The sequence below is a fragment of the Planctomicrobium mucosum genome (genome assembly GCF_051466335.1).
GTDB lineage: Bacteria > Planctomycetota > Planctomycetia > Planctomycetales > Planctomycetaceae > Planctomicrobium.
On the sequence record NZ_CP195793.1, the window covers coordinates 2,120,001 to 2,177,671 of the forward strand.

Annotated in this window: 45 protein-coding genes and 1 tRNA gene (2 of these 46 cut by a window edge); 10 read left to right on the plus strand and 36 right to left on the minus strand. The window is 52.0% G+C overall.

From position 1 onward, the window contains the following. On the minus strand, nucleotides 1-413 hold the 5' portion of the coding sequence (locus tag SH668x_RS08595) for a S1 RNA-binding domain-containing protein (protein ID WP_437188281.1). It extends 1,204 nt beyond the left edge of the window; the window shows 413 of its 1,617 coding nt (coding positions 1-413); its start codon is at nucleotides 411-413; its stop codon lies beyond the left edge, outside the window. A 664-nt stretch (nucleotides 414-1,077) separates the two neighbouring features. Here SH668x_RS08595 and SH668x_RS08600 point away from each other — a divergent pair. Beyond that, entirely contained in the window at nucleotides 1,078-2,082 is a 1,005-nt protein-coding gene (locus SH668x_RS08600; protein WP_437188282.1) for an SDR family oxidoreductase, read from the plus strand. A gap of 82 nt (nucleotides 2,083-2,164) precedes the next feature. Continuing rightward, entirely contained in the window at nucleotides 2,165-4,549 is a 2,385-nt protein-coding gene (locus SH668x_RS08605; RefSeq protein WP_437188283.1) for a polysaccharide biosynthesis tyrosine autokinase, read from the plus strand. A gap of 1,611 nt (nucleotides 4,550-6,160) precedes the next feature. Here the strand turns inward: SH668x_RS08605 and SH668x_RS08610 are convergent. From SH668x_RS08610 to SH668x_RS08625, 4 genes are all read right to left on the minus strand, one after another. Then, nucleotides 6,161-7,015, minus strand: coding sequence for a tyrosine-type recombinase/integrase (locus tag SH668x_RS08610; protein WP_437188284.1), 855 nt, complete (start codon nucleotides 7,013-7,015; stop codon nucleotides 6,161-6,163). Beyond that, nucleotides 6,978-8,354, minus strand: coding sequence for a tyrosine-type recombinase/integrase (locus SH668x_RS08615; protein WP_437188285.1), 1,377 nt, complete (start codon nucleotides 8,352-8,354; stop codon nucleotides 6,978-6,980). The genes SH668x_RS08610 and SH668x_RS08615 overlap by 38 nt, the downstream gene beginning before the upstream one ends. After that, nucleotides 8,351-8,650 (minus strand): hypothetical protein, encoded by a 300-nt coding sequence (locus SH668x_RS08620; protein ID WP_437188286.1) that lies wholly within the window; start codon nucleotides 8,648-8,650, stop codon nucleotides 8,351-8,353. The genes SH668x_RS08615 and SH668x_RS08620 overlap by 4 nt, the downstream gene beginning before the upstream one ends. 67 nt (nucleotides 8,651-8,717) lie before the next feature. After that, the gene (locus SH668x_RS08625; RefSeq protein ID WP_437188287.1) at nucleotides 8,718-8,930 is read right to left on the minus strand and encodes a hypothetical protein; all 213 of its coding nucleotides are present in this window, start codon (nucleotides 8,928-8,930) and stop codon (nucleotides 8,718-8,720) included. A gap of 326 nt (nucleotides 8,931-9,256) precedes the next feature. Between SH668x_RS08625 and SH668x_RS08630 the strand changes: the two genes are divergently transcribed. Then, a complete protein-coding gene (locus SH668x_RS08630) occupies nucleotides 9,257-9,430 on the plus strand; it encodes a hypothetical protein (protein ID WP_437188288.1) in 174 nt (57 codons plus the stop codon). Between the two features lie 68 nt (nucleotides 9,431-9,498). Further along, nucleotides 9,499-11,136, plus strand: coding sequence for a YifB family Mg chelatase-like AAA ATPase (locus SH668x_RS08635; protein ID WP_437188289.1), 1,638 nt, complete (start codon nucleotides 9,499-9,501; stop codon nucleotides 11,134-11,136). 593 nt (nucleotides 11,137-11,729) lie between these two features. On the opposite strand, the gene SH668x_RS08640 is transcribed toward SH668x_RS08635, so the two are convergent. The 11 genes from SH668x_RS08640 to SH668x_RS08690 form a co-directional block, all read right to left on the minus strand. Next, a complete protein-coding gene (locus SH668x_RS08640) occupies nucleotides 11,730-12,224 on the minus strand; it encodes a hypothetical protein (protein ID WP_437188290.1) in 495 nt (164 codons plus the stop codon). Nucleotides 12,225-12,226: 2 nt separating this feature from the next. Further along, nucleotides 12,227-12,805: a sigma-70 family RNA polymerase sigma factor gene (locus SH668x_RS08645; protein WP_437188291.1), complete on the minus strand. Its 579-nt coding sequence runs from the start codon at nucleotides 12,803-12,805 to the stop codon at nucleotides 12,227-12,229. 67 nt (nucleotides 12,806-12,872) lie between these two features. Next, complete coding sequence (locus SH668x_RS08650; protein ID WP_437188292.1) at nucleotides 12,873-13,337, minus strand: hypothetical protein; 465 nt, start codon at nucleotides 13,335-13,337, stop codon at nucleotides 12,873-12,875. A gap of 35 nt (nucleotides 13,338-13,372) precedes the next feature. After that, a complete protein-coding gene (locus SH668x_RS08655; RefSeq protein ID WP_437188293.1) occupies nucleotides 13,373-15,109 on the minus strand; it encodes a hypothetical protein in 1,737 nt (578 codons plus the stop codon). A 2-nt stretch (nucleotides 15,110-15,111) separates the two neighbouring features. Continuing rightward, a complete protein-coding gene (locus SH668x_RS08660) occupies nucleotides 15,112-15,606 on the minus strand; it encodes a hypothetical protein (RefSeq protein ID WP_437188294.1) in 495 nt (164 codons plus the stop codon). Nucleotides 15,607-15,678: 72 nt separating this feature from the next. Then, nucleotides 15,679-16,773 (minus strand): ATP-binding protein, encoded by a 1,095-nt coding sequence (locus SH668x_RS08665; protein WP_437188295.1) that lies wholly within the window; start codon nucleotides 16,771-16,773, stop codon nucleotides 15,679-15,681. Then, entirely contained in the window at nucleotides 16,673-17,584 is a 912-nt protein-coding gene (locus tag SH668x_RS08670; RefSeq protein ID WP_437188296.1) for a hypothetical protein, read from the minus strand. Before SH668x_RS08670 ends, SH668x_RS08665 begins: the two co-directional genes overlap by 101 nt. Continuing rightward, complete coding sequence (locus SH668x_RS08675) at nucleotides 17,581-17,862, minus strand: helix-turn-helix domain-containing protein (protein ID WP_437188297.1); 282 nt, start codon at nucleotides 17,860-17,862, stop codon at nucleotides 17,581-17,583. Before SH668x_RS08675 ends, SH668x_RS08670 begins: the two co-directional genes overlap by 4 nt. After that, on the minus strand, nucleotides 17,859-18,086 hold the full coding sequence (locus tag SH668x_RS08680) for a hypothetical protein (protein ID WP_437188298.1): 228 nt from the start codon (nucleotides 18,084-18,086) through the stop codon (nucleotides 17,859-17,861). Before SH668x_RS08680 ends, SH668x_RS08675 begins: the two co-directional genes overlap by 4 nt. A 164-nt stretch (nucleotides 18,087-18,250) precedes the next feature. Next, a complete protein-coding gene (locus SH668x_RS08685) occupies nucleotides 18,251-19,132 on the minus strand; it encodes a hypothetical protein (RefSeq protein WP_437188299.1) in 882 nt (293 codons plus the stop codon). Between the two features lie 103 nt (nucleotides 19,133-19,235). Continuing rightward, nucleotides 19,236-20,531: a tyrosine-type recombinase/integrase gene (locus SH668x_RS08690; RefSeq protein WP_437188300.1), complete on the minus strand. Its 1,296-nt coding sequence runs from the start codon at nucleotides 20,529-20,531 to the stop codon at nucleotides 19,236-19,238. A 167-nt stretch (nucleotides 20,532-20,698) separates the two neighbouring features. Here SH668x_RS08690 and SH668x_RS08695 point away from each other — a divergent pair. Further along, nucleotides 20,699-20,772: transfer RNA gene (locus SH668x_RS08695), tRNA-Ile, on the plus strand. Nucleotides 20,773-21,040: 268 nt separating this feature from the next. On the opposite strand, the gene SH668x_RS08700 is transcribed toward SH668x_RS08695, so the two are convergent. The 14 genes from SH668x_RS08700 to SH668x_RS08765 all read right to left on the minus strand — a co-directional run bounded on the left by SH668x_RS08700 (nucleotide 21,041) and on the right by SH668x_RS08765 (nucleotide 37,943). Further along, on the minus strand, nucleotides 21,041-22,393 hold the full coding sequence (locus tag SH668x_RS08700) for a hypothetical protein (protein ID WP_437188301.1): 1,353 nt from the start codon (nucleotides 22,391-22,393) through the stop codon (nucleotides 21,041-21,043). 30 nt (nucleotides 22,394-22,423) lie between these two features. Then, a complete protein-coding gene (locus tag SH668x_RS08705) occupies nucleotides 22,424-25,699 on the minus strand; it encodes an SUMF1/EgtB/PvdO family nonheme iron enzyme (RefSeq protein WP_437188302.1) in 3,276 nt (1,091 codons plus the stop codon). Between the two features lie 241 nt (nucleotides 25,700-25,940). Beyond that, complete coding sequence (locus SH668x_RS08710; RefSeq protein ID WP_437188303.1) at nucleotides 25,941-26,870, minus strand: type II secretion system F family protein; 930 nt, start codon at nucleotides 26,868-26,870, stop codon at nucleotides 25,941-25,943. A 29-nt stretch (nucleotides 26,871-26,899) separates the two neighbouring features. After that, the gene (locus SH668x_RS08715) at nucleotides 26,900-27,766 is read right to left on the minus strand and encodes a type II secretion system F family protein (protein ID WP_437188304.1); all 867 of its coding nucleotides are present in this window, start codon (nucleotides 27,764-27,766) and stop codon (nucleotides 26,900-26,902) included. Then, the gene (locus SH668x_RS08720) at nucleotides 27,763-29,715 is read right to left on the minus strand and encodes an ATPase, T2SS/T4P/T4SS family (RefSeq protein WP_437188305.1); all 1,953 of its coding nucleotides are present in this window, start codon (nucleotides 29,713-29,715) and stop codon (nucleotides 27,763-27,765) included. Before SH668x_RS08720 ends, SH668x_RS08715 begins: the two co-directional genes overlap by 4 nt. Before the next feature lie 46 nt (nucleotides 29,716-29,761). Next, nucleotides 29,762-30,508, minus strand: a complete 747-nt coding sequence (locus SH668x_RS08725; protein WP_437188306.1) for a hypothetical protein — start codon at nucleotides 30,506-30,508, stop codon at nucleotides 29,762-29,764. 5 nt (nucleotides 30,509-30,513) lie between these two features. Beyond that, entirely contained in the window at nucleotides 30,514-31,410 is an 897-nt protein-coding gene (locus tag SH668x_RS08730; RefSeq protein WP_437188307.1) for a hypothetical protein, read from the minus strand. Nucleotides 31,411-31,424: 14 nt separating this feature from the next. After that, entirely contained in the window at nucleotides 31,425-32,339 is a 915-nt protein-coding gene (locus SH668x_RS08735) for a hypothetical protein (RefSeq protein ID WP_437188308.1), read from the minus strand. Nucleotide 32,340: 1 nt separating this feature from the next. Continuing rightward, a complete protein-coding gene (locus SH668x_RS08740) occupies nucleotides 32,341-34,482 on the minus strand; it encodes a Tad domain-containing protein (RefSeq protein WP_437188309.1) in 2,142 nt (713 codons plus the stop codon). Then, nucleotides 34,483-35,178 (minus strand): hypothetical protein, encoded by a 696-nt coding sequence (locus tag SH668x_RS08745; protein ID WP_437188310.1) that lies wholly within the window; start codon nucleotides 35,176-35,178, stop codon nucleotides 34,483-34,485. 87 nt (nucleotides 35,179-35,265) lie between these two features. After that, nucleotides 35,266-35,400 (minus strand): hypothetical protein, encoded by a 135-nt coding sequence (locus SH668x_RS08750; RefSeq protein WP_437188311.1) that lies wholly within the window; start codon nucleotides 35,398-35,400, stop codon nucleotides 35,266-35,268. A 100-nt stretch (nucleotides 35,401-35,500) separates the two neighbouring features. Then, a complete protein-coding gene (locus SH668x_RS08755) occupies nucleotides 35,501-36,262 on the minus strand; it encodes a prepilin peptidase (protein ID WP_437188312.1) in 762 nt (253 codons plus the stop codon). A 305-nt stretch (nucleotides 36,263-36,567) separates the two neighbouring features. After that, nucleotides 36,568-36,774: a hypothetical protein gene (locus tag SH668x_RS08760; protein ID WP_437188313.1), complete on the minus strand. Its 207-nt coding sequence runs from the start codon at nucleotides 36,772-36,774 to the stop codon at nucleotides 36,568-36,570. Between the two features lie 299 nt (nucleotides 36,775-37,073). Continuing rightward, nucleotides 37,074-37,943 carry a hypothetical protein gene (locus SH668x_RS08765; protein ID WP_437188314.1) on the minus strand — a complete coding sequence of 290 codons (870 nt, stop codon included), beginning with the start codon at nucleotides 37,941-37,943 and terminating at the stop codon, nucleotides 37,074-37,076. A 146-nt stretch (nucleotides 37,944-38,089) separates the two neighbouring features. On the opposite strand from SH668x_RS08765, the gene SH668x_RS08770 reads away from it, so the two are divergent. Further along, the gene (locus SH668x_RS08770; protein ID WP_437188315.1) at nucleotides 38,090-39,190 is read left to right on the plus strand and encodes a CpaF family protein; all 1,101 of its coding nucleotides are present in this window, start codon (nucleotides 38,090-38,092) and stop codon (nucleotides 39,188-39,190) included. Nucleotides 39,191-39,410: 220 nt separating this feature from the next. On the opposite strand, the gene SH668x_RS08775 is transcribed toward SH668x_RS08770, so the two are convergent. From SH668x_RS08775 to SH668x_RS08800, 6 genes are all read right to left on the minus strand, one after another. Beyond that, the gene (locus tag SH668x_RS08775; protein ID WP_437188316.1) at nucleotides 39,411-39,935 is read right to left on the minus strand and encodes a hypothetical protein; all 525 of its coding nucleotides are present in this window, start codon (nucleotides 39,933-39,935) and stop codon (nucleotides 39,411-39,413) included. Between the two features lie 13 nt (nucleotides 39,936-39,948). Continuing rightward, complete coding sequence (locus SH668x_RS08780; RefSeq protein ID WP_437188317.1) at nucleotides 39,949-40,905, minus strand: DUF1559 family PulG-like putative transporter; 957 nt, start codon at nucleotides 40,903-40,905, stop codon at nucleotides 39,949-39,951. Between the two features lie 821 nt (nucleotides 40,906-41,726). Next, nucleotides 41,727-44,555: a c-type cytochrome domain-containing protein gene (locus SH668x_RS08785; RefSeq protein ID WP_437188318.1), complete on the minus strand. Its 2,829-nt coding sequence runs from the start codon at nucleotides 44,553-44,555 to the stop codon at nucleotides 41,727-41,729. A gap of 8 nt (nucleotides 44,556-44,563) precedes the next feature. Next, nucleotides 44,564-46,780 (minus strand): serine protease, encoded by a 2,217-nt coding sequence (locus SH668x_RS08790; protein ID WP_437188319.1) that lies wholly within the window; start codon nucleotides 46,778-46,780, stop codon nucleotides 44,564-44,566. A gap of 36 nt (nucleotides 46,781-46,816) precedes the next feature. Beyond that, nucleotides 46,817-49,039: a DUF1549 and DUF1553 domain-containing protein gene (locus tag SH668x_RS08795; protein ID WP_437188320.1), complete on the minus strand. Its 2,223-nt coding sequence runs from the start codon at nucleotides 49,037-49,039 to the stop codon at nucleotides 46,817-46,819. Beyond that, a complete protein-coding gene (locus SH668x_RS08800) occupies nucleotides 49,036-50,472 on the minus strand; it encodes a DUF1501 domain-containing protein (protein ID WP_437188321.1) in 1,437 nt (478 codons plus the stop codon). The genes SH668x_RS08795 and SH668x_RS08800 overlap by 4 nt, the downstream gene beginning before the upstream one ends. A gap of 1,021 nt (nucleotides 50,473-51,493) precedes the next feature. On the opposite strand from SH668x_RS08800, the gene SH668x_RS08805 reads away from it, so the two are divergent. The 4 genes from SH668x_RS08805 to SH668x_RS08820 form a co-directional block, all read left to right on the plus strand. Then, on the plus strand, nucleotides 51,494-52,240 hold the full coding sequence (locus SH668x_RS08805) for a TetR/AcrR family transcriptional regulator (protein ID WP_437188322.1): 747 nt from the start codon (nucleotides 51,494-51,496) through the stop codon (nucleotides 52,238-52,240). A 112-nt stretch (nucleotides 52,241-52,352) separates the two neighbouring features. Next, nucleotides 52,353-53,480 carry an efflux RND transporter periplasmic adaptor subunit gene (locus SH668x_RS08810; protein ID WP_437188323.1) on the plus strand — a complete coding sequence of 376 codons (1,128 nt, stop codon included), beginning with the start codon at nucleotides 52,353-52,355 and terminating at the stop codon, nucleotides 53,478-53,480. 192 nt (nucleotides 53,481-53,672) lie between these two features. After that, on the plus strand, nucleotides 53,673-57,338 hold the full coding sequence (locus tag SH668x_RS08815) for an efflux RND transporter permease subunit (RefSeq protein ID WP_437188324.1): 3,666 nt from the start codon (nucleotides 53,673-53,675) through the stop codon (nucleotides 57,336-57,338). A gap of 45 nt (nucleotides 57,339-57,383) precedes the next feature. Beyond that, a protein-coding gene (locus tag SH668x_RS08820) for an IS5 family transposase (RefSeq protein ID WP_437185075.1) crosses the window boundary here: on the plus strand, nucleotides 57,384-57,671 show its beginning. Its footprint extends 522 nt past the window's final position; 288 of the gene's 810 nt are visible here — the first part of the coding sequence; it begins with the start codon at nucleotides 57,384-57,386; its stop codon lies beyond the right edge, outside the window.

The window sequence follows — 57,671 nt, forward strand, 5'->3', positions numbered from 1 at the left end:
GCTTCGATATCTGCAGCGAGCGCGTCGTCAATCGATTCGTTACCGGGAAGCGGAACGGCTTGATGAGGGGCTGGAGGCGATTGGGGTTTCGCTGGCTTCGCCTCAGCAGACGCTTCTCCAGCTTCGCCCGAGATTGCTGCAGCGGTCAAACTCGACTCGTCGAGTGTCGGCACAGATTTCGAGGATTCAGAGAGAGGAATTGGATTCAGCTGGAATTTCTTCTTTGGTTCCTCGCTCACAACAGCTGGTTCAGAAGGGGTATCCCCCGCAGGCTGCGAAACTTCGGAAGCTACCGGTGTAGCAGCTTCTTCAGTTTTCTGAGCAACCACTTCACTCACTGGCTGGGAAGTTTCCCCAGCTGGAGGAGTTGGGGAATCGTTTTGGTCCTGAGTCGATTGATTTTCAGTGGACATGCCGAGTCGACCTGCAACATCGTCTGTGCCGTGCGGTGTCGTTCTTGAACAACACGAGCAGTAGCGAATAATAGGGACATTCTTTTGACTGCGTCACGCAATCCGAATTCGTTGAAACACGTTTCCATCTCGAATGAGACCGAGATGGACATCTTTTCAACTTCCTCAGACTACGTCGTGGCGTTTCAGGTCGTCCCTACTTCAATCCAAATCGAAGGGCTAAGGAGACCATCCACCCCGGCACTCAAACTACAGACTCCCCGATGACATCGGGAACGCCTGACCTGATGGGGATTGTCTGGGAACAACCAAGCATAAATCAAGCGACCAAGGGGAGTTTCGTCGATGATTTTCCGCTTCTCCGCACCAGAATCTGCGATACGACGTGATGATATGAGTCATATTCGAGCAGCTAAAGACGAAAACGGTCTAAAATTCAGAGATTTCAGTGACTGCTGAGTATGCTTTTCCGCCACGAATTCCGTGGTGAGGTTGCTCTTTTCGCACATCGCGTTGCCAAAATCCGGCAGATTGAAATGAACTTTAGACACGTCGGGGCAATTTCGGAGCTAGGTTTCAGGAGTCCTTGCTCTGTTTTTCAGGGAAACCTCGACCAGACAGTTCCTAAGTACCATCTATTAAAAGGCTTCCAAAGGTTTATCCAATGCCCGCACCATCGCAGCTCAGAACTTGTCTCGTCACCGGTGGTGCAGGATTCATTGGATCCCATCTGGTCACCAAGCTGGCTCAAAATGGGGTGAAAGTTCGAGTTCTTGATAATCTCTGCACGAGCACCTTGGAAAATCTGGCGCCAGTTCGCAACCAGATTGAATTTATCCAGGGGGACGTCCGTGACGTTGGCGAAGTCGCCAACGCAGTCGCTGGTATGGATGTTGTTTTTCATCAAGCGGCATTGGCGTCCGTTCCCCTCAGCATCGAAAATCCAGTCGCAACTCATGATGTTTGTGCGACTGGTACCCTCAACATTCTGAATGAATCGCGAAAAGCAGGTGTTCAGCGGGTCGTTTACGCGGGGTCCAGTAGTGCCTATGGTAACTCCCCTGTGATGCCTAAGCGGGAAGATCAGTCTCCCGAAGCACTCTCTCCCTACGCCGCAGCCAAACTCGCAGGGGAATACTATTGCGAAAGCTTCGCTGCTGCTTATCCGTTGGAAGTGGTCCGCTTGCGGTACTTCAACGTATTTGGTCCGCGACAGGATCCAAATAGCCCTTACTCGGCAGTCATTCCCCTATTTGCCAGTGCCCTCGTCGAAGGTCGTACTCCGCGAATCTACGGAACGGGAGAGCAGTCTCGAGACTTCGTAAACGTGGCGAGTGTCGTCCATGCCAATATTCTGGCAGCGACGGTCCCGGGTGTTTCCGGCCGGGTTTATAACGTCGCAGGCGGGACGACAATCAGTGTGCTTGAACTCCTGAAAATGATTTGTGATTTCCTCGACAAACCATTCCAGCCCGAGTTTCACCCAGCTCGAGTCGGCGATGTGCTGCACTCCTGGGCAGACATTTCCGCGATTCGTAATGATCTGGGATATGAGCCCCAAGTCAGCCTGGAGGACGGGCTGCGCGAGGCCCTCGAGTACTACAAGAAGTCGCACTCCACTGCCAATGCATCAAGTGGAACCGCAGCGTTGTCACCAGTTTGCCCGTAAGAACGATTCCGGACTTTGGCTTCACCCTTCGTGGAGCCCACGAACAAGACAGTGAACTCATTACGGCTCAGGAGCCAGTTTCGTGACATCACCCGAACCTTCAAATGGGCAAGTGGCGGAATTCGATTTTGCCCCACTCGGCTTCCATAAGAACCCTACCGAACATCGCATCGACATTACGCGGTTTCTGTTTTCTCTCTGGAAGCCGCTGGCGATCGGTCTGTTTCTGGGACTGCTCGCCGGTGTGTGCCTGTATCTGTACTCCGGGCCGGTTTATTCAGCCTCAACTCAGGTACTGGTTTCCAAAAAGGCGACGGTTCCCGCTGGAAATGGTGAAGCAAACCGCTACGGAGAACGTGGAGATCACGTCCAACTGATTAAGACCGACCTCATCGTCGAACGTGCGTTTAAGGACCATGGGTTGGACAAAATCCCAGAAATTGCCAACTCTTACGACCCACTGAAATCGATCACCGAAGACCTTAGTGTCAGCCGCAGTGCCGGACAGGAGAGCTCGTTCGATAACGTCTTGACGATCTCCTATCTGAGCCCCAAAAAGGAAGTCGCGAAAGCTGTTGTTCAAGCGATGGTGGAATCGTATCGCGATTACCTCAAAGACACCCGAGACGAGAACGCGAAGGCGCTTTATGGCACGTTGCTGGAACGCCAGAAGCAATTGGGGGAAGAGATCCTCGCTGAGGAAACGGACTATCACCAGTTTCGCAATAACGCCCCTGTATTGCTGAAGGCTTCGCCTGTTGTATCCATCAACGGCATGCCGGCTCCAGCTCAGAACCAGTATGAAGTGGAATTGGCCTCAATCGAATCAGCACAAAACGAGAACCTCCGGAAGCGATCCAGTATTCAGGCACGCCTGACAACTCTCGATCGAAAGTTGCAAGAAAACGCCTCACGAGAAGTTCTCGAATTCTGGGTCATGCACTCGCTCTCAACCGGGACATCCGGAGGTGGAGGCGGCACTGGATCGGGAGGCGGAGCCGCTGTGGCTGGCCCCCCCGAAAAAGCACAACTCGACCAACAACTACTGACAGCCAGACTCCTTGAAGAACGTCTGCTCCACACTCTTGGAGAAGATCACACTCAAGTCCGCAACGTACGACGTCAAATCCAAACTCTTCTGGACTTCTATGTCCGTCAGGGTCTACGCGCTCCCGAGCTGACCCTCGATGCTAAAGCGCCTGTCTCATCACGTTCAGCGTCATTGGGAATCGATCTGATCACCGTCTACAAAGAGACGCTCGAAGGTCAGCTCAAGGAACTCGAAATCGACAACCAAAACCTGACAATGCTACACGACGATGCTGAGAAGAAAGCAAAGCAGGCGGAAATGTTTCAGGTAGAAGATCAGCGTCGTAAAGATACAATCGCCCAGAAAAAACAGCAGCGAGAGCGACTTTTCGACCAGATCGCTGAGTACGACATCTCACGTGAGCAAGAAGGTTATCGCCTGCAGCAAATCTCCCGCGTTCGACTCGAACGTTCGTTGAAGCCGGTGATCAAAATGGTTGGAACCTGTGGCGTTCTCGGACTGGTCATCGTGTTCTGTCTCGCATATTTCCGCGAATGGTACGACACATCGATTCGCAGCTTCGACGAGATCCGTTTCCAAACCGGAGGCTCACTCCTGGGAGCGATTCCATCGTTCAAGGTGAGTCCAGACGCACTTCGAATTGCAGCAGAAAGCGGGGTCTCGGCCTCCCTGTGCTACTTCCATCGACCGGGATCGCACGAAGCCGAAGCGTATCGATCGCTTCGAACCACGCTGTTTTTCTCACTACAAGGTGGCCAGAAAGTCATTCAGATCAGCAGCCCGGAACCTGGAGACGGCAAGAGCACCACGGCAGCAAATCTCGCAATCGCAGTCGCCCAGTCTGGGAAGAAAACACTCCTTGTCGACTGCGATTTGCGACGACCGACCCAGCATCAACTCTTTCAAGTTGATCAAGAACTGGGAATCACAGATGTTCTTCTCGGAGAGGTCAACTGGGAGACAACCGTTCGCAGGACACCTATCGAAGGATTGTCACTGATGACTGCGGGCCTTTGTCCAGAGAATCCTGCAGAGGTGCTTTCGACGGAAGTCCTCTCAGAGTTCCTCAGGCAGGCAAAATCGGAGTTCGACGTCATCATTTTGGACACTCCACCAATTCTTGCGGTCAGCGATCCATGTATCGTCGCCCAGAAAACCGACGGTATGGTCGCAGTTCTTCGTATGCAGAAGACGAAGAGAGCAAGCGCCAAACGGATGGCAGAAACACTGCAGTCACATGGCATCAGAATCCTCGGAGTGATTGCCAACGACTTCAATATCGAACAGTCCAATGAAGCAGGATACGACTACAACACTTTCGGCGCCTACTACGGTGCGAAAGAACAGTCGAATGTGAAATCTCGAGCTTCGTCCAAACCTGCAGACGAACGTCCCCCCATCAAAATGGGCGTGTAGTTGGCGCTATCACTGAACGAAAAAGGCCTCTTGGAGCTATCGCAGCAGTTCCTTTTGGATACTGATCCAATCGCTGACTGGTGGGATCGGTCGCCATGGAGACCATCGGCTTGGGATTTGATCTCCACGCTCACCACGAACTAAGGGCAGCGTGGCATACTTCTCGTCGAAGCGAAGGCACACGTAAATGAGCTAGACCGGGCCGGGAAGTATCAGAATGCGGACACATCCATCGGTTCAAAAAACAACCACAATCAAACCGTCGGTTGCTTGAAAGAAGCCGATAGGGCGCTCAACGAATCATTTGGCAGCGGATTTCGACTCTCTGTGGATTCGCATTATCAGCTTTCAAATCGAGTTGCTCATTTGTGGAAGCTTGCCACGTGCAAAATTCCTGTGAACCTGCTTTACCTTGGCTTCTACGGAGACCGAGAAATCGGACCGTCGGTTTTCCGTGACGAGGAACATTGGCAGCGATTAATGGACGAGTAATTGAAGGGATTCGTACCGCAATTGTTTCTCAACACCGTTCATCCGCTATCGGGCGGAGGGGCGATGCTGATGATCAGTCGCAGCCTGCCCGTCCGATTCTGTTTCATCCAATCGAAAAAAGGACCAACCTGGTTCATAGGGTCTATCACAGGGGATGCGCTGGCCACGGAAGCTTTACCTTAGTGACGTCGCTGACGACGAATGGGCCGGTTTGATGTTCTCCTCTCGCGACGCTGGGGCGTAGAACTCACCTTTGCCTGCTGTGGCGGATTCGATGGCTGCCGCTTGACTAAGAACGGCGCGCCGCAGCCTTTGTCGGCTGCCACTGCGGCGACACATGCTCACATTGTTCCTCGAATCTGTTCAGGTTGTCGTCATGCGGTCATAACAGCTCCCAGTTTTCCTGGCAGGACTGATAGAATGGCAGCGTAAATGGATGCTGCGATCAGAGTCTGAATGGGTGAGTGGAAGTCCCTTGTGGGGCATTCTTTGATTCGGCTTGCGTGAGCGGCGCGAATCGGTAGACTTTCGCATCAGCAACACCATGGTGAAAACTCATTGGTGTTTGTGGCCTGGAAGTTGCCGGTTTCTCTGGCGCCCCATCGCGTGGCGAGAGTTCGTGCGCGGAGTGACTTCGAGTGTCAAAACGGGCGTGCAGACCAGTGAGCAGGTTGGTAACTTCCGATTTTCAAACAAGTTGGGGCCGTAGCTCAATCGGTTAGAGCAGCGGACTCATAAAGCATCAGCATAAAATGCTCTGGAACGCGGGAATTACGCAGCCAAAAGCCTCTCCCATAGCGAAACAAGAACGCTCTAGAATCCGGAAGAATTCTCAAGCGTTCGGTAGAGAAGTGTCAGTGACACTTGGATATTTCAGGTATGTTCGTCTTCAGTCGAGATTGCCGAGTTGACCTCCTCTCATTTAGCACTTCCGCATAAGCCTGTATGCAACATGAGGCCTTACTCAAGCGTGAAGCCGATACCGCTTTTGGAGACTCTCCGCTGATCGCTCCTGGCACAAATGTTAGGGGATCGTCCATAAGCCATTAGTCGGCTGCCGGACCGATGTGCGTCAGCTGTTTCAGTGCAGCAGTCGGGTTCCATGCAGTGTTCTGAATCTTATGGTTCCGGCCGTTCAGAACAACCGGACGAATCATCAAGGCTTAGTCCAGTCTCTGCGAGTTGATTCGGAATGGAGTGCAGTAGGTCCAATAGGCGCTTGAAGAACTGGACATACTCGCTGCAGGCTGTGCGGCGGATGTCGTGGAGTCCACATCGAACGCCTGCCTGTTTCTTTAAGAGTCCCCAAAGTTCGTAGAGATAGCGGCGATCAATATCGAACAAGAACTCACTCGATCGAGGGACCCGTGACAAATGAGCCAACGTGAGCGCATGCAAGGGGAGATCGGCATCAACTCCGGTCTTCTGCGATTTGACATAAATCGTTTGCTCTTGGGTGTCGAGGTTCTCCCAGCGAGCGTTCAGTAAGTCTCCAGCTCTCAATCCGGTGTTGTAGGCCAAGACCAAAAGGGCTTGCCACCAGAAGGCAGAGACGGAAACATCGCGTATCGGCTTCCTCATATGTCTGGCAGCGAGATAGAGGCGATTGAGTTCGTCCATTGTGAGCCGGCGAGGGCGTTTGAATGGCACTTTACAGGGGCGCATAGCGGGAACCCGGGGGATCAACTCCAAAGCCCACGGGTTTTGGTCTGTAACCGGTCCGCATCGTCGAAGCACGCTGCGGATATGCCCCCAGTACCCATTGACCGTACGGGGCGATAGCCCCAATTGTAGAGCGTCATTTCGAAACGATTCCAGCATCGCGTTGCTAATGTTGGTGATACTGGGATTATTCGTTAATTTTTCCCATGCAAGAAATGCCGCCATGAACGGATAGTGAGATCTCTCGCCGAGTTCATCCTTGAAGTAGTATTCCTCAAATGCTTTTCGAACCGTCAGCGAGGCTAATGTCATACTGCACCTCCTTTTGATTGGAGTTCCAAAGAACGGGGGGAAGGACCAGTTCGAAATTGCAGCCATGGCGCGGATCTTCGACGATCGAGGGGATGATCGGATTGAACCCAGGCGGCAGTTGAAACACCTTTTGGAGGAACAGCCGACAATATGAGACCTTGTTATAAAGCTTCGCACGAAGATTGCGATTGGAAACGAGCGGAAAGCGCGTTCCGATAGCCGCCTTCCAAAGTTGTGGCTGTGTGCAAGTTCCACCGTGCTTTATAAAGGCTTGAAGGATGAGGATCCTTGCGGGAGCAGCACGATAGAACTTCCCCATGAAGGAGAATCCGCCCTTCGTGAAAGTGAACAGATCGGCAGGGGGATGTACCGGAACTGAGAAATCCGCTGGCCGAATCTTTACGACGTCCCGTTGCGACTCCTTGAGGGCTCGCAGTGTCATCTTCGGGCCATGGCGGAATGCATCCGGAACTGCCATCTCTTCAATCACGTCTCGCAGTTCCGGAAGGGAATTGAGGTAGCTGGCTTCCGTAACGTTGTTCGGAGCATGCAATAGTAGAACCTTTCCCATTCCGGGGCGAATGCTGTTCGCCTCGGAACAGGCAGTCCGCCGAATGTCGTGAAATCCCTTGAACTTCTCTATGGAAACCAAGGATTTCAGCCGGCTCACGTAAGAATGAAACTTCCGTGGTTCAATGTGGAAAATCCGCTGCGTGCGGCGATCAAGCCGGTAGAGGTGCTCCAGCACCACATTGGGTAACGGCAGATCCGCGCTGACCCCGGTTTTGTGAGTCTCCACGAAGAGGGTCGATTCCACTTCATTCAAGTCGCTCCACTTGGCTTTGAGCAAGTCAGAAACACGGAGGCCTGTAAAGTATGTCAGCACAATCAGGGCCTGCCACCAGTAACCAGGATTCGGAACACCTTTACGGGGAACCTTCATCTGTCGGGCAGCAAGGTAAAGGAGATTCAAATCAGTCATCGACAATCGCACGGGACGTTTAAACGGCACGGGAACCGGGCGCATAGCGGGAACCCGGGGGATCAACTCCATGCCCCATGGGTTCCCATCAGTGACCGGGCCCACTCGACGAAGAATCGAGCGGACCATCCGCCAACAAGTGTTCACCGTGCTGGGGGCTAAACCCGATTTCAGGGCTCCTTCCCGAAACTCCGCGACAGTCTCATTCGATATCTGATCAATCGCCGGATTCCCAGTATGCATCTCCCAGCGACGAATGGCCGCCCGCATGCTGACCTGTGTGTTCTTCCCCAAGTCATCACTGACATAGAACTTCTCGAAAACGAACCGAACGGTGTGTTTAGGGACTGGTTTCATTTTCCACCTTCTTCCAACTTGTTGGCGACATCGCGGCAGCGATCTGCGAAATCCCGCAGATCTTTAGCAACTGCAAGAGGATCAAAGCCAAGGTTAAACCTTCGTCCAGGCCGACCATCTGAAATCGACCAGCAAATTTCAGGAGCGGTGCCTTCCTCGTCATCTCCTTCAATCCAAAGTTGCAGTACGGGTCCTGCCACGTTGTCAATGGCCTCCATCTCTTGGAATAACGCCTCCTTGCGGCGTTTTCGACGGACTTCTGGAGCATCGAGAAAGCAAAGTATTCGGTTCATCATTGACCTCTGAAATGGCGTTTAATACAGGCGCGATAGGTTCATTGTCTCATTAAAGCGTCAGAGGCGTTTAGTTGCAGAGAAGACTCAGTACATGCCGAATACGGGCATATGCTTTTTGACCAGCCCAGGCAGCGGAGACGACCGTCGACAAGTCAGGGACTCCGGAATTCAACTTCCTGTGTCCATGAGGGAGATTGGCGCGAAGCGTGTGCGATTGAGGTGGGAAGAGCCCTGATGAACTGAAAGCATCGCGGGAACGTTGTCCGTTCGACTGGAGCATGCCAGAATGTCCTTCGATTGGCCTGTCGAAGCCCTGAGAAAGTTGCGACAGGCTGGTTAATTGGGAGCCGGTGACACCACGTCACTGGCTCTTTTTTTGTGGTGTGCGTGACGCTGTCCTCGGCAACCAATGCAAAACGCCTGAAACTAGCAGGGACAAGCTGCAGAGATTCAGGCGTTTGTACCGAGTCACGCTCGGCTTTTCTGATTGAGGAAGAGGCAGGCACCCCTTGTCCGTGTGCAAGCCTGAAAGCATTGTTTAACAAACGTTTTCGTTCGTTGTCAATCGAATTGATAGTTCAACTGACTTCGCGATAAATTCCCTGTATGTCTACAAAAGGTGAATACATCGGAATTCGTGCCACAGAAGAGCAACGTCGGCGATGGGAGCAGGCTGCAGCGGCGGACCGGAGAACACTCACTGACTGGATCCGAATCCAGCTGGATGATGCCGCCGACAAGCATCCGCAGGGGAAGACTGAAAGGCCTCAGAGGAATTAGAGGCAGTCGTATTTTTCAATCGTTAGAATCTCTACTCCCCCTAAATATCAAATTAATTGCGGGCCGCCATGAACTTGATTTCGTTGATCCAAGAGTACATGTCACGCTGTCTTCTGGCCGATCTACTCAACAGAGATCATTCTTTGAACGGCGGAATTGTCGTCGGGATCGATGGTAGAATTATCGAAATGCAGGCGAGAGCCATCTCAGTCCTCGGAGAACCCATGCCTTGGGGGAGCGCTGTCAACATCAGTGGAATGGCAGGCGGAGTGATTCGGGAGGCGATGGCAAGAATTACAGGCGCCTTCTCCAAGCTTCAGTTGCCATTCCCTCAAGTTGAGATCCTGGTGAATTTGGCGCCTGCCGATCTCCCAAAGGATGGAACCTGGCTCGACCTGCCGCTGGCAATAATCATCCTCCAGGCAGCTGGAATGCTTCCTGACCTGCCTGAACACATGGAAGGGGATTATTTACTCATGGGGGAGCTTGGCCTGCACGGCGAGGTTCGCCGCGTTCCAGGTGCTCTTTCGATTGCATTCGAGGCGAAGCCCGGTCAAAAGTTGATCGTTCCCGCAGGAAATGAGCGAGAATGTGCGTTGATTCTCGCAAAGCCTGGCCATGAAGGATGCGGAGTTTTTCCTGTCGCCCTGCTCGAGGATGTCATTCAGTTCTTTGCTGGCAAGAAAGTGCTGGATAACGCACTCAGTCAACGAGTCAGCTTTGAAAATGCCGTTGAGAAATCTCTCGATTTCGGAAGAATCAAGGGACAGGAAAAGGCGAAGCGAGCTGCTAAAATTGCAGCTGCCGGCGGTCACAATATGTTGTTGATCGGGCCACCGGGAGAAGGAAAGACGCTGATCGCCAGCGCAATGGCAGGTATTCTGCCGCGACTTCGTGATAGCGAGAAGGTGCTTTTAACAAAAATTTATTCCGCCTCTGGAGCATTGGAGCGGGATGGTCTGGCAGTTACTCGTCGGCCATTTCGGACAGTTCATCACACCGCAACGAAGCAAGCTCTAGTTGGTGGGGGAAGTGGCGTTGCAAGGCCCGGTGAAATCACCTTGGCACATCTAGGTGTCCTATTTTGCGATGAGCTTGCAGAATTCAGCGGCGCAACTCTCGAAACCCTTCGACAACCTATGGAATCGGGAGAGGTCACTATATCTCGCGTCCGGGCGACGTTGAGCTATCCATGTCGCTTCACACTGATTGCTGCGATGAACCCTTGTACGTGCGGTTATTTCGGGACTCCACAATGCAGCTGCAGGGTAAAGGATGTTGAAAAGTATCAGAAGAAACTCAGTGGCCCGGTGCTTGATCGAATCGATCTGAAAGTCGACATGCAGCGACTGTCTATTGATCAGCGCTTTGCTCCTGTAGCCTCAGAAGAGCAGTCGCCAAAGATTCGGGCGGAAGTTGAAGCTGCCCGTCAAATCCAAGACACAAGATTTTCCGGTACCGGAATTCCTCATAACGCCGCCATTCCTGGAGGCCACGTTCTAGACTACTGCAAGTTCTCCAATCGCGCTATGGAAGTATATAGGTCGACCGTTGAATCTAATTCACTGTCAACACGATCGATGGATCGACTTGCCAAAGTAGCGAGAACTATTGCCGATTTGGAAAGCAGGTCAGACGTAGAATCTCAGCACATTGAAGAAGCAACAAGCTTCGTTATGGGCGGACTCTTGCTCGCAAAATTTTAGTGACTTGCGGGCACAGTTACTGAACCGTGAAAAGTCGATTGAACGCACAGGTCAATTTGTGAGCATTCTCACCAGTGACGAGGCGGAGACTCAATTATCATCACTCTGAAGTAGAGCTGCCCTGTTGAAAGGAATTCGAATTGTTGCATCGGATTTTCACGAGAGGGTTTTGCGAGGCAAGTTGCCTCTACGAATAAAACGTCAAATCTTGCTGTCACGCTGCGTAACGGTCATTGCTGATGTATCCGCAGAACGGGTTATTGAAGAGGAAGAGGGCAAGCCCAAACGCAAAGGGAAGATGTCGCCCTGACACCTAATTCGTTCCATAAGCTTGCTGGAACCATGGGAATCCTTCCATTCCACAACGGATCGGGGAACCGTTCAGTTCCTGTTTGGATCATCACCAGAATGCTTTTTGAGCAATTCAATGAACTCCAACGCCCTTGCTTTCAAACGTTGATCGGTAGAGTCATTGACGATTGCAATCGCCTTGTCTCTGGTATCAGCAATCCGTGCCGCCGGGACCTGCCATCCTTTCCGGATCGAAGAACTAATCAGAATTATGTCGGCACGTAGGTGGTGAGGGTCGTTCATCATGGTGTTGGCCTTTCACTGTTTCTCGTTCGTTCGTGGGCGTCGTTTCCATACCAATCCTCTACTTCGACGACACGAAGCGTTTGATCTCCTCTGCCGTTATCTGGCAGCGTGATAATGACGCTACCGTGGGCGTTGTCTGCGTGGAGATGTAGATCGGGAATCTTTTTGTGTTCATCCCGCATGTCGAGCGCTTCACGGGCGACGTTGATGCGATCTGCAGCGACGACGACCTTTGCAGCGGCCACCAAACATCTGGGGTCTGGAGACTCCTGAAGCACCTCACTCATTTTAGTGAGAATGCTGGCACGTAATTGGGGACTGACCGGCCAATCATTTCGAATTGCTCTTCGGATCAATCGCAAGTCTTGACCGCACGTTCGCTCATCGACAAGCGGCAGTCCCCCCAATCCCCTCAAGGCTTGATCAGCATCGGGGGTGACAAGAGGCAGGACTTCAAGATCATCATTCATGTTGTCGCGTTCAATGGCCATACTTACGCCTGCTGCTTCATCGCGTCCATCAGTGGCCGGCTTAATACAGCCTGTAATTGGCCAACGCTAACGAACTCAATCTCAGCAGCCTTTTTGATTCCCAATTGAAGAATGTTTCTGATGCACCGGTGATAGCGGTCTGGAATAGATGGACACTCTAAATCAAACATTACTTGTCGTTCTCGAGTGGCGAGTCCATCTAGGTTTTCATCGAATAGGAACATCGACGGAATCTCCGCCATTCCCATCTTCTCTTTTCTTCGAACGATGTGCGGAACCCAATCGTGTTCACGAGCAGCGTCGAAAATGGCTCCCCGAATCCTCCACGTAGCAAAACTCGTGAATGTTGCGTGGTGTCCGGGTTCAAATCTACGAATCGCCTGGCAGAGTCCGAACAACGCAGCAGATGAAACCTCATCCCAATCTAACGAACGATGACCGATCTTTCGAAAGATTGGCTGAGCAATTTTGAGTGCAAAAACGCGATAATGTTCAACCAGTTTTTCCATCACTTCGCGCTGATTGCGATTCGCCCACCATTCGGCCGAGTGGGCATCTAAAAGTTCATTAATTCTCGCCAATGTAACTCTCCCATAGGGCGTGAAATGAATCGTAGACGGTCGTGAATGCTGGCGGACGTTTACCCAATCAATCCCTACGCAGTGCTGGTTCTCCACCCAATGCAACACCAAACCCTTCGCGGTGTTGAGAATCCTGAAACAGGAGGGGGTATTCCTTCTGGTATCGCTTGAGTCGCCGCCGACCCTCATTGATTTGCGCGACGTTCTTCTGCAGCATGTCAAATGTTTTCTTAAGTTGAGAAGAATGCAAGATTTCGTTTGGTGGATGGTTCGTCTTAAACTCATTGAATAGCTTGCGAGCTTCCCTTAATTGTTCGGTCGAAACTGTGCCTACCAGGAGCGACACATCTTCAGCAACCGCAGGCAAACTATTCATGACACCCGTCGACAGTTTGAGCTGCTTACGAATCGACGTGAGATCATGCACTGCAATTCCGAACAAATGCTCTGCCAAGTTCGCCCATAATCTCTGAACTTGGATCTGATGCTCCTCGGTTAAGTTCACCCGATTTTTCTGTTTCTGAGTTGACATGAGTCTTCCATTTGAGGTCGGTCTTCGAAGCGAGATCATCGTGGAGCGCCGCCGATTTGTGCTCTCCGGCGCTCGCCGGCTCGACTCAAGAGGTTTAGTTGTTGCTGAATCGTCCGAATCTGATTGTTGGTGTTTTCTAGCTCTTTCGTGTTGTTAGCGAGTTCAGCGGCAATCTGACTAATTGCTCTCACAGACTCTGATCCAACTTTTCCCATCGCCTGAGCGTGCTTCAGATTCTCGTGAAGAGCGTCGGCCTGCGCCCCTGCCATCTCAGATCCGCTCAGGTTTCCTGTCTGAACATCGCGAAAGGCTGTTCGATTTACCTTGCGAGCCTGTGCTTCAAGTTCGCGTTGCTGGCGGCGCAGTTCTTGTGGAGATGCTCCTTCTGATTCGGCCGCTTTAAGCTTGGTTGCAATACTTGACGAGTCGAGCCCCTCTTTCCAGAGCCGCGATTCCGCCAATTCCTTGGCGATGGCTCGAGGATCTATTTGATTCATAAGCTGCTGAACTTGCTGAACTGGAACCTCAGTCGCTGCATCTCGCGGAGCAGACCGCGATTGCCGCGCGTCCTCAAGTTGTTGCCTTCTCTGATCCTCTTGTGCCTTCAGCCAAATTTTATTCCCTTCTGGGTCTGGATCGAACAACTCCGTTTTACGCTTGTCCATTTTGTCAAAGAACTCTTCACCCACCTGCACAGCAACATTGAAGATGGATTTCCATGCCTGTTTCTGATCGTCCAGAAATTTCTTGGCAGCCTCAGCCTGCTTTTTCTGAACATCCAAATCAACAAGCTCGCGATTGCGTTCTTCAAGCCGCTTAAGATCTTTACCAGCCTGGACGGCCTCGCGGTGTAGCTTGAGCCATTCCGCGTGCGCCTTCTGGGATGCCTCATCTGAATTCTTGGCTTGCTCCAGCCAGCGAGTTTCAGCTTCAGGCGTTGATACTCGAATTCCACGGCTTGTGCGCAACATCTCTTCTTGTCGACGAGAGGAATCAGCCGCCATTCGTTCATCTATCATCAACTGTCGCTGGGCCTCTGCTTGTTCGTTAAGCATGTCCAACTCTCGGCGTTTCGATTCAATGGCTTTTGCAGAGCCTTCAGGACTGTCGAGGTCTTTGAGTTGGTTTTTCAGATTGAGCTGATGAGCAATCGAGTCGTTGAGTTCACTGATGGCATCCCGTTGCGATTTAATCGCCTCTGTCCCCTCGTCGGTAGCTTCTGCGCCTTCGAGCATGGTTGTCACGAAAGTTCCCAATGCGAACGCCGCGAAGACAATTGCAGCCCCCCAGGGACCGCTCTTTGTCAAGAGGGTGGCCATGTTGGAGAGCTTGGGGACGACCTGCAGCAGGACGGATTCGAGTCCGCCCGGACCGGAAAGACCTTTCGCAAAGTCAAAGGCAATGTCAGCTGCCTTCTGTGTCGCTTCGCCAGTCCGGTTGGTCTGAGAAGCCAGTTCGTCCAGGGTATGACCGGCTATCGCCGAACTCTCTGTGACGTGCTGGGCAGCGGCCCCGACTTCGGCGAGATTTCCTGCCAGCTTATCCATATCGCCGGACAATCTCGGGTCGGCGATTCCTTCCACAGCCTCGGCGGCCTCTGTGGCAGACTGTTCGGCTTGCTCGAGTTGAATGGCCATCGTCTCCAATGATTCCACTGCGTCTCGACCGGCTTCTTGTGCAGCGTCTCCCATCTTGGTCAGATCGCGGGAGAGCTCTTTCACATCGCGTGATGCCGTTCCGGTATCCGTTGCCACTTTGATCGTAGTTGCCATAATTAATTTCGAATCCTTTTGTTCCAGAGGTCATCAATCCACGCTGCAACAATTTCCTCGCAGCCATCAACCCAATCTTGTGGTAACTCTTCGGGGATGAGCGTTCGCAGTTTGTCAAAGTGTTTGGCATAAGTTCGGCCATACCCCACCTCGACAGCAGACCCTGTCACCTCAAATACATTGCCACCTTGACCATCCGGGGGAGCGAACTTCGGGGTGATTGAGTTCGCGAGCAATCCGGTATCAATTCCGATCTGCGTTGAGGTGTCCCCCTTTTTCGCTCGCTTTGCTTTCTGCTTCACTCGCGCCGGTGTCAGCGGGTCCCACGTGATGCCACCAGCCCCAATCTGCCCGCGCGACTTCTTCTCGAAATCTTCTGCAATGCACCCCAGCAACTCGGTTCCGATGGCGGTGAGAACTTCTTCGCTCCCCCGATCCATCTCTTCAGCGATGAGCAGGAGATTGCGGGCATCTGATTGGACAGTGATTTTCAACATGATTGATTATCGACGGCGTCCGGACTGACATCGGAGAGGGACGAAGTGAAACGAGTACGGTGGGCTGATCTGTCATTGAATGACGCTCTCACATTCGCGAAAGCTCTCCCAGTTGCAGATGACGATCTTCGCGTTGTCAATCAGCCGATCCCAAACTGGGGCCGAAAAGATCTCTCGGGCATACCTGCGGGTCTCTTCCATGGGAAGATTGATTGTCATCCAGGTGGGCTGCCTTTCCCGCCAGCGTCCTTCCACCACGCGATACAGGCAGTCTGTCTGAAAATCAGAAAGCGATGCGCCTGCGGTGTGTGCTGGATCGGAGATGCACAGCAATTGCGCCTTCAGCATGGGATTCACAATTCGATCTTCATCACCCGATTGACCTCGGGAAGCGTCCTTCAGCTTTGCTCGCAATTCTGCGCCATTTTTTAAAACGACATTTCCATCCAGTGGGAGGAACACTTGTCGCATGAGGGCATGCATCAGGTGATCTTTCCCTGCTCCCGGCGGGCCGAGGAACAGAATGTTCTGTCCCGCCTGAATCGACTCCAGCAAATTGATCTGCCGTAACTCTCCTAGTACGCTGCGTTGAGCCTCCCGCTCAATGTCAGCCCCTTCTTCCTCAAAGTTCTCCAGCGACGAATCCACAAACCGGCCGGCCATTTTCGGCCATGCTACAGCGTTGAGATACGCGATTCGCTCTGCTCTCCGCTTCGCCTCGAAAGCGATGCAGCGGACCCGCTCTTCCTCGCGAAGTTCCTCCTGCATCGCCGCATAGAGTTCTGGATATCGTCGACTTGCTTCGAGCCGGGCTTCTGCGCGTTCTTTCATCTTCAATTCGCTTTGGCGGCGATTTGCCGAGTCTTTTCGGGATCGAAAGAGTTCAGGATTCATGAGGCGGTAAGCATTGGTCAGCTGCTCACCTTCCTCCTGACGAATCCGCAGATCATCGAAGATCGCCGCTTCTTCGCTGCTGATCGACGCGCTCACCTGCCGGTCGGCGATCAGCTTACGGGCCGCCTCCTTGGCCTCTAGTCGCTCCTGAACGATCTCGTCGACCTTCAGCTTAAAAATCTCGCTTGCCGATTGATTTCCTTGCCGTTTCGGGATTGTGAATGAATCCTGAATTGGTTCGGTTTGAGACGTTGCTTGTGCTGGCTTTTCCATTGGACGAATACTTTCCTTCTAGGATTTTTGTGACAGAATCAGTTTTCAAAAAGAAATCAACATCAGCGACCCAGCCGCGTTCGTTCTCGCCTCTCAGGAAAGGCGAAATCGGTAAGCGAGCAAGAGCTGCAGGCCAGCTCTCCCGCCAATCCCGGTCAGAAAGTCGCGACTTCAAGGCAGCCTTGCGTTTGCCGCTGATCTTGCTGCACTTGGGGAACGGAGCTGGCAGATTGTTCCATGCATCAACGACGTCTTGAAACTCTTTAGTCGGGGGAGGGGGTGGCTTTTCCCCCTCTTCTAAAGGGGTAGGGATCAGGGGAGGGGTTTGGGACAGGGTTGAATGATTGTGCCGATCACTTCCCGATCGTTTCCCATTAGAGTGACAATGCGCTGTACTCGATTTGTCCTCTTGATTCCCGTTGCGCTGTATTTCGGAAAGCGCAACTGGCATGGAATCGCCTTCATCACTCGGTTGATCATCGATTCCAATTGCCTCTTGTGGGATCAATACCCAGTATCGTCCCGCTTTCCCCTTTCCCCCTTCCTCATAATGGAGCCAGCCTGCGTCAATGAGTGTCTTCCTGATTCGAATCAGGGTCTTTTGCTGACTGATTCCAAGAACCGTCATCAGCTGACCGTTAAACCAAGTTGTGGCACGTCGGTAGTGTGCCGCGTCTTCCGTGTGGGCAATTACCATCAGCAGGTAACACGCATCAGCTCCCAATTCGTTGGCGAGACAGACCTTGACCATCAGGCGGCAGAATTTGTGAGCAAAGAACGAATCTCGTTGCGGATAAGTGGGAGCGTTCAAAACGGCCCTCCCGCACCTCGCGAGAGCTTTCTCCGGCGGGGAGAATGTGGAACGGATGTCGCGGCAACAGGGTTTACCTGTCCGGCCTCGTAGGCTTCCACGGCAGCCAAAGTAACGCGCCATCGCGGCTGACGACTTGTCGGCGAAGCAACGTTGAACGCAGGCAGCTTGCCGGAATCAATCAGCTTTCGTACGCCCTCTGGCTTGCAACGCCACCGTCTGGCGATCTCAGGAGGGGTGAGAATCTTGAAATCGGAATTTGTTTGAGGGCTGCTCATTTGCGCCCTCTTGGGTTTTGCCGAGCGCCATCCTGCTGATCCAGCAAGAATACGATTCTCAGAAACCCGTCACGATTAAAAATTGGCCGAAAGTCTGCAATTGCAGTTGGCTGGATTTCCGGATGCTCGCTGAGCAAAGCTTCAATTACGGAAACGGGGCGCATCGTCAACTCTGAGATGCGTTTTAGCGTCAGCAGTGCATAAGGTTGCTTCGTATGTGGCATGTATACCTCCTCAATAGAAGCAGTTGAGGAGGGGAATCTGGAGTGTTAATTAACTTGAATTCTTCGTAACACCCGTTGGAGCTGTGATTTGTGATTTCGGGATTTGTTTTACGATGCGAAACATTTCGACATAAACAGGCATAGTCCAGCATAGGAACGCACGATCAGTTTCTCTGATCATTTCGTTGTTCTAGGGCTAACATTCGAATTCTAGCTCGCTTTTCAGCTGAATAACCTTCCCATTCTGGCGAACCCTCAAGCACGAAATCTACTGAAAGTGTGCTTAAGTCATCTGGATTAGACCCATTCATTTCATTCAATGTGAATGGGTCTGTTGCAAATTCTTTTTGCCGTCGCGTTTTCTTATTGGAAGCTGTGATTCGCTTCTCAATGGCCTCTTGATAAACAGTTAACTTTTCGACAGTGCGTGCGTCACATCCAATTATCCTTGCCCAATGTGCTTTTGTGGTGTTTCCTGCAAGCTCAGTAGCTAGTTCCCTGGCTCTCGCCTCAGCATCTTCAGTCTTCATGCGAGTCCGCTTGGCTTTTAACGCCTGATGTTCGCATTTCTCGCTTGGTACCGTTGGAGGAAAAAGATCACTAGCGATTTCATTACTCATTCGGCCGTTGCTGTTAGCCTCAATGCATGGAGATCTCGTGTGGAAGTTGTCAACTATGAACGAGGCCAATAGCGTTTCTGCTTCACGTCGATTTGGGATTGAGATGGGAGGAACTGCAATGACTCCGGTGAGATGTTCGATCCATAAAATAGCATGTCTTAAGACCACCGTTATTTTCTCGATGGCTGGACAGTCGTCCAAGCCAAGCAGGCGGCGTGGATACTCGGAGGAGAGGAATTGTTTTCGATGCGTTTGTAACCACTCAAGCAGTTCGGCAGTGGTTGTAAAAGGGGATTGACCACATGCATAGAGGCCCATTCCATTGAAGGTGTCGCGTAGACTTACTCCCGGTGGCAGATTTGCAGCTTGTCGCTGAATTGCCTCGCAGAATTGGACAGCCTTAACTCTTCCCGTTTTGTCCGACATTATCCAGATTCCATGCTGGCACCTGAGAATGATCGAGCGTGGGGAAAACAGTCAGGTAACTGGGATTCAGGGCAGCGCCCTATCCCCACAATGCGGGATCATATCATCCAGGCGGAAATAGCCAATGACGAACAACATCCACGACGGCCCGCAGACGTTCTTCACTGATCTGGCCTTGGCGATAGACCGCAGCCATTGATTCGTCTGTGTGCCCCATAATCGCGTCGACAGCGACCTGATCCTTGGACTCACCAGCCTGGATCTCGAACGTTCTCCGCAGTGTGTAGAAGCCCAAGCCATTTCGCCCGTTGATGTTCAAGGCGTGAAGTAGCTTCCCGAATGCTCGCGAAATATCATCTAAAACGCTCCGGGGCTTCTCATTCCCTTCTTCATCCAGTCCCTTACCTGCCATTCGCACCCAACGGCGGCGACTTCGCGTGAGGAACACTAAACCTTGATCTTCGTCTGTACGCGGTCGTAACCGGCGTTCGATGACCTCGGAGAGTGCAATCACGGTTTCCGGCCAGAGAGGGATCTTGCGAGGAATCTCCGTCTTTGGACGCGGGTAGCTCATCCAACCTGCATTGAGATCCAAGTGGAATTCGGAAAGACCAGAACAGTCTGTGTTGCCGAGCCCTCCATTAATCCCAAGTAAAACCATCGCCTTCAATTGCGGATCAGGTTTCAGAGTCACTGGCTCTTCCTGCCCCACAATGCCGACGGCCTCTCCCTCCAATGCTCTCAGCAGCGTTCGGATTTCAGCTGCGTCGAACATCTTGGGGCCGGCTTCATTGCGAACCCGCCTGAGTGTCTTCTTCGATGGTCGCTCGAAGGATTGCCCAAACTTCACGGGTACTGGAATCAGCTCTTGGTCAGCTGCAAACTTAAAGATAACGCGGCAGCGCGTGATCTCATTACCGAGCGTTCCGGCACTGAGCTTCTTCGCCAGTCCTCTTCGAAACGCTTCAAAGTCGAGTGGACGTAGGGATTCAACGGTCCGATTTTTTCCGAAGTGTTCAATCAGCAATTTGCAGGAACGGAAGTAGTCGCGATAGCTCCTTTCCGTCAGCTCACCGGTCTCCATCTTGTTCCGCTTGGCAGCTAGGAATTCGTTGCAAAGAACTCTCAGTTCGCAACTCTCGATGGCCTTCACGGCATCTTCAGGCAGCGACTCGCTTTTCAGGATATAAGGCCATTCGCGATTGAATCGGTCGAGTGCGGCTCGCCAGTTCGCTTCGAACTGTTCGGTACCCGAGACCCCAATCGGCCCGAAATAATGGGAAGCTTTATTGAACTTTTTAACCCATCGTCCGGAAGGATGGGCTGTCAGTGGAAAGTCTTTGTAAGGCTTGCTGTACTTCGGCTTGCGAGAACGGCGCGAGACTGTAGACTTTTGCATCGGCATCACCTTGGCAAGAACTCGGTGGTGTTCGACGCCCGGATGTTGCAAGCATCGCGGGCATCACTTTCTGCAGTGACAAAAGCATACCGGGTGTCACAGTGGAGTGTCAAATCGAACTTTTTGTCGATTTGCTATTGTTGTAAGTTGCTTTTTGACAATAAGTTGGGGCCGTAGCTCAATCGGTTAGAGCAGCGGACTCATAATCCGTTGGTTCTGGGTTCAAGTCCCAGCGGCCCCACTTTTTGAAAGAGCTCGTTGCCTGGTGTCAGCGAAGTTTCTGTAGCTGCATGATTTTGATGGAAGTGAATTGAACACTGAGGGTGCGTTCTTCCAGAAGCAGTTTCTCCCCAAAGATTCCATTTCTGCTTTTTGACTTCGTCACGTGTTCACGTCTCGTCACAAAAAATCAGGTGTCGCTTTCCGAGACACCTGATCGCTCTGATTGGACTCTGTCATCAATTGTTCGGGCCGCTCCCAGTTGTTGCAGGGGAGAGCGGCTTGGTCGGTCAATTGACGTGCTTTCTTTCGATCCCTGCTCGCAGCATGAGAGCGTGCAAGTTCAACTGAATCTCAGAAAGTTTTCGTCGAGCGCGTCCAACTTCATTTTTGTCGCTCACGTCGTCGGTCCTGAAACCGTTGACGTGTTCTGAGAGATGGTGGAGTTCGCCATCGAGTCCGGAAATCTTCGCCCGGCCTTCGTCGCTGATCTGATCACCATTGAGGAGAGTACAGAGTTCAAGGCAGACGTTCTTGAACTCTGTCGATTCGTTATGAGCCTCTTTGAAGTCCGGGTTCGTTTTATAATTGTGATCAATTGCTCTGCAGAAGGAATTCGCGGCGATGGCCAGTTGATTCGCGAGGTCTTGCGAGGAAAATTCCTTGGAAAGAGCCTCGGCCTGCTTTTTTAATTCGGTGGAATCAGAAGTTGCTTCGCTCTTGAACATCACCGAGATGAACGAGTGCATCGCACCTTCGGTCTCTTCAAACTTCTCTTTGAGCGACTCCAAATCCGCTTTCTGCACAGCGTCGTTGTTTTCGCTGCTACTCAGCTTGTCACCAATTTCATGAGTCAATGTGTTTACGGAGGAACTCACAGTGGTCAGTGCCTCGACTGGCTGTTGCGCGTCGACGAGTCCTTTGATCTTGTGGGCGTCCATGTACAGAGTGAAGGACTGCTGAAACGTATCCGCGAACTTGTCAGGCGCGACTTTGAACATTCCTTCAAGGGCAGTTTTTAATGCATTTGATTTCTCTTCCAATTCGCTAGCACCGCGGTTGGCTTCATCCCAGTTAATCTCATCCTTGAATTTGAGTTGAGCGGCGTGGTCGTGATCATGATCGTGGTCTCCTTCATGATCATCTTTGATTTTGAGCAACTCCATGACTTCATGCAGTGCTTTCTCGGTTCGTTCAAACCTCCGGTTGACCTCGTCTTTCGCTCGGGTGGAGACATTAGTTCGTTCTGAGAATTCCGGGAGGTGGTTCTCGATGTGGTGAATCTCGCTAGAAATTTGCTTGAGGTAGCCGCTCACTGATGCGGAGGACGAATTGAGTAGAAGAGCCTGTTTCACAGATTTGGTTTGCTGCATGATCTCGTACGCTTCCCGATAAGCGTCGTAGAATGCTTCGGATTGGTCGTTGTATGTATTCCACAGACCCCAGCAGAGATCGTTCGCTGCGAATCGCAGTTCTTCAGCAGCCTGATTGATTTCTGCTGTCGTAGCGGTGACCGCAGAATCGTGTTCTTCGTGTTCATGGTCGTGCTCTTCGTGCTTCTCGTACGCATGAATGAATGTTGTCGTCAGGAGTTCTGCGGGCAGAGCCAGAGCGAGCGCCAACATCAATCGGTTTCGGAACATCGCGAATTCCTTGTTTGAATACAGGGACGACTATTTGATTCCGGCCATTACAACTCGTAAACCGGCTGACGAGACTGCATTGTCAACGCGAAAAGCATCGCGTGCTGAAGAAGAGATAAACTTTCGGTTGCGATTCCAGCATCCTCCGCGACGAATCGCAGTGCTCGAGGGCCTGACAAATTGCTGTGACTCGCTGTCGAATATGTCAGCGCACCATTCAGTCACATTTCCGTGTGTGTCATACAGACCGAAATTGTTACTCAAGAGTTGCGCCACGGGGCGAAGAGAAATTGCGTTTCCAGTGTTCTCTTCGAAATTTGCGTACTCGGTGAGCTTGTCGGGCTCACAGGAAAACTCCGACTGAGTTCCGGCTCGACAGGACCATTCCCATTCGATCTCAGTCGGCAGGCGATACTCCCAGTCACTTTCTTCCGGCGGGCGTTTTCTTTTATTGAGTTCCTGGCAGAATCTCTCTGCATCTTTCCATGTGATGTAAACCGCCGGGTAGTCGTCACCTTCCGGAATTCCTTTAGTGTGCCAAGGTTTCGTTCCCATCACCTTCAGCCACTGGGCCTGTGTGATTTCAGATTCCGACATATAGAAAGGTTTTTGAATCGTGGCTTTTCTCGCAGGGAGTTTGTTCGCCGGGCTCAGATCTTCGTTTTCAGCGCCAAAGGTGTAATCCCCGGGAGGAATGATGATCATTTTGAAGCCGACTTCATGAGGGCGTTCGGCAGACAAATTCAGCGATGCGGCGTAGCTTAACTGAGCTTCATGGGCTGCTTTGCGGTCGAACCGGGTGGCGAGTGGTTTGGGGTCGACTTTCATCGGGAGAGTCAGCTTGAAGTTCAGGGCTTTGATATCACTGCGAGTCAGTTTGAATTCTTTCGATTGTCCACCCTTGGTGAGAGTGATTGTGCTCGGTTGATCGGAGAGCGGGATCGCCAATTTGGGCGGTCTGTTTGCAATGAGAAGTCCATCAACTGTTAATTGAGCGTCCCGAGGCTCGATCGTAAAAATCGGATCGAGATTCAATTCAACTTTCGTGGAGGCTGTCGGCTGGAGCGTTATCGATTTGGTTTCGTAATTGGGATGTGAAGCGTTGACGTCGAGTTTCGTTCCTTCCTCAAATCGATATTCCCATGCTCCATTTCGAATTCGCACTTCGGCATTGTTTATTGTCATTTTTGCATCGGGTGGGTCCGTAACACCGTTGACCGTGAAATACAGAATTGGCTCGAGCTTCAGGTCAATTGCTCGAGCATTGTTGTTGAACCCTTTTAACTCTGCGGAGGGAATCGTTTTCGAGATTCGCTTGTATCCGTTTTTTGAAAGGCTGATTTCAAACGGGACAGTCTCTTCGGATTCCCAGGTCCACTTTCCGTTTGCGGCCAGAATCGGCTTTTTGTTGATGATGAGAGTCGCATCTTTCGGATCGATGGACCCGGAAACTCGAACTGCGGGGGTTTTGGAGAGGGCGATGTTAATCTTGTGAGCACCGGGATCGACGATGTTCCGTTCCCAAGGATCGTAACCGGAGAGACTACTTTGGAGTTTGATCTCCTGCATCTTGGCCGAGGACCATTTCCACTTTCCTTCATTCACCTCAATGGCGACATCATTGATGCGAAGTGTTGCGTTTGCTGGCTTTAAAGTGCCAGTCAGCGTGACTTCAGGAAGCGGAAGCAGTTCCACACGAAGGTCGTGCACCCCTTGTGTATACACGACTTTTTCCCAGTCCTCATAGCCCTCCAGCGAGGCTGTGACCAGAACGGATTTCGCAGTCATGGAGTTCCATTTCCATACTCCATCTTTATCTTTGGAGGTGACGGTCTCTCCGTCGACTTTGACCATAGCATTCGGAGGGGTCAGTGTGCCGGCTATTTCGATGAGTGGTTTGGCCTCCAGACGGACGTGGTGATCGAATCGACCCGTCTTCGTGACCGTGTCGACCCTGCTGAAGTAACTGGGTTTGTCAGCTTCGATTTTTACTGGATCTGCAACGAGCGAAGACCATTCCCACTTGCCATTGACCACGTTAACGGGAACGTCATTGATCTTCAGACTGGCATCGGGTGGATCGATGGTCCCGTTGATTACGATCTTTGGATCGGGCTGCGGATCTGGAGGGATGGCTGATTCAACTTGGGTGACCGTTTGATTGCCCATCCATTGGGAGATCATGTCGTTCTGATACGCCCAGAGGAGTCCACCAAGACCGAGCATCAGCAGCAGTGCCAGAATTGGGATCCAGCGTCGTTGAGGATTGCGGTTGTGGCTGGAAGTTTTTTTAGAGGCTTCCTTGGAAGAGATGGTACGCTGGTCAGGGGGCGGTTCCTTCCTGTGATTTGTTGGCGGATCCGGCTTCCTCTTCTCCTCGATGGGCAGAGCAGGCACGTCGGCTGCCCGATCGCTCGAGGTTTTATCGCTTGGGATATCACTTTCGGATTGGGGGGTGGGCTTCTCGTCAACAACGACCCGACCACTAATTAAAGAATAGAGGGGTTGATGACTTAAGCGGTCGAGCGCCTCTTTTGCGGATCGGGGACGGTTCGCAACATTCTTTGAGAGCATTGAGTCGATGACCGTTGCCAAGTCTGTGGGGACACCGGGCACGTATTCTTTGACTGGCTTAAACGGCGTGTCCGAAGTGTGCCAGCGCAGCCACCCGGTATTTGCGAGCTTGGGGTTGTCGAGAACGATCGGAAACAGACTGTCGAATTTCGGACCAAGCAGCGATTCGAGGGCAATGATCCCCAAGCTGTAAAGATCCAGTTCCGGCCCAATACGACCGAACGATTCAGAGATCATTTCAGGAGGGAGGTACTTGGAGTATTCATGAGGTCGCACTGCGCGGAGGTCTTCGAGAGGTTGCCCGTGAAAGAGGCCGAATGACACCCGCCGCTCGTCAAACAGCAATTTTTCGGGAGAGATCTGAGAGTGCAGCGATTTGTAATCAGTGTGCAGAGCATGTAGTGCGTCAAGCGTCTGGTTCAGTAGGGATCGCACCTGATCGGCGTTGAGCGGTCCTTGTTGATTGATCTGGTGAAGGTCCCCTTTGAATTTGTCCGCAATGACCTGACCTTTGGATTCGTTCAGCGAAATGATCCGAAGAAATCCCGGATGTCTGATCGATACAAGATAGCGTGCTTCTTCGAAAAGTGCGTTTTTGATGTTGTCGTCAGATTCCAACTCCTCAGTGACAGCGATAACCGTGACATCCCGCCTCATTGAAAAATCGTACGCCTCGCTGACAACGCGATAGTCATTTCGAGACAGTTCACTGAGAATTTCAATGTCAGGCATTGCTGTTGTATCACTCTGTTGTGACTGAAATGGATATTAAAAATCGTCACATAGGAATGGCGGGAAATCAATAAAAAATGTCATAAGACATTCTCGATTGTTGGTCAACGATTGATTGGCTGCGATTGTAAAGGGGGCGATAGGGAGTGGAATGTATCGGATGCGATGATCGTGGATTCGGTAGCCTCGATTATTGATAAGAGAATAGATTTCCGTGTAGGGTTTAACGTGACTAATTGATTTAGAATCCAATGCCAGTCCCGTAAAGGATTGGAAGTAGAATCGGTCCCATGATCGCGATGACACAGGCCAGCATGATGCACATGTTCGGTCCGGTCATTTTGATCTCGGCCTCTTTGGCCAACCGTTCTGCTAGCTGACTTTTCCTTAAATGAATCTGTTCAGACTGAATTCGCAGGGTGTTGACGATTGAGGTCCCGTGTTCCCTCCCTTTGATGATTGCAAAGACGAGTTCTTTAGCGTCTTCACTTTTCACACGGTTGACCATTGTTTCTAACGCCTCTTCGGGGCGCAGTCCGAGATTCGCCTGCTGATTCACCCGCCCGAACTCGTAACCAATTGGATGTTTTTTATTTTCATTCGCGACGACTTTCATTGAGTCGGTCAGTTCTGCTCCCGCTTCCATATTGAGTGTCAGCAAATCGATGGCGAATGGAAGTCGGTATTGAAACTGCTTCCTGTAGTGAGACACGCTGGAACTGAGGGACAGAATCGTCACGACATATGCGAGCAACCCGAAGACGCTGGAAATGACAAACGAGATGATGACTGGCAGGAATATTGACAACAGCATAAACAGAACGAGAGTCGTGACTAACGCAATGGCGATTTGAGCTGCGAAGTACTCGCTCGGCGTCCACGGTTCTTCGGGTAGCGTCAACGAGATTTCAGTGGAAATTGCTTCATTTCTTTCCGGGCTGGTAACGCGAGTGAAGGGCATGAAGTCGCGGATCGTGTTTCCGCAGTTGCGGTATACGGACGACGCCTTTTTCAATGAATCCCGTCGTTTGACCTCCAGCCCCTCCAATCCCGCGCGAGAGGAGCGGTCAGGGGTAAATATTCGGATCGTTATCCATGCAATGGTTCCCCACGCCAGACCTGTTGCCACCAATGCAGCGATCATCAGGAGATTGTCACTGGTCATTCCCATCGTATTCCTCCAGATTGACATGCTGCTCGCTAAAGCTTCATTGAAAGAATCGATCGACTCCAGGCGATTGAACCGGCGATCATGAGGATTGTCATGGTCATCAGAACTTGGCCGACAATTGTGGTGAACATCAATTGTGTGCCGCTGGGGTGTAATACTCCCATGACTGCCAGGAACAGAAACGGGAACAGCGACAGAATCCAGACCACCTGGCGTGCTGCCGCTGTTTCAGAAAGCATGCGTCGTTCGAGTCGTTGAACCTCGTTGATATTGTTTGCGATCTTGTCCAGCATGACTGTTTCGTTTCCGCCGTGGTCGTAACAAGTGGCGATTGAAATTGCAAAAATCGAAAACGTGTCCAGATTCAATCGGTCTTTCGCCGTCCCGATCGCACTTTGTAGTGGCATGCCGCCGCGGAAATCCCGGGAGATTCGCGAAAACTCGGAACGAATCGGCTCTGGCAGTTCATTGACGATTTCTGCGATTGCTTGCGGGAGAGACATTCCGGCACGCGAAGCACTGGCCAGTCCTGTGCAGGCGGCGGCCAGCTGATTTCGGAGAAGCACTTTGTGCGTTTCGACGCGATTGCCAAGGTAAAGTCTGGGAATGATGAGGAACAATACGCCGACAACTCCAGTGAGAATGTACATCTTGATGACGATGCCAATAGAGAGAACAACGATGGCGATGATGGCGACGATTCGAGATCCCAGAAATAGCCCGGGGAGTGTATAGCCAGAATCCTGAAGCGGTTTGACGAGACCGTACAAGTAGAGCAGGGTGACCTGGTCCCAGACGCGAAAGATTGGAGTGGTTCCGACCACAACAGCAATGAAGACCAGAACGCAGCTAATGATCGGCAGATATGGAATTAACTGGGGAGGAACGGAGATCATTTGGCCGCCTCCTGAATCGCTGTTTCAAACTCGAAGAACGTGTCCATGTTGATGAGATTTCGTTCAATGAGGTCTGTCATGAAGGACGGCAAATGCCCTGTCGGGTGAATGGCGTCATCCCCTTCTTCCATCAGGAATAAGTTTCGCAGTTGAATTCCCGTTCCGTTCTCTTTCATCCCGACGACTTCCGTAACTTGAGTGACGCAGCGACGTCCGTTGGAAAAGCGATGTAGCTGTACAATCAAATCGATCGCAGATGCAATTTGTCGATGAATTGACGAGATCGGTAAGTCTGCTGCCATCTGGACTAGGACTTCCAGTCGTAGAATGACGTCCTGTGAGGAATTTGCGTGAATGGTTGTCAGCGAACCGTCGTGGCCGGTGTTCATCGCTTGGAGCATGTCGAGTGCCTCTGCACCTCGACATTCCCCGACGACGATTCGGTCTGGTCGCATGCGGAGAGAGTTTTTGACAAGATCCCGAATCGTGTAGGCGCCGACTCCCTCGACGTTCGCGTTCTTGGTCTCCAGACGAACGCAATGGTCTTTACCGAGTCTCAGTTCTGCTGTGTCCTCAATCGTAACAATGCGCTCTTTTCGAGGAATGAAATCTCCCAGGCAATTCAGCAGAGTCGTCTTTCCGGTTCCGGTCCCACCGGCAACAAGAATGTTCCGCCGGTTAATCACAGCAGCTTCCAAAAATTCAGCGACGGTTCTTGTGACCGCCCCTTTCTCAATGAGATTCTCAATCGTCATTTTGGACAGAGGGAACTTTCGGATTGTTAAACTGGGGCCGCTGACTGCCAATGGCCGAATGATTGCGTTTACTCGGCTTCCATCTTCCAACCTCGCATCGACCAGTGGGTGCGAGCGGTCAATGCGCCGTCCAACCCGACCGACAATTCGGGAAATGATTGATTCGGAAACCTCGTCTGAAAAGAATCGCCGACCAGTCAATTCGAGAACGCCACGCCGCTCCACGTAAATCTGCTCGCAACTTACGACCATGATTTCGGAGATTGAGGGCATCCGGAGCAATTCTTCCAGCGGACCAAGGCCGAAGAGAACATCTTTGATCTGTTGTTTGATATATCTGAGAGCGAGATATTCCTGAAAATCGACGTCCGCTTGCTGGCAAACCCGTTGCCAGGAGGTCCAATAACCCGCGGTGAGTCGATCCACGAACTCGCTCACGTCGTTCGATTGGTTGCTGCGAAAATCCTTCAGGATGTGCTCGGCTAACTCGGTCAGATCATGTTCTCGTCCGGAATGGACAGTGAGCAGGTCCGACCAGATCGATTGCTCCACTAGAGCAGAATCTCCTTTTTGGCTGCTTGATTGGAGTAGCGAAGAAAGCAGGGCGTTGTAGACAGACTGACCGGCGAGATGGTTCAGCAGTTTCAATTGTCGCGCAGATTTGAGGTTGGAACGCGTCGCGATTGTCGCAATATCGACTTCCAGAACAGCCAGCAGTTCGAGGAGTCGATCTTCGTGCTCAGGCTTGAATTTTTTCTTCTTACGAGAGTCGAGGAGTTGATAAGTCTCTTCGAGGTGAGCGTCATCTTCTTCCAGAAGCGTTTTATGCACATTCCGGAGCAGCATCGAGGCATGCTCATCAAATTCCGAGTGAAGTGACGACCCTTGTGTTCCGCTTCCGGTTGACTCGAGCGTGAGTTCGTACGGAAACAGATTGATCGGCGAAGCGGAACTGATCTCCCGTTTCTCGCCGGTTCGAACCTTGATCTCGCCAACTTTTGCAGAATTTCCTCGTAAGACGACGAGTTGCCATCCAGATGAGGTTTGCTCAATCACCGCTGCGTGTTCCGCAACCGTCGGACTTTTGAGCACGATGTCATTGCTGGGATCACGTCCAATCCGAACGATCGATCCAGAGACGCTAAAGATCCCTTTGTCGTCATCCAGTACGAGATTGTTCCATCGAATTCGCATGCTCAGTTACTCAACAGAAATCGATCGGAGATCGTGGACAGAATCGTTATTGGGGCAATGAGGCGGTCAGAAATTGTTTCTTTCCATAAGGGGCAACGAACACAATTTTCGCGCCGATCCGAAGAAATGGAGGAGCATTCGGGATCCCATCGATCTCCACGTAGATCAGTCGGTCAGCACCATCCAGCGGGGTCTTGGTGGTTTCCGTTCCTTCCGCTTCACTCGTCTGCAGGTCGATGGATTCGATCGCCAAAAGTTTTAGGAGCTTCTTTTCTGTTTCGGATTCCCCATGCGAGTATTCCCCTCGCATTGCTGCCAGATAGCGAAGCAACAGTTCCTTTTCCCTGTTGTTTTCGTTCGAGACAGCGAGAGTGATCACATTGCCAGTGGTGGAGTATTCCTGACCAATGAGCTTTTCCATTCCTTTGGTCGGGGAACTGCCGATGCCGACGAGAGTGAATGGACCGATGTAGTCCCATTGTGTTTGCTCTGCCTCATCGATGATGTCCCGTTGAAAGAGAAGGTCGCCTTGCTGATATTCGCGAGTCGCAGTCCGGTTCCAGAAGTTGTAACGCTGTTCCCAGGGGACAAGCGATTTGTTGTTCAGCTCTGGATCTCCCCGCACAGGAAGTTCCTCAAGGTCATCCCGGGTGATCTTCTGACCGATTGCGATCTTGTTTTTGACTGCTGCATACGTTGGATACGCACTCTCTCGACTGAGCCACATCCAGTTCAGCACGACCGCAACCGCACCGATACAAGCAGCTACGAGCAATTGGAGAAGTGTTTTCATGGCGATTACTTGTTATCTGTCGACATCTGAATGGGACACTGGAGGAGCAACAAATCGTGCTTTCCAGCCGTAGTTCTCAAAACGCACGCCAGTATCATGCTGTTGTTCAACGTGCAAAGGTAACTTGAAGTACCAAACCGGACATCCTGTTGTTGCTCAATCACCCATCCTGCGTTTTTCCACCTCAAAACGCTCTGTTCGATCGATTCCGGGACTTCCAGAATCTGTAATGCCGGTTCTCCATCGATCGTGTTTCGAGAGCAGGTTTCCTGAGCGGAGTCCGTCACAGGGAGAAGGAATCTCTGCTGAGACAGACGGATTTGTGTGGGGATTCCGACTTCAAAAACCTGATACATTCCGCTCGCTGCGGGTGTGGGAACAGCAGCCATCGCGTATTCGAGAACTTCCTGATCGTCTATTTTTTTTGTAATCAGTCCGAACTTTCCCTCTCCACTCGTGTGCTCGTAGAGATAACGATTCTCACCAAGTTCATGAGCAGGAGAGAGATACTTGATCGCTTCCGTCAACTTCGAGATGTCCGCGGAATCGAACCGCTGAGGTGGAGGATTCGATTTTCGCTTCTCGAGCGTTTCGATGACACGGGCTGTCGAATCGATTCGCATTGCTAATGCCCATTCACAGTCTTTCACTCGCCAGAAGCCTGCTTCGTGTGTCGAGAGATCACGCTGCAAAAGAGGGATGTCTAAAGTGGATTGAGACGTCGAAGAGGATCTTTTCACTGGAGTGAAGAGTTCGTGAAGTGTCGTGAACGTCTTCCAGCCGAAGATGATCACGATGACGATGACAATTGTCGAAATCAAACTTTCCAGTTTTGACCAAAGCGGTTTCGCCCGAACCGACGGAATTGGAGATGATTCAGGTGTTGTGTGAGAAGCAGCCACTGATCTTGCCTTGGTCAATTGTTCAATGCTCTTCCAAGCCGCTCGCTAAGATCTTCCAGATCACGATTACGCTGCTCGAGCTGCTTCACTTTATCTTCCGCTTTCTCCTTTTCTTCATCCAACACTTCTGATTCCTTTTCGAGATCTTCTTTTTGTTCATCAGTGAGGGTTTCATCTTTTAGCTTCTCAGCGATTTCATCCTGCATCTTGATGATGTCCTCAATACGCGTTTTCTCGTCTGCGATCGTCGTCAGATTCTGCTCGATGAGGTCCTTTGTCTGCTGAATCTTTTCTTCAACTTCTTTTTTGGCCTCCTCCAGTTTCTGCTTTCCTTCTTCGATCGCGCTTTCTGCCTGCTGCTTGAACTGATCGACGAGACCTTCAATGCCTGTCCCGGACGACAGTATAGAATTGACCGTAGAACGCAGGAGATTTCCGAAATCGCCGATTTTCCCAAGCATGTCAGTTAATGAACCGAGATTATTCACTCCAGCGAAGCCGGCGAGCTTTACGGAGGGTTCAAGATTCCAGTGATTGTTGAATTCCTTGAACCGTTTTGAAGGACCCGGTGCAGGATCATTGGTCCTCGCATGCCACGCATCACCGAAGATGATGTGACTTGACCGCGGCTTGGCGTATTCACGTAAGAATGGAACCGACTGGACCGTGTGGCTGCGATTTTTACGAATCGGTGTCGGGGGCTTCTGGAAATTGAACTCCGCATCGTTGGCTTCCTGATATCTGGCACGCCAGGCATCATTCCTCACTGTGGCGACAAGCAACGCCTGGTTTGACCAGAAGGTCCCCAGGAAAATGATGAACATGAGGAGCGGAACCAACACGGTTAAACACATCACCATCTCGAGCGGGACAATTCCCGTACGAGTCTGCTTTCCAGATTCCTGTGGTGTTTGTTGGTGAGTGCGCATGCTAATGGTTAAGAAGTTCTCGGTGCTTCAGTGCTTTCTTCAAGATCGATTTGCTGTTCCCCGGAAGAGTTGATGACGAGTCCTGTAGTCCCTGATTCAGATGATTCAGCAGCCGTCCTTCGGGAGTTAACGGGATCAGCTTGGCTTGCCAGTTGATCGTGACTTGCGCCTGGGAGTCAGTTTGTTGAGAACCTGTAAACAGGCTTGTGAAATCGACATCGCGTTTTGCGACAGGATGGTCTCCCCATTCCAACGCTTTGACGGGAGGAGTCCAATTGAGAGTATTCCAGCCAGAATTGACCTGAGTTTGCGTGAGCTGAGGGCCCCCTGTGACTTGGCGGCCGTTTGCGTTGTAGAACATGCTTCCAGAAATGGTGACATTCCCGGTCTTGTGCGGATTTTTGTACATCGACTGAATCAGCAGCGGAGACTGAAATTTGCTTGTCGCTGTGGCACTCAGCGAAAACAGTAGTTCGCCTTGCGACCTGTCTTGGGTCCATGTTTCAAACCCTCGCTCCTGAGGGCTGCTGTTCTCCATCACGTAGACGTATGCTTTTTCGGCATCGTCGTCGCCCGTGCGGATGAGATGAACGTTCGCCAGTAGATACCGATTCGAGTAATGAACATAGAGATGACCGGCCGCAGAGAGCTTGAATATCTGGTCCAGAAAGTTGTAGATCGGACCACGGAAACTGTTGACGTACGGATAGGACGCGCGAGTGAATTGGGAGACACGGGTCTGTTCAATGTCAGTTTCCGGCATCGCGTACTTTGAGTTGGGATCGCGACTCGGGTTCGAGGCATAATCTCCTGGGTACTCCGGAAGGTTTGTATCGACCTTTGTTTTGCCTATCGCCGAGTTGAGTTCATCATTAATTTTTCCGAGAAAGCTGTCATCCAGTCCGACGACAGAGAGGATTCCGGAAACAGCGTCGAGCAACCCTCCAACGACATCTAATCCGACGTTGATGGGGCTCGTGACCGCTTCGAAAATCTTGATCATTCCGACCAAGAGTGGGTCTTTTTCAAACTCCTCGCTCCAGAGGCTCGGCGGAATTTTCTTGTTGACTTCGTTCTTGGGGGGCGTTTCCGGTTCGACCGGAAGACGCAACTTTTTCACGTCCGGAAAAACATGCAACTCGACGTTCTGGCCTTTGTAGAATTCCTTGAGGTTGTTCAGAGACCTGTCGACGGCTCTGTTTAATGGAGCTGATTGAAGCAAGTTCGCCGAGAGTTTTTTCCCACCCGGAGATCGTCCTGCGACTGAGTCTGCGTAGAGGGTGAGTGCAGGGACCAAGGTTTCCCTCATGACGGTTCGGACTTTCGTCAGCGGAATCACTGCCACTTCGAGTCCTTCAAGCATCTTCCATTCGATCAACACCCGCGGCAGGATCGTCGCGCTGATATAAGTGTGTACTGAAAGGCAGGCTGTCTCGATTGCGGGGCCAATGCCAAATGGAATCCAGAACGTGGCCACGGTGATCACATGGGCTGCTTGCTTCATTTTGAAAGCGAGTATGGTGATGCTGCGGAGCGTCAGCTGAGCATCGTAGAGTGTTGCCGCTGCCGTGTGCTTTCCATCATCTGAACGACTGTCAGGCAAGACGGCATCTGAGACCTCTTTCACCAACCGTTCGTCGATGCTGTGAATAGAACTCGAAAAATTCCCGTCGTTTGCGCTTACCGATGCGGGAGTCCCTTCAAGCTGGATCAATGTGCGAATCTCATTGCACTTTGCCTGGCTTTCGCTGATGACAGGTGATGTGTCACCCGTTTCCAGCAATTTTCCGCCGAACGCATCGATGATTGTCATCATGGCGGTCGCTTCACCGAGCAGGTGGTTCGTGGTGGTGATGGCATTCATTCCACGGGCCATCCAGAGAGCCGAGGTGTAGCTCGCAGCATCCGCGGCATTTTGGAGTTCCATCTTCCGTTTGATCGCGACTCCGATGTTGCAGACAAAGCCAATCAGCAGCAGCATGAACATGATGGTGATCAATGTCACCAAGGTGAGTTTGCCTTCTTCGCTGACGATCACTGTTCGAGATAGGGAGGGGGCTGCTTCGTGGGGGGCTGGGCTCGCCGAGTGGCTTGCGTCCTCTCCTGTCAGAATTGAACGAAGATAGTGGTGATGTGAAGTCACTTATGGTCCTAAAAAAGCGATGCCTAAGCGTCCAGACGCATTTTGCAGGCCTTCGTTTTGCAGCGAAACCTCGCTGACAATCGGGCGGGTGTAATAGCCATCGCCTCCCTGAGATCCGAGAATGTTGCCGACAATGGGAACATGAAAGCGATACCGGTATTCCACTTTGCAGCGGATGTCGTCAAGGAAATCCGTCGGTGAGGAGAGAGTGACCGAGAGGGAATCGGTCGAATCCTTCATCTTGGCGAAAAGGAATCTTGAGGAAGCGGGTTTGGTGGAGAAGTCGTTGTGAGCTCTTGTGTAGGCTCGGTGCCATCCACTCGCCTGCGCAGCATTGATGGTCCGGTGGACCCTCCGCGTTCCATTTGCGAATGGGACAAAAGCTTGTTGAGCCGCTTCTCGAGCCCGTTGCAGCGTCTGCATATTTCCGTCTTCAACACCGTTCCAGACGATTGCCGTTCTTGCTCCAGCATATGCCGAGTAAACGCTTCCTGCCTTAGCAACCATGAGCAACGTGCATTCTGTCGTGAATCCAACGAAGACAATGTAAAACGGCAGCGTCATGACCCATCCGAGAGAGTATGACGCCCCCGATTCGTCACTGGCAGTCATTGACACGCGACGGAGAGAAAACCCACGGCAGATCTGAACTGTCATCCAGCCGCTGATGACCAGACTCACTAGCCAGAAAAACACAATCCATTCAATGGAACTCAGCCAAATCCAGAAAAAACTCACTTTGAAGGCCCTTCGTGGAGTGATGAGATCGGCACCTTTTCTTACTTACAAATAGGGCCATCCCAAGCTGCAGATCATCAGTGAATGCATATAGGAAAAACCGCGGACTGCCAGTCCAAGGAGAGCGACCGCGAGCGGGAACATCACCCCCAATGTCATGACTGCCTCAAACTCCACCATGCCGCTTCGCGGATTCGATGTGGAGGTATTCCGTGAGTGAGTGCGATTTTTCTGATGTTTTCTCACGTCAATCGCCCCCTGTATGTTTCGTGATAGTTGTTTAACAACTGAGGTAGGAAAGCGGTCCCATCGCAAATACAGCCCCGCAGGCGAGAAAGCCTCCAACGGGGACAGGCTGAGATAGAAATTCAGATTCACCAAGTTCCGGTTTCGAGAAAGAAACAGGAAGCAACGTATGCCCAATCCATTGCAGCGAGAAGCGACCCAGTTTGAAAAATCCGACGCGTCGTAACAGCATTGCCAGACTCACGATCCCGGCCAGAAGATAGGCAATAATCATCGCGAGGAACGCTTCTCGAACCCCCAGGGCAGCCCCGATCACAGTCATCATCTTGATATCTCCGCCTCCCAGTCGGGCGATTCCGGAGATCATGGACGCTGCAGCCAGAAATACTACGGCTCCCATAACGGATTCCCCAATCCCAATTGCCCCTAGAAACGGCGGCCCGACGGGAGGCAGGCTCAAGTTCAATTCGGATGTTTGATTGGAAACAGAAGTCTGAACGGGAAGTGAACTCGCAATCGAATTGATGAGAAGAAACCAGATGAGGGCGGGGTAGGTCACCCAGTTGTAAATCTTCTGCCATCGATAATCCGTAATCAGGCAGACGAGTCCAAAAACGATCAGAAGGAGTCCGCACATCGTTCCTAATCGGTGTGCGGTGAAACGCCAACTCAGAAAGCTAATGGGGGCCAGAAAAAGGGGAAATGCAAATGAGATCTGCCAGAGTCGCCGACGTGTGGACGTCAGGGCGACGCTGGTGACAGGCTGTGAATCCGTCTCAGCGAGAGAAGCCACCATGGTTGCTGCTCAGTCTGTTTCGATCTCGACGACAAGACTTGACCACGTGCTCGACGAGAGGTCTCTGGCGTTGAAAATTCCTAGCCAAAATCTCCGACGAGAAGCAAGTTCGATCTCCAGAGTACGGCAAAATGCTCGAGCTAACTGCTGAATTCAGCGAAGAGGGGGACCGTGAATTGAAAATGCAACCCGACGACTTCAGACCTGATTTCAGAGCACGTGCTCCTATGCTGGAGAACCAGATTGGTGAGGACGAATCGAATTGGCCCCTTTGAAGACTCAGCTGCGAGTTCGTAGTTGTGTAGTTAATTCGGAACGGCGAATCCTGGATCTTTGGTTGCGTTCTGCAAACTGGGCTTCGTCTTGTTGAAGATGTAAGTCCCAACAGCAATCAAGGCGACCACGACCAGCGCACCAACGCCAAGAAGCATGACGTTACTCATCGCTTGATCGCCATCTTCATCGGCGTGGAATCTGGCAATCTCGTTACAATAATTTCTCAACATCATCATTCGGCCTTCTCAAGAGACAACGATCGGAGATGCGAAAATACTAACGACTTGAATGCTATCGATTTTGAGGGCGTTTCATAGTGAAGATTACACGATTTTTCTTGAGACTGACGGGAGGGCTGTTTTTGTAGTTGCCTGGCTGACTTATGAGCAGGAACTTTTCCGGTCCAGTACTGTGCCGGTTCACTTGCCTTAAGATCCATTACTCGTTGAATTCTGCAATCGGAAATTCAACTCGAAAACAATGAAACTTGTTTCATAATCCATGTTAAGAAACCGGGGCTGGCGATCGCGGATGGTTACTCTTTTCCGTAAAGGGTCAAATAGTAAGTGATGTAGGAATTTAGATCGTTTGTGTAGTCCAATTCGATCTTGCTGCCATCTGGCTTTTCAACATGTATGACCATCGGAGTGCTTGCCTCCAACTTCATCTTTTTCGTCACGTCAGACAATCGCTTCAATCGATGTCGTGCCATTTCCTCATCTTTTAGTTCAAGCGACTGCTCTGTTTGTTGCAGTCGGTTGAGTAACTGGGCTGGGAGTTGATCGGAAAACCTCAGAAGAAATTTTCCTATCCGCGATGGGTGATTCCATGTGATCTCGTCGCTTGCTCCTGAGCCTGTGACAAGCATCGCGACGACCCCGCCTCCGATACCCAGTGCAATCAGTAGTAAAAATACCCCGAGAATGTTCTGCAGATTCCTCGCCTTGGAGCCGTTCTTTCCCGGATCATCCTCTTTGCTTTTGTTCTTGTCTGTTGAGGATTCAGTGTTTGCCTCGGCGATTCTGGACTCCCGTTCCTTGATCGACCGCTGCCGATACTGTTCGACAATATCTTGACCGGACGGATCAGGAGAGGGTTCTGGAGAGCCTTTGATCACCAGATCCAGTGAGATTCCCTCGCCGAGACTCAATTGATCGTCCGAATTCCATTCAACGGTCCGTCCTGCCGGCAGGACTGCATCACCAAGCGGAAGGTCTCTCCCGGATCGATTTATGAGTTGATAATGGCCGCTTGCAAAGCGGAGCGTCAGGACATGTCCTTCGATATTGGGGAAGTCGATGAGCAGGTCACTGTTTTGCGAGGAACCAATTCGCATCATCTCATTCTGGATCCAATGTTCTCGCGGGGGCTGTCCTTCCGCTTGAATTCGGATGATCGCTGGCATGCACACCCCCCTTGCGTCTCGCGAGAATCTGAGATTTTGTGAGTGGATTGACCTGTCTTATTAACGCTAAATTGAAACCAAGAAATCTTCAATGGAATTTTAGTCTGTTCTATAATGATCGTTGCGATAACCAGAGGGTGAATGCCGTGGACCGACGAGAAGTCTATCTGCAGACGCTAAAGTTCTTCCTCGGTCCGATTGATTCGTTACTCTCTGATCCGGATGTCTCGGAAGTGATGATCAATGGGCACGAGACAGTCTTTTTTGAAAAAGGAGGGCGGATCCACCGGTCCGAACTTCAATTTCCGAATTCTTCTTTTTTGTCCGCTGCAGCCAGAAATATCGCTGAGTATGTAAATCGAGAAGTCGGGCCCGGAAATCATAGTATGGACGCCCGATTGCCGGATGGATCACGTGTACATGTGATTGTGCCTCCCACAAGTCGACAGGGGGTGTGCATCACCATCAGGAAGTTTCGAAAGGCTTCTTTCGATTTGACGAGCTTAGTGAAGTGGAACTCGCTGACTCAGAATGTCGCGGATTTTCTCAATGCTGTTGTTCGCTGTCATAAGAACACAATCATTTCCGGAGGAACTGGATCCGGAAAGACATCGATATTAAATGCATTGTCTGGATGTATTCCTGAATACGAGCGAATCATCGTGATTGAAGACAGCAGCGAACTTCAATTAAACCAGCCCCACACGCTTTATCTTGAATCCCAGCTAGGAGGTGAAGGATTTGAGAAAGTGACGATTCGTGAACTGTTTGTTGATTCGTTACGAATGCGACCAGACCGGATTATTGTCGGTGAAGTTCGAAGGGGAGAAGCTCTCGATCTCGTTCAGTCGATGATTTCCGGGCATGATGGATCCTTAGCCACCGTTCATGCGACGACTCCTCGCGACGCAGCCGTTCGACTGGAAACACTCTGTATGATGAGTGATGTCAGTCTTCCTGCGCATGTGTCGCGCATGCAGGTTGCATCGGCGATTCATATTGTGATCCAGATTGCGAGGCTGGTTGATGGCTCACGGAAAGTGACCAGCGTGGCAGAGTGCCTGGGCCTCGATGAAAAGAATCACTATGTCTTTCAGGAGATCTATGGCTTCGTAAGTCGTGGCCTGGACAGCGACGGGAAGGTCCTCGGGGAGTTGAAGTGGACCGGAGTCATTCCCTCGTTCTCAAAGCAAATCCGTGAAATGGGTTTGCAATGTGAGTGTGCCTCGGACGAATTGCAAACTTGAATTATCGAGTCAGTGAAATCGGATTAAACTGACGCGGCATTGAAATGATCGATCTCATTCGAACGCCTGTAAGTTGTGGTGCCGCGGACACTCCTCTTGGTGTCCGCAAAATGAAAAGTGCCGATGCTCTCGTAAGAGGATCGGCACTCGGTCGCTTGCTTGAGGTTACGCCTGCACGCTGCGGTGCCGAAGCTGGTAGCCCGCAGGCTTGAAGGGGGATCTATTTGAGATCGAAATCCACGTCCTTGTTTTCCCCGGATTTAACGGTGTGCTTCAATCCACTCGTACCACCTAGGGTATAGCGCACGGGAAAGGGAGGATCCTTACGAATAATTGGCCGAGGACCGACTTTTGGGGCTTTATCGTCCGAAACCAGTTCATCAGGAGGTCCGCTCAACTGAACGAGATAGTCGACAGCCGGGATTTGTGGGCTTCCCTGGAACACCAGCGAATAGGCACCATTTTCATCAAGCTGACCCGTGGCTGTATATCCAGTCGCAGGAGCCTGAAAAAGAATCATGCATTTTGCGGGAAGTGGCTTTCCTTTCAGTGTCACCTTCCCCGAGACCGTTCCTTTGGGACCTTTGTAAGCATCGTCGGGAGCGCTGTTACACCCGCAGAGTGCCGCGAGGCAGATCAAAACAAATGGCAAACGAGTCCGCATTTCGAAGTCCTGATAGACAGAAAGAGATTGAAGGAGTGCGCTTGGAGCAAATTCCCGTAGCTGCGCGAATACCGACGTCATGGGAGGTCGGTATTCAGAATTCTCCAATCACCTGGCGGTCGTCCGCTGCAGCCAAATGCTTCAGTGTGTCGAGATGCACATTGTTCGAGACAAATCGAACCGCGCCATCACCGAGCAGGACTTGAGCGCCTCCAACATGGGCGGATGTGAACGGAGCGTTGAACGCTGACCATCCCCCTGGGTAGACACCCACCTGATTAACGACCTGAGCGTTGGGCGGGTAGTTGACGACAACTGTCGTGTACATCAGATTTCCACTGAATCCACCATAATTTCCTTTGAACCATGTTCCTTCTGCATTTCCGTTCGGGCGCACTTCGTGGTAGCCGCCGGCAGAGTCCCGCAGCTTTTCGCTAATTTCTCCGATGACAATTGTGTTGGACATGCCGTCCGTGCAGTTCGACATTGATTTAAAGGTTTTGGATGAAATCAATCCATTGTCAGAGAAGATCGCGGAACCTGCTCCAGCCCAAGGAAGAGATGCATTTGGAATGTTACCTGGATCACTCCAGATCGACGAGTTGTTTGCGCCCGCGACTCCAAAGTAGTTACCGACCATGTGAGCGCCCCAGTTTGGGCGCCAAGCATCGTTTGGAATCTGAACGAGAGGAGGGAGTGGCGAGGAAGGGCACAACAGCCAGGCCAAAGTCTTACCGGAAACAATCTCTTCGTTGGCTTTCAGTTCTGCTGAATTCCCTGCAGCAAAATCCCATCGATTGTAAATTGCAGCTTGATCGAGATAGGGCAGCAATGCGACCCAGTAACTTTCTCCCCAAGCTGGATCGACGTTTCCTCCGCCGGCCGGAAATTTGGAGTATGTGTCGTGGTAAGTGTGTAATGCCAAGCCGTGCTGCTTGAGATTATTCTTGCACTGAGTTCGGCGAGCCGCTTCTCGAGCCTGTTGAACCGCAGGTAAAAGCAATGCGATCAAAACCGCGATAATGGCGATCACGACCAACAACTCGATCAAAGTGAATCCCGGGAGCACCCTTCGAGTGGGCGACTGCAGGGGGGATTTCACTTTGAAAAGAGAATTCTCAGGAACCATTGATCTCTCCTCACTCTTTCATAGTCGACAATAAAAACGAATGACCTATCAAATCCGAATTGGGAAGTTCTAAAATAAAGACAACACTTACTTAGTTGTAAATGTTGATGGGTTGGTTTGAATTTACGCTCGCAAAATTCTTATTGTCAATGGATGATGCATTTTGCTGATCCAGTGGTCATATTTTTGCAATATTGTTTGCGGAAAGCATCGATTTGATGAGAAGTTTGACGATTTTATTGACAGGAGAATATGAGGGAATCGGAAGTCTGTTCATGAGATGATTGAACAGTCTGAAGCGGACACTGCGACTAATTCTCAAACGCACGACAATTCGTGACCGGGAATTGTCCCTATTCAGACTGGTATGGTGAGGTCTTCCGAGGTCTCACGCCTCGCCGTTGCCGGTGTTCGAAGCCTTGTGATGAAGGGACGCAGTCCTTCGGTGAAGAGAGTTTTTCTCGCTGCAAAATCGTCGTTCAGGCGGCTTATTGAAGAGTGATGGTTGGCCAGCGAAGACGATCGCAGGTTCTCGCGAAATTACGTTTAATACTTCGGAGACTGTGGACCTTGCAGCATTTGAACTGGCGAATGAAAGTGCATCGCCGCCCATCAATCGACTCGCTGTTGGCCGCCGAGTTCCTCTCAGGTCGTGATGGAGACCCGTACGACACCGATACGGTTCGCGAAGCCTGATCTCATTGAGAAGACTGACTGAAAGAGTTCAACTTGGAAATTTCGTCCTATTTCTTTCCGAATTGGGCCAGTTCCTGACCAGTGGCAGTATCCCAGACACGGAGCACACCATCTTCACCGCCGGCAACTAAGATTGTGCCATCTTCCGATGCAGCGAGAGTGTGCATGAAATTTGGGAGTGCTCGAAATGCCCGGATTTCCCCTCCTGCATCGTTCACAATTCTCACCATCTCGTCTCCGGAAGCGGATGCAATCATGGTACTCGCGCCGAGGTACTGAATCGCGGTCACCTCTTTGTTCCAACCTTGGATCTTGCGCTGCCGCTCACCAGATGCCAGATCCCAGATAATCACGCTTCCGTCGCCGCCACCTGTCGCAGCGAAGCGATTGTCGGCACGGAATGAGACCGACATTGCATGATGCGTATGTCCTTCGAATAGGGCGACGTGGTTGCCCGTCCCGACTTCTGTGATCTTTGCCAGCCGGTCAGCACTCCCGGAAGCAAGTTGCTCTCCGTTCGGGGAGAACGTCAGACTTAACACACTATCTGCGTGGCGTTCTTCCCAGAGAGAAATCAACTCTCCTGTTTGAACGTCCCAAAGGCTGATGTCGCCTGATCGGGAAGGGGAGCCACTTCCGACCGCGAGGATGTCTCCCGCAGGATTGAAACAGACGGCCGAAACGCGGTTTGAAAAGACGGACGGATGGCTGGACTCATCGAATGTTCTTTCCAGAGTCCAACTGGTGTTCAAGTCGAATTTTGTTCGACTTCCATCAGCATGAATGGCGACAAACACCCCCGCTTCCGGCGATTGGAGCACTGCTCTTGCGAACGACTCTGCGGTGTGGAATTGTGCAACAGGGGAGCCTGTCTTATGGCTCCATGCCCGGAATTCTCCAGATTCGTCAATTGAAGCCACCAGTTGACCATCCGCTGAAAAACAGATCGAACTCGGCACTCGACGTTGGGCAGCAATCTCTGCTGTTGCCTGCGTGACGGCACCAGTCTTCGCTTCGATTTCCTGTGAGGTCTGCGCGATGGATTCGTTTGCAGATGCAATTAACGCGAGATTCTTGTCCTTCAGCTCTGTGGCTCGCTCGATTTCAACTTTTGCATCCTGAATCTGATTACGTGATTCTGAGAGAGTGCTTAGACTTGCTTTTGTGTTTCTCGCCTCCGCTGCCGCGGTTGCCTGTGCCTGAGTGATTTGATCCTCGACAGGCTTCAGCATGTCCGCGGGTGATCCCTGCGACTTCAGTGATTCAAGCTGCTGCTTCAAATCCTCAATCTTCTTGAGAGTCAGCGCTTCTGCATCGAGTGCAGTCTGATAGTTCATTTCTTTTGTTGGAAGGACCCCATTCGCGATCTCGATGGTTTCCTTGGCTTTCCCGAGAACCACGTCCAAGCTGGCGTTTTGCCCTCCAAGTTCAGTGACCTTCGCTTGGAAATAGCTCAGGTTCAGCTTCTTCATGTCGAGTTCGCGAGTCACCTTGCCGAGCGCCTCTTTCATCGAGATGCTCGTCGACAGATCCTTGGTGACCTGACCATCTTTGCTGTTGATGACGCGGATGATCCCCTCTGGGGTAGAGCAAACAAACAAGTCATTTGCCGCTGTCATCCCATGCGCAGGACTCACGGGGCTTTGAAATTGATTGACGAAGGTGGCGTCAGCAGCATTAAAGACCCGGTTCTGTCCTGAGGCATCGGAAACCAGCACGAGGTCCGAGTGGGCAATCACACTCAGTGCGGTGATGGAAGGATTTTGATCGTTGATCAATTGAGGAGCAGGAACACCAGCAGCGAGCCCACCGGTGAAGTTCCAGATTCGCAGCGTTGAATCTGGACCGACAGCGATGAGAACGTTCGTACGGTTCCCCCAGAGTAGAGATTTTAGCTCAGTTCCTGTTTCAATCGTCGCTTCCTGAATGTCGCCCGATACACTTCGAATATTGATTTTGTTGTCTGGGAGTGCGATCGCGAGTAGCTGGTCGTCGGATGAAATGGAAATAACAGGCTTGTCACCTACGGGAATGTTGTCCCATGTCTGGATCACAGAGCTGGTAACTGTGTCCTGAATGGTCAGAGAACCAGATTTGGTCAATGTTGCGAAACGCAATCCGTCGAAGCTGAGATCTGAAGCAACGATGTCAGAAGCGGGTGGTTGAATTCTCTGCGGCTGGAGGAGAGGAGACCGCTTCCAGAGTTTCACATCCCGTTCGCCTCCGGAGGCGAGCCATTCACCACTTGAACTGAAGGCGAGAGCTTGTAGCACGCCGTTATGTGCTGCTCCTGGTTCTCCATCAGGGATCAACTTGGAGCAGGCGGGGTCAGTGAGCGTCTGGGCTGGAGTCAGAGTGGCGATGTCGTAAAGTTCAAGACGATTGCCGCGCCCGGCTGCTGCCCAGCGACCGTCACCGGTAATAGCGGCGGCGTAGATGGGATGAACAGTCTCGGGGATCTGACGCCAATGAATCTGATCTTGCTGACGAACTGAGTCTTTGGCCCCTTCGTTAATCCAGGCTGCCAGAACTGCCAGTTCATCTTTTGTCAGATTCTTGGCTCCCGACTTGTTATTCTTCGGAGGCATTTCCAGTCCCCCGTCATGGATCGCCGCTTGATAGATCAGGCTTTCACTTGCCTTCCCCGCGACAACGCCATCTCCACTGTCTCCACCCTGACGGGCCGTGAGAGGGGACTCAAGATTGAGGCTCCCCTCGGTTGTCGTCTTGTTGTGACAGGAAACGCAATTCGATTTCAGGATGGGATAAACATCCCGATAGAAATCTGACTCCGCAGAACATTCCATCGCTGAAAGGGATGCACTGAAAAGAGCGAAGCAAACTGCGATCGAACGGGATGTGGAGGCGGGCAGCATGTTAATCATCATGAACCGGAGGCCGGGGTGACAAGAATGCGAATCGGCTCGGAAACGACGATGTCTGCAATCTCTTGTGGATTCGAACGTTGCTGAGCCGCTTTGAGCTTCGCTTCAGCGTCCGCCTTGATTTTCTCTGCTGCTTGACGTTGCGCGGCGAACTCTTCGCTCGCATCGTTGGCAGCGACATTCGTCAACAATTTCTGCAGGTTTTCTTCTGCAACACGTAGGTCATCCTCGCACTGCTTTAGGCGGTCCATGCGTTCGCGATAGCGTGAGACAACTCCGCCGTGCAATCCGAGCACGTATTCGCCGGGGGTGAGTTTCAGTGCTGCAGAATCGATTTCGGTTTCGAGTGATGGGGCGTTCAGCGGGACGTCGATACTTTTGACTCCTTCAAGCCCTGCGCCCAATGGCGAGAGGACCAGCGCACCCGAGAACTCACCACGCCAGGTCAATTTCAGCGGGACACTGATCTTCTGGCCTGCGACGACTTCCCAGACTTTGTTTTCTGCAGGGGCAATTGTTAGTGGAGCTGCGTCCGCATCACCGACGGAAACAGGGATATCAACCATCAGCCGTGGCTTTGGAATCTCTCCCCACGCATCACGAACCGGCCAGGCCATGGAGGCCATCGAACCGTCTCGTTCGATCATTGTCTCACCCGCATTCCCTCGACCGACAATTCGGGACACCGCCCAGTTCCGTGGGGCACTTTCGGAGGCTGTGATCAAGAGCGTTCCTGTCGCTCGACCAGCCGCAATCTTCAGTCCGGTTGCAGTCACTCCTTCAGGAAGACCTTCCATCACGATGTCGATGTCACCGTTGAAGCCGTCTTTCCGAATTGCAACAACATCGAACACCATCGTCGTACCCGGACGGAGAGCGATGGGTTTCGACAGGGCTGCACGATCTCCGTTTCGCAGAGTGAGATGCTTCGCCCAGCAGATCAGCGCGAAATCCGGAGTTGGTTTGCGAATGATGAGTCGATACTCGTTGACCGGATCATTCCGGGTTCCACCAAAGAGGTCCCGAAGTTGAATTCGGTAAGTTCCATCCTCAGGAATTGTGAGTGTTCCGAGCGCATCGGCACTTCCGGGATAATATGGGGGGCCGTCGTAGGAGTACCCATTTGAAGAGACCTGCAATGGATGTGGGATGTCATTGAACTCAGCGACATCCGTCAACGTCGCTGCTGCTCCATTGACTCCGGGAACGACCTTCTGAACCAGAACGAACGGATTTGTGGGAAGTCCGAGTCGTTGTGAAACGACTTCGATCCACCAGACGTCTCCTTTTGTCCCGACGAATTCAAAGCTGTCGACATCTGCCGCCGGAAAGAATCTTCCCGAAACTTCACATGGAAGCTGAATCTGCTGCGACACCTGCTGATTGGGCTCTAACTCCGTCTCGTAGAGCAGAGACGCAGGTGGTGCAGAAAAATCGCATACTTGACGCGTTCCCGGTTGGCGGACGATGTCGGACCCTTCAGGAGTTGTGGTCAGTGCCAATCGGTAGAAGTACTCCGGGCCTCCCTGAAAAGTTTTGTCATGCACCTTAACAACGTAGGTGCCATCGCTGGGCGCGATGAATTCAATCAGGCCGTTGAGTCGATCCACTTTGAGATCACGTCCCTGATGATCTGCGACGATCAACACGGGGGCTAAACGGGAGTCAATGCGGGGAGCTGCACATTCGATGATTGTGCGGGTTCCAGCCTTGGATTCAAACGTATAGAAGTCGATAGAACGCCCTGTCGCGTGGGAGTTCAAGACGGAATCGTTCTCCAGCTTCTGTGCCGTAGCGATCGTGTTATTGGGAGCATTTCGAGACTGTTCAGGATTCTTTCCGACCGTAAACGCGCGAGAAGAAGAAATCCCCATGTGTGTCATGACGCGAGCGTCGCAAATTCCCGATTCGGATGCAGGGTCGATCGTCACCCTGAACTTGTTGGGGATGGGAGATCCCGCAGCATCCGTCAGATGAGTAGCCCGAATGCCAGGATTGGAGAACAGAAGTTCTGCGTCGGGGTCGTCGACATTCTCTCCTGTAATCGTGACTTCGATCGTCGTCCCAATCTGGCCACCCGTCGGCATAGTGGTCAGCAGTCGTGGAGCGGGTAGACCGACGGACTGTGCCAACAGCAACGCAGGGCAAAGTTGGAAAACGATGAGAGTTCCAAACAATCGGACCGCGTGAGAACTCAACAGTGATCGATCAATCATGATTATCGGTACCTGTTTCATTGTGAACCGCTGACGTTAGTGATTTACAATGAATTCCTTGGTGTTCAAAATTGCCCAGATCAGATCTTCATACGTTTGACGTTTTGCTTGATCGGTCGGCAGGGCATTTCCTTGCGCGTCGAACCGCGGTTTCGCGAGATACGACTCTGCAATCTGAATCTCTTCCGGTCTTGGTTCTCTCGAGAGCGCGACGAGATAGAGTTCCCGAATTTTTTCTTCGTCGGTCCGCTCATCTGTCGCCAGGCGTTTTGCTCGTCCAGACTCTGCCGTGAGCTTGGAACGAATTTCCTGGCTGTTCAGCAGGTGCAGGCTCTGCGCCAAATTGGAACTGTCGACTCGTTCACACTCACACACGCTGCTCGAGTCCGGGCGCCCGAACACTTTCAGGAAGTATGAATTGGCTGTGTAGCTGTTGTCAGGCAATGAAATCGCAAGTGTCCCTTCCGGAACGTCTGCAAAACTGGTGGTCGTTCCTGAGACGGTATCGATGGCGTCGAGGAAGACTTCAGCCTGCAGGTGCCGCGGGTAATAGCGCGAATAAATCTGCTGGTCGACGAGGTTATACTCGTTGGGGACGGAACTGAGTTGGTATGTCTGTGACTGAGTAATTAACCGAATCACATCTTTGAGATCGAACCCGCTCTCCACAAAGTGCTTCGACAGCGCCTGGAGTAACTCTGGGTTGGAAGGAGGATTCGTGTCTCGGACGTCATCTTCAGGATCAATCAAACCCCGCTTGAAAAAGTGCTTCCAGTAGCGGTTGACAAGTGCCTGCGCGAAGTAAGGGTTGTCGGGCGATCGCATCCAATCGACGAGATACAAACGTGGGTCGTCATCGGGAGGAATCTCCAGCTCACTTCCGCCGAGTGGTTTTGGTTTGAGCTTCTTATGAGTCTTTCGATTTTCGGCTTCTGCCACCCCGCGGATGTGGAAGATGATGTCTTCCCCCGCAACCGGCGTTGGTGTCCGCCCAATGCGAATAAAGAAAGCGGAGAGGCCATAGTAATCGTCCTGACTCCATCGCTCGAACGGATGGTGGTGGCACTGTGCACACTGCATACGCACTCCGAGGAATAGCTGGGCAACATCTTCCAATTGTCGCTCAGGCTGCTTGACTCGCTTGTACCAAGCGACTGGAGGGTTTCCAGCAATATCTCCTGTGGACCCCAGTAGTTCGCGGACCATTTGGTCGTACGGACGGTTTTCGAGGAATCCATCTCTCAGCCAGGAGTGGAATGCGAACGTCACAATCTTATCGCTCGCTGCCTCGCGACGATTTTTAAGTAGCGAAGACCACTTGTTGGCGAAAAAGTCCGCGTAGGAGGGGCTGTTCAGAAGAGTTTCGACAAGTTGCTCTCGCTTGTCGGTGCGGGTGTCCTCGAGAAACTCGCGAGTCTGCTCAAGAGTTGGGAGTTGTCCCGTGATGTCTAGCGAGACACGGCGAATGAAGGTCGCGTCGTCGCAAACCGGTGAAGGGGGGATTCCGATACGCTTCAGATTCGCAAAGACATGTTCATCAATGAAGTTCTTGGGAGGAGGGAGGTTTTCAACTGGTGCCCCCAATGGAACATATGCGTTGTAAACTGAGACCAGACCCTGAAAACGGACCATGACAGCGAGATTCCCGGGGAGGTCCAAGGTGTGGACCATTCCTGTCTCGTCGCACTCTGCCATGCTTTTGTCGTTCGACTCGAACATTGCGAGTTCGGTGACATCCCGCTTCGTCTGGTCAGAGAAAGTTGCGAGCACCTGCAACTGTTGTTTGTCGTGGGTTTTGAGTGCGTTACGCTGGGGCAGCACTTCCAGAGAGACGAGATGGGGATCTTCTGCGGTCCCTTGCTGCATCCCTTGTTCAATCCACTCCACAATTCGCTTGTAATGACTGGAATCGACCTCGAAGCGTTTTCCGCCTCCATGTGGGACAGAGTTTGTCGCCTTCAGCAGTAACAGGCTCTGTTCCGGAGCAGCGGCGGAGATGCGACGACCGCGACCCTCTTTAACAATATGCTCGTAGTCTTCTGTCGGCTCAAATCCGAACAGTGAAAGTCGGAACCCATTTTGACCGTTACCCGCTTTTGCGTGGCAGCCCCCGCCGTTGCACCCGGTTTTCGAGAGAATCGGAAGGATGTCGTTGTTGAACGTAAGTTCTTCGGCACTGACCTGTGTGTGAACTGCAAAGACCGAGAACGCAGCCAGAAGGAGAGCGACGCCGACAGCAGATGCTTGGTTGTGAATCATCCGTAGACCCTCGCAAGTTCTGGGATCGCTTTCCCATCTTCAACGATTGACGTGGGACGACCGTTGAAGTCGTTAATCATGATCGACGAATAATCAATTCCAAGATGACTATAGATCGTGGCCAGGAAGTCGCCCTGCTTGCATCCGCGTTCGATGACATCTTCGCCCCGCCGATCTGTCGCTCCGATGACTTGACCGGTGCGGATTCCCCCCCCAGCCCAGATGTTGGAGAACGCACGAGGCCAATGGTCGCGTCCCGGTTGAATGACTCCCGTTGGCGCGCTGGCATTCCCTTCGCCGGTGCTGCGGTCGAACTCGATCTTCGGCGTTCTTCCGAATTCCCCGGTAACACAGACCAGAACGCGTTTATCGAGACCCCGCTCGTAGATGTCTTCGATGAGGGCGGTCACAGCCTGATCGTATGCCACGCTGCGGAATCGCAGTCCATTAAAGACGTGGTGATTCACCGCGTGGTCGTCCCAGTTGCCAACGCGCCCGCACAACTCTCCGTGCAGGGAACTTGTCACAATTTCCACACCTGCTTCGACCAAGCGGCGGGTGAGGAGGAGTTGTTGTCCCCATTGATTACGACCATAGCGATCGCGCGTTGCGGGATCTTCTTTGGTGAGGTCGAACGCTTCTTTGGTACGGGGATCCGTCAACAGAGTCATCGCCTGGGCTTCGAACTCGTCGAGGGCCTGAAGTTCCATCTGTCTGTCAAAGTCGCGGTGCATCAGGTCGAGGCTTTGGCGAAGGGCGACCCGATCGCCGAGTCGCGATGCCTCGGCGACATCCGAGAGGCCGACGTTAGGGACATTGAAGTCCGCGGCATTTGGATTACCGCCGACGACGAACGGAAGATAGGCATTTCCGACATACGCTGGCCCGGTGTAATCAGGTGGTGGAGAGACACCGACGTAGTTCGGGAGAGGATTTGACCGATTGCTGGCTTCACGAGATCGCACGTAATGGGCAACCGTCATCCAGTCTGGATATTTGGGGCGATCTTTGTCGCGTGTATCCGGATCGCCCGACAGCATGGTCATCGAGCCCGCTGGGTGGCCCCCTGATGAGTGGTACATCGAGCGTAAAATCGTGTACTTATCTGCGATCTTGGCATGCATGGGGAGCAGCTCTGTGATCTGCATTCCCGGAACGTTCGTGTCGATAACGCTGAATGGACCGCGGTATTCGCTCCCTAGTTCAGGCTTCGGATCGTAGCTGTCGAGGTGAGAGAGCCCGCCTGGTAGCCAGACCATGATGACGGCGGTTCGTTCTTCTTTCGGCTTGATGGAATTGTCTGCCCGGAGTTTCATTAATCCGGGCCAGGAAAGGCTTCCAAAACCAGCCAGACCCAACTGCATGAATTGACGCCGATGAAGTGCTGAAGAGCAGCTTGGACCAGCACAACGGGAGGTCGAGGAGCGGGGCATGTGTGTTCCTACTCTAGGCTCATAAGGAGGTTGCTTATGGCAGGATCGACGTGGAACGCGGGAGGTTGCACGTCGTGAGACGGTGACAGCGGAATAAGCGGCTAAGCCGATGAGGAAATATGCTCAGCTTACGACGCGCTGAGGGATGCTGCGAGAGCCCGGATGAAGCGAAGAATCCGAGAACAGGAAGAACATGGCAGGCTCCTCAGTTGTGGGGCAATCAGTGGTCAGTCAGTCGATTGTGACGCTGCACAGGACTGAATTTTCTTGAACACCTAACTCATTTAGCGTCGGTCGCATCGCTTCATGAGGCACTGGAAACTTTGGTTGAAGAGTGTGCAGTCGAGTTCGGTGAAACAGGACCTTCAGTCTTCAGCAGGCAGGATCACTTACCGATTGGCTTTTGCGAGAGTGTTCAGTGTCTCACGCCAGTGCCAATCCGTTAACTGACTGAGTTGATTGTATCTTGCTATATTCGCCGATGACATGTCACCACTTGCAATAATTTGCAATGCATGTCGGGACAAAATGCAAGAATGATGATGCTGCTCTTCACGCCGATGTGAGAGGATGACCTTGACCGAAAAGAATTGATCGAGTCCCCTCGATTTAACAGAGTGATTCTTTTGCAGTCCTTGAAGCTGATTGGCTGGGGACGGTGTCGCAGGTGCCGACGACTCAAGGTTCGGCAGTAATCCACTCGGTCGATTGTGTTGCCGTCACGTGCTCGCAGGTCACTCGATCTCTTCTTCGAATCGAACGTATTGTTTGATTCCCAGTCCGCAACTTGGGGAGTGTTGGCCGGCAACGTCTGTCTGTTTTCGCTGGTCGCGGAATGTTCTTAATTCGAAGCTATTTGGGTGGATGCGTCGTTTTTTTTGTGTGTGAATCTTGACTATGCCCAGAAGGGGGATGGCGAGTTTTATGCCGGTGGCGACGTTCAGGCTGTCACCTGACTTGATGACGAAAAATTTGAAAATCGACTTATTGACAAAAAACGACGAAGTGTCAGAATTGTGCCATGGGGACTACATCACGAAAACAACGCGAGATTTCTAACCGTGAGCAGATGCTGCTGACGGTGGCACGCGGGATGTTCATTGAACAAGGTTTTGCCGGCTTAAGCCTGGATCGACTGGCCGAAGCTACGGAATACTCGAAAGGGACGATTTATCAGCATTTCTCGTCCAAAGAGGATTTGGTGGCTGCACTCGCAATTCAAAGTTCCGAAATGCGAGTGGAGCTTTTCGCAAAAGCGGCCCGCTTTCAGGGCCAGAATCGAGAAGGGGCTTCGCGTCAGAAACTGATGGCGTTGTTTGCAGCTGATGAAACGTTCGCCCAACACCACAGCCATTATTTTCGGAGCGAAATGATCGTCCGGATGGCGAACATCGAAGAGAAGGTAACGTCGGAACGCCGGGAGCGTCTCCAACAATTGGAGCAGCAGGCGTTGCAGTTCGCTTTGGAACCGATTCGTCATGCGATCGATGGTGGTGAGCTGAAGTTGCCCGCAGGTTGGAAGCCGGAACAGATTGCTTTCAGTCTTTTCTCATTGGTCTTCGGAGCAAATTTTGCGCTGCTGAACTATACGACCCTGATGAGGCAGATCGGGATCACATCCCGCATGCCCCATCTACTCAACAATTTCAATCTCTTTCTGGATGGCCTGAACTGGGCTCCTTTGTCTACCGAGTTCGACTACTCCACTTTTGTGCACACAATGATTTATAAGGTTCTGGCAGATGACGAATCCGTCGGTAACTTCTGAGGGTTCTGCTTCCTCTTTTTTTGGCCGTAAATTGACAAACAGTCGAAAAACGACGATTGGCTTACTCGCTGTCCTGGCTGCCACTGCAGTCGCAATATTGGGCAGGTATGGGATGGCGCAACTTGCTTTGTCGCACCAGATCCCGATTCATCCCGCTGCTCCACTCCCGGTGCAGGTACTGACTCTCACTGAACAGACTGTGCATCCTCGATCGAAATTCAGCGGAGTCGTCGCAGAACTGCGGAAGGCTGAATTGTCCTTCCGAGTTGGTGGAACGATTCAAAATCTGCTGGATGTGCCGGGAGTTGGAGGTGGCTCACGCGATGTACACGAAGGGGATCAGGTCTCTGCCGGAAGTATTCTGGCCTCACTTGATCCCAGCGATTACGAGCGAGAGCGCAATCTGGCCGTCGAAAAGGTGACGGCAGCGATGGCTCGACTGACGCAGGCTCGCGCCGATGCGGTCGAAGCCAATGAATCGTTCCTGAGAGCATCAAAACTGAATAGCAGCCAAGCTCTTTCCCAAGCAGCGTTGGATGATGCCCAGGCACGGCAGCAGATGACGGAAGCGGCGGTTGTGATCGCGGAACGCGATATCGCTTCCGCCGAAATTCAGCTCAAGCAATGCGAGGAGAACCTTGCATACTGTCAGTTGCGAGCACCGTTTCCCGTGACAACGATTGCAGCCCGCAATGTCGATGCACATCAGCGAATTCAGTCAGGGCAAGGAGTGTTTCTTGTCCACGATCTGACGAGCGTTGTCATTGCATTCGCTGTGCAGGATGTGATGCTTCCACAACTCCGAATTGGTGATTCGGTCGTGGTAACTGCTGAAGGGCTTCCTCGGCAAAAGTTTGAAGGTGTCATCCACAAAATTGGGACGACCGCAAATCCGCAGACCCGATCCTATGCTGTCGAAGTTCGTATCGATCAACCGGGTGCATTACGCCCCGGGATGATTGCGACGGTTCATTTTCAGGAAGAGCAGCGAGCAGTGATGCTCCCGATGACTGCAATTATTCCTGGGGAAAAGCTGAATCCCGCGGTGTTTCGCGTGTTGCATGATCAAGATGTTCTGAAGGTAGAACAGGTGCCAGTTCGGATTACTGGAGTCTTCAACAACAATGTTCTCATCGAGGTTTCCGATGAAGCCGGGCGGATCTTGAGGCTCGGCGACACAATCGTCGGTACTGGAGCCCACAGAATGCGAGAAGGCCAGGAAGTTCACATTGTGGATTAGTCCCTGACCCCATTTGAGTTGCGAGTGATTCGATACAGTCGTTGACTGCAATGGTGAGTCGCTCGGCGTGATCTGCAGAATTCTCGATGAGTTTCGAATGGAATTCTGCAGTTGCTTGCACACTTTGTTGCATCCATGACTAACGCGCAGCGAGATTAAGTCATCAACTGACGATCGACCACTGATACAACTATGACAATCTCACAGTATTTTGTTTATCGTCGACCCATTGCCTTCACGTTGCTGGTATTCACATTGATCGCGGGTTACGCCGCGTTTTACCGAATGCCACAGCGTCAGGACCCCGTCATTCAGATCCGAAGCGGATTGATTATGACGGTCTATCCAGGTGCGGATGCGGTTGAAGTGGAACAGGAAGTCAGCCGTCGAATCGAAAAGAAGATGGCTGAGAATCCGGCTGTCGAACATGTCCGCTCTCTCAATCGACAAGGTCTCTCTGCGGTCTTCGTCGACTTGTATGACACTACTAAAAACGCAGAAGCAATCTGGCAGGATCTGGACAATAAACTCTCATCGATGACGGATCTGCCATCGATTGATGGGGTCATGGTCAAGCCAACTCTGGATAAAGACTTCGGAGATACTGTCGCTGTGATGCTGACAATCTCCAGTCCTCCGGTCTCAGATCTGGAAGTGGAACAGCGCGCACAGGCAATCTCTTCTCGAATTGCAGTTGAGCGGGAAAAATTTCCGGCTCCCGCTGGATTCCGTCGTCTCAGCAGTGTGGTCATCTATCCGACTGCAGTCGATGCGAATCTGATCGAGCGTCTTGGGGATGCGAATCTCATGACATTGGCTGAGAATCAGACTGTCACTGACGGGGAGATGTACAGCCTCCCCGGGGCGACCGTGCTCGATGTCCTGGTGTCGAACGATGTCTCGTTGGAAACCGTCAAAACTCAGTTGGCTGCCTGGACTGACGTTGGCAAGGAGTTGCGTCATCCAGACGTCTGGCCGGGCGTTGTCGTCGAGAATCCCTCCGATCTGACCGATGAACTCAAGCGAGTCAGTCAGCGACAACCGGGAGGTATTTCCCGATATAGCTACGAAGAGTTGCGACGGTTTGCGGACACCATTCAGGACCGCTTGAGACAGTCCACCAAAATTGGAAAAATCGAACAACTCGGAGTCGTCGGGGAACGGATTGATCTGTACTTCAGCAATCACCGGATGACGCAATACGGAATTGATATCAGTCAAATTGCCAAGCGGTTGCAGGAGCGAAATTTCACCGTTCCCGGAGGAACTGTCGATTTACCGAACAATAATCTGGCGGTGAAACCTAGTGGGAAATTGACCACTGAAGCTGAACTTGGTGACATCGTCATCGAGGTTCGAGATGGAGTACCGCTTTATCTGAGGGATCTGTTCGACATCTCGCGTGGCTACGAAGACTCCCCGCGAATTCTCAATTTCTACACACGAAAATTCAGCGCGTCATCGCCGCCAACTCAGCCTCGGCCTGAGAATGAAGTCAAAGACAGCCACGGCCACTCAGTCTCACAGACTAGTTCCGATGACCCCAAGGAGCTCTGGACGGAACGTTCCATCACACTGGCCGTTCGTCAGGTGAAGGGGACACAGATTGCCGACTTCAGCACCGAAATTGATAAAGGTCTCGCGTCTCTGAAAGGGGTGATTCCAGAGGATCTCTGGATCGAGCGAACAAGCAACGAGCCAGAGCGGGTTCACTTTAAGATCCACGAATTCATTCACTGTCTGATCGAAGCGATCGTGATTGTGATTTTCGTCTGTTTGCTGTTTATGGAATGGCGGAGTGCCCTCATCATTGCGTTGTCGATTCCAATTACGTTGGCACTAACATTCCTGATTTGTGCCATGCTCGGCGTGGACTTGCAGCAAATCTCAATTGCAGCGCTGATTATTGCTTTGGGACTCCTTGTCGACGACCCTGTAGTGGCAGGGGATGCGATTAATCGAGAGTTGGCACATGGAGTTCCTCGAGATGTTGCCGCCTGGCTCGGGCCTCAGAAGTTGGCCCGCGCGATTCTCTATGCGACGATCACCAACTGTGCAGCTTTTCTGCCGTTGCTGGTTGTCTCGGGAGCCGTCGGAGAATTTATCTGGTCGCTTCCTGTTGTGGTCGCAGCGTCACTGGTTGCAAGTCGTATTGTCTCGATGACATTCGTCCCTTATCTCGGGTACTACCTGCTGAAGGGGCAACTCGGGTTCGAAGCTGGCCTGGGCGAAGGAGCCGGCGGGTCACGTTTTGCCCGGATTTATAACGGATTTTCTGAAGCCTGTATGAATCATAAATGGGCGTCACTGACAATCTGTTTCGTTGTTCTTGCCGCTGGACTGAGCCTGTTGCCTTTGCTTGGAACGAACCTGTTTCCAAAAGATCTGCATACAGCCTTCACCGTCAACTTGTACCTCCCGGAAGGAACTTCAATTCAGGCAACGAAGCAAGAGGCGATTGAAACGATCGACAAGATCGACGAGATCATCGGTAAGGACGTCGAGGCGTATACCACTTTCGTGGGGGCTGGCGGTCCACGGTTCTGGCTGTCGGTTGTCCCTGAGCAACCCGCGTCGAACTACGCTCAAGTGATGGTTCACACACGTGATAAGTGGGAGACGTATCGTGTGATCGAAGAGCTGAAAGAAGCGCTTCCGTCAAAGATGTCGGTCGAACGAGTTCACATTCAGGCTCTTGAGTCTGGTCCCCCGATTGGATATCCCGTCCAGTTCCGCTTGCTGGGACAGGATATTGACACAATGAGACGCCTTGGGGCGGAGATCAAGAGCTTTATGCGGGAAGTACCCGGGACGATGGGCATCCATGATGACTGGGATCCAGAATACCTACGGATTGCACTGAACGTTGACCCAGATCGGGCGAATGTGAGTGGAGTGACGCATGAAGAGATTGCCCGCATGATGAGTGCATCATTCTCGGGCTACACAGCGACATCCATCCGCGAGGGCGATCATCAGATTCCAATTATGTTGAGGCTGCGTCCCGAGGAGCGGACGGACTTCGCAACTCTCCAAGGAATGAATGTGATGGGGAGCCAATCGGGCGGTCCAATTCCATTGATGCAGGTGAGTGCCGCGGAACTGGAGATGGTCTCACCAAAGGTGGGGCGGCGTGATAATGAGCGTTGTATGACGATCAAATGCGATACGGCCCCGGGGCTGTTGGCGAGCGATGTTTATGCCCATGTCGAGTCGCGGCTTGCTGAATCGACCAAAAACTGGCCGCCTGGTTTTCGGTTCCAGATCGGTGGCGAGAAGGAAGAGCAGGCCAAAGGCTTCGGTTCACTTTATATCGCTATGATCGTCTCTGTGATCGCGATTTATGTCGCATTGATCATGCAGTTCAATAGCCTGACGAAACCTCTGGTTGTGTTTGCAGCGGTCCCTTTCGGAATGGTCGGCGGATTGATGGGGTTGATTCTCTTCGGCGTGCCACTTGGGTTCTTCGCGCTGCTGGGAGTCTCATCCTTGATTGGTGTGATTATCAGCCACGTGATTGTGCTGTTTGAATACATTGAAGAAGCACATGAACGTGGTGAGCCGTTGCGACGAGCGGTCATCGACGCCGCTTTAGTGCGGTTGCGTCCTGTGTTGGTGACCGTGCTGGCGACTGTCGGAGGATTGATTCCTCTAGCTGTCAAAGGAGGTCCGTTATGGGAACCGCTGTGTTATGTGCAGATTATTGGACTACTGATCGCAACACTCGTGACGAAGGTTGTTGTCCCTGTCTTTTACGTGCTCTTCGTCGAGGATTTTGGCTTGATCAAATGGTCTGATTCCGGTGAGGCTGCTCAAGAAGGCCCACCCGCTGAGTACTTAAATTACTCCCATCACTAGAGTCTGTTATGGACTTAAGTGTTGGTTTTGAAGTAGTTTCCGTGGATGAGCAAGCCCCGGATGCCTTACCCCAGTGACGTCACGGACGACGAATGGGCCTTTTTAGCCCCCTATTTGGCGCTGGTGAAAGAGGACTCGCCGCAGCGGGTTCACTCCCTTCGAGCCGTGTTCAATGCCATGCGGTGGCTGGTACGCACCGGGGCGCAGTGGCGGTTCATGCCCCATGAGTTCCCGCCTTGGCCCGTGGTCTATCAGCAGGCTCGCCGTTGGCTGGAGGCTGGCGTGTTTGAGCACATCGCTCATGACCTGCGGGAAGTGGCTCGCGTGGCTCAG

Excerpts from the sequence above, each read along its gene's own strand:
- SH668x_RS08600 (WP_437188282.1), top strand. The coding sequence starts at position 1,078 with ATGCCCGCACCATCGCAGCTCAGAACTTGTCTCGTCACCGGTGGTGCA.
- SH668x_RS08610 (WP_437188284.1), bottom strand. The coding sequence starts at position 7,015 with ATGACATTAGCCTCGCTGACGGTTCGAAAAGCATTTGAGGAATACTAC.
- SH668x_RS08615 (WP_437188285.1), bottom strand. The coding sequence starts at position 8,354 with ATGAAACCAGTCCCTAAACACACCGTTCGGTTCGTTTTCGAGAAGTTC.
- SH668x_RS08620 (WP_437188286.1), bottom strand. The coding sequence starts at position 8,650 with ATGATGAACCGAATACTTTGCTTTCTCGATGCTCCAGAAGTCCGTCGA.
- SH668x_RS08625 (WP_437188287.1), bottom strand. The coding sequence starts at position 8,930 with ATGCTCCAGTCGAACGGACAACGTTCCCGCGATGCTTTCAGTTCATCA.
- SH668x_RS08630 (WP_437188288.1), top strand. The coding sequence starts at position 9,257 with ATGTCTACAAAAGGTGAATACATCGGAATTCGTGCCACAGAAGAGCAA.
- SH668x_RS08635 (WP_437188289.1), top strand. The coding sequence starts at position 9,499 with ATGAACTTGATTTCGTTGATCCAAGAGTACATGTCACGCTGTCTTCTG.
- SH668x_RS08640 (WP_437188290.1), bottom strand. The coding sequence starts at position 12,224 with ATGGCCATTGAACGCGACAACATGAATGATGATCTTGAAGTCCTGCCT.
- SH668x_RS08650 (WP_437188292.1), bottom strand. The coding sequence starts at position 13,337 with ATGTCAACTCAGAAACAGAAAAATCGGGTGAACTTAACCGAGGAGCAT.
- SH668x_RS08655 (WP_437188293.1), bottom strand. The coding sequence starts at position 15,109 with ATGGCAACTACGATCAAAGTGGCAACGGATACCGGAACGGCATCACGC.
- SH668x_RS08660 (WP_437188294.1), bottom strand. The coding sequence starts at position 15,606 with ATGTTGAAAATCACTGTCCAATCAGATGCCCGCAATCTCCTGCTCATC.
- SH668x_RS08665 (WP_437188295.1), bottom strand. The coding sequence starts at position 16,773 with ATGGAAAAGCCAGCACAAGCAACGTCTCAAACCGAACCAATTCAGGAT.
- SH668x_RS08675 (WP_437188297.1), bottom strand. The coding sequence starts at position 17,862 with ATGAGCAGCCCTCAAACAAATTCCGATTTCAAGATTCTCACCCCTCCT.
- SH668x_RS08680 (WP_437188298.1), bottom strand. The coding sequence starts at position 18,086 with ATGCCACATACGAAGCAACCTTATGCACTGCTGACGCTAAAACGCATC.
- SH668x_RS08685 (WP_437188299.1), bottom strand. The coding sequence starts at position 19,132 with ATGTCGGACAAAACGGGAAGAGTTAAGGCTGTCCAATTCTGCGAGGCA.
- SH668x_RS08690 (WP_437188300.1), bottom strand. The coding sequence starts at position 20,531 with ATGCAAAAGTCTACAGTCTCGCGCCGTTCTCGCAAGCCGAAGTACAGC.
- SH668x_RS08700 (WP_437188301.1), bottom strand. The coding sequence starts at position 22,393 with ATGTTCCGAAACCGATTGATGTTGGCGCTCGCTCTGGCTCTGCCCGCA.
- SH668x_RS08705 (WP_437188302.1), bottom strand. The coding sequence starts at position 25,699 with ATGCCTGACATTGAAATTCTCAGTGAACTGTCTCGAAATGACTATCGC.
- SH668x_RS08710 (WP_437188303.1), bottom strand. The coding sequence starts at position 26,870 with ATGGGAATGACCAGTGACAATCTCCTGATGATCGCTGCATTGGTGGCA.
- SH668x_RS08715 (WP_437188304.1), bottom strand. The coding sequence starts at position 27,766 with ATGATCTCCGTTCCTCCCCAGTTAATTCCATATCTGCCGATCATTAGC.
- SH668x_RS08720 (WP_437188305.1), bottom strand. The coding sequence starts at position 29,715 with ATGCGAATTCGATGGAACAATCTCGTACTGGATGACGACAAAGGGATC.
- SH668x_RS08725 (WP_437188306.1), bottom strand. The coding sequence starts at position 30,508 with ATGAAAACACTTCTCCAATTGCTCGTAGCTGCTTGTATCGGTGCGGTT.
- SH668x_RS08735 (WP_437188308.1), bottom strand. The coding sequence starts at position 32,339 with ATGCGCACTCACCAACAAACACCACAGGAATCTGGAAAGCAGACTCGT.
- SH668x_RS08750 (WP_437188311.1), bottom strand. The coding sequence starts at position 35,400 with ATGGTGGAGTTTGAGGCAGTCATGACATTGGGGGTGATGTTCCCGCTC.
- SH668x_RS08755 (WP_437188312.1), bottom strand. The coding sequence starts at position 36,262 with ATGGTGGCTTCTCTCGCTGAGACGGATTCACAGCCTGTCACCAGCGTC.
- SH668x_RS08760 (WP_437188313.1), bottom strand. The coding sequence starts at position 36,774 with ATGATGATGTTGAGAAATTATTGTAACGAGATTGCCAGATTCCACGCC.
- SH668x_RS08765 (WP_437188314.1), bottom strand. The coding sequence starts at position 37,943 with ATGCCAGCGATCATCCGAATTCAAGCGGAAGGACAGCCCCCGCGAGAA.
- SH668x_RS08775 (WP_437188316.1), bottom strand. The coding sequence starts at position 39,935 with ATGACGTCGGTATTCGCGCAGCTACGGGAATTTGCTCCAAGCGCACTC.
- SH668x_RS08785 (WP_437188318.1), bottom strand. The coding sequence starts at position 44,555 with ATGCTGCCCGCCTCCACATCCCGTTCGATCGCAGTTTGCTTCGCTCTT.
- SH668x_RS08790 (WP_437188319.1), bottom strand. The coding sequence starts at position 46,780 with ATGATTGATCGATCACTGTTGAGTTCTCACGCGGTCCGATTGTTTGGA.
- SH668x_RS08795 (WP_437188320.1), bottom strand. The coding sequence starts at position 49,039 with ATGATTCACAACCAAGCATCTGCTGTCGGCGTCGCTCTCCTTCTGGCT.
- SH668x_RS08800 (WP_437188321.1), bottom strand. The coding sequence starts at position 50,472 with ATGCCCCGCTCCTCGACCTCCCGTTGTGCTGGTCCAAGCTGCTCTTCA.
- SH668x_RS08805 (WP_437188322.1), top strand. The coding sequence starts at position 51,494 with ATGGGGACTACATCACGAAAACAACGCGAGATTTCTAACCGTGAGCAG.
- SH668x_RS08810 (WP_437188323.1), top strand. The coding sequence starts at position 52,353 with ATGGCGCAACTTGCTTTGTCGCACCAGATCCCGATTCATCCCGCTGCT.
- SH668x_RS08815 (WP_437188324.1), top strand. The coding sequence starts at position 53,673 with ATGACAATCTCACAGTATTTTGTTTATCGTCGACCCATTGCCTTCACG.